Origin of the sequence: Wenyingzhuangia aestuarii (genome assembly GCF_011927765.1) — a bacterium.
Lineage (GTDB): Bacteria > Bacteroidota > Bacteroidia > Flavobacteriales > Flavobacteriaceae > Wenyingzhuangia > Wenyingzhuangia aestuarii.
Genome location: NZ_JAATJG010000005.1, coordinates 57,672 through 115,342, shown reverse-complemented (window position 1 = coordinate 115,342; position 57,671 = coordinate 57,672). Strand labels below are relative to the sequence as shown.

The window sequence follows — 57,671 nt, the reverse complement described above, 5'->3', positions numbered from 1 at the left end:
TCCTTCGTACAAGTGATTGATGTTGGTAATGTTTTCATCAAAAACCAACTGATCGTCTTGATTTCTTGGATCCTGATTTGGTTTAGCCAGTTCGTTTAATAAATCCGTTAACGATAAAACTCCAATTTTTTCTTGTAATTCTTCATCATCTACCAAAGTCAAGGCTTTTTCATTTCCAATTAAATCAGGAATAGGAACGTTTAGTTTTTTAGCTATTTGATTTACTTCTTTGTACAATTCAGGGTGAATTCCCGTATTATCTAAAGGTTGATCTCCTTGTAAACGTAAAAAACCAGCACATTGTTCAAAAGCTTTGTTACCCAGTCTAGGAACTTTTTTAAGTTGATTGATGTTGGTAAACTTTCCGTTTTCGGTTCTATAATCTACAATGTTTTGAGCCAGAGCAGGTCCAATTCCCGATATGTATTGCAATAAATATTTGCTAGCAGTATTTAGTCGCACTCCAATTTTATTTACGCATCTTTCTACAATATGATCTAATTCCGACTTTAACAAAGTTTGATCCACATCGTGTTGATACTGGCCAACTCCAATAGACTTTGGATCAATTTTAACCAGCTCTGCTAAAGGATCCATTAATCGCCTACCAATACTTACTGAGCCACGAACTGTAATATCGTGGTTAGGGAATTCTTCTCTACCAATTTCAGAAGCGGAGTAAATAGATGCACCGTTTTCGTTGACCAAATACACGGCAATGTCTTTGGCAAGATTCATAGATTTTATCAAGCTTTCGGTTTCTCTACCCGCAGTTCCGTTCCCAATAGCAATTGCCTTAATTTTATGCTTATTTAGTAGTTGTACTACTTTATCTATACTTTTACTACGCTGTTGCTGTGGAGGATGAGGGTAGATTACAGTGTCTTCTAACAAATCTCCTTGAGCGTTTAAACAAACCACTTTACAACCTGTTTTAAAACCAGGGTCTATAGCCAATACTCTTTTTTTACCAATAGGACTTGCCAATAAAAGTTGTTCTAAGTTTTTAGAAAACACGTTTACTGCATCTATATCGGCTTTTAGTTTTATTTCTTTGATAAGCTCTTTTTCTAAAGCAGGCTTTAAGTTTTTGCTATACGTACTTGCTATGGCTTGTTGTAATAGTTTACTTGCTTGATTGTTACCTTTTATAAAGTTTTTTTCTAGCAAAGCAATGGCTGTTTGTTTGTCTATAGAAATTCCAGAAGTTAACAAACCTTCTTCCGTAGCTCTTAAAATTGCCAATACTCGATGCGATGGTACTCTGGTTGCTTTTTGTTCAAACTCAAAATAGGTTTTATAAGTTTGAGCTTCTTGCTCTTTCCCTTTTTTTACTTTACTTGTTAAAAGTCCGTCTCTAGTATATAACCTTCTTAACTGATTTCTACTATAACTATGCTCTGCAATCCATTCACTAACAATATCCAAAGCACCTGCAATGGCATCTTCTTCTGTTTTAATAGCTCCTTTTACAAAACGACTAGCATTTACATCAGTAGCGTTTTGAGACATAATTATTTTAGCCAAACCTTCCAATCCGTTTTCTTTAGCAACACTTGCTTTGGTTTTACGTTTGGTTTTATAAGGCAAAAACAAATCTTCCAACTCTTTTTTGTCCCAAGAGTTTTCAATTCTGTTTCGTAAGGTAGCATCGGTTATATTTTGATTGTCAAGCGTTTCTAGTATATGTGCTTTTCTTTTGATAATCTCATCCACTAATACCGATTGTTTTTGGATGTTAAAAATCTCAAAATCCTCTAAACCACCAGTTTGGTCTTTTCTGTATCGGGCAATAAATGGAATGGTAGCTCCTTCATTTAAAAAGTTTAAAATGGTGTTTACCTTTCCTTCAGATATATTTGTAAGCTTTGCTACTTGTAAAGCATTATCAATATTTGTCATCTTTTTAATGTTTATGGGAGGGTAAATATAGTTTTTATACCCGATAATGTAGAAACTTAATTGTTATTACTAGTGTCATTTTATTAACTTGCAGCATATTGATTTTTTACGATGACTTTGATTACTAAAATTCGCCATTTTTTTGAAAGACATGGTTTTGATGTTTCTTCAAGACTGGCAGATCGGTTAGGGATGAGAACAGCCAATGTGCGTTTGTTCTTTGTGTACATATCATTTGTAACCTTAGGAGTTTCTTTTGGAATTTACCTAACCTTGGCTTTTTTATTAAAATTAAAAGATATGATTCGTACCAAACGAACCTCTGTGTTTGATTTATAGAACTGTATGCTAAACAAAATATATAAAGGGTTATTTTTATTTGCTGTTGTTCTAGCTATAGGAACTGTAGTTTTCTTTTTGGCATTTGACTATACGTTAGTAAATGCTTTTTTTATGACCATTATTACCATTACCACTGTTGGTTTTGGAGAGGTACAACCTTTAGATAGTGCAGGTAAACTTTTTACCATTTTATTATTGTTAATGAGTATTGGTGTATATGGATACTTGGTAACTGTTATTTCAGATTTTTTTTCAAACAATGTACTTATGGAAGCTTTTCGTATCAAAAAAGAGTTAAAAGAAATTGCCAAGTTAGAAGGGCATACCATTATTTGTGGTTTTGGTAGAAACGGTAGACAGTCTTATGAAAAGCTAAAGAAGTTTAACAAAACTTGTGTGGTTATTGAGCAAAAAGAGGAATTTATAGAAAATCCTATGTACCAAGATGTACAATTTGTAAAAGGAGATGCCACAAGTGATCTTGCTTTAAAAAATGCAGGAATAGCAAAAGCATCCCATTTAATAGCCGCTTTACCTTCGGATGCTAATAATGTGTATATTGTGCTGTCTTCAAGACAATTAAATTCCAAACTAAATATTGTTAGTAGGGCTAATGATGAAAATGCTACTGAGAAATTAAAAATAGCAGGAGCCAATCATGTAATTATGCCCGATAAGTTGGGAGGAGATCACATGGCTTCGTTATTAGTTACTCCAGATTTAGTTGAGTTTGTGAATAGAATTAATATGGAAGGAGATTCCAATGCCAATTTAGAAGAAATTGGTGTTGATGAATTGCCAGAAGAATATATGATGAAATCTATTCAAGATTTAGACGTTCGCAGAAATTCAGGGTGCAACGTTATTGGTTTTATCACTTCAGAAGATGAATATATTGTCAACCCGTCATCAAAAATGATTTTAGAACCCCACTGTAAATTAATCGTTTTAGGAAGGCCTGAACAAATTAAAAAATTTAAAGAAATTTATGAGTAAACTAATCAAACAACTACTAAGTCTAATTGTATTATTAATTCCAACCATCACTTTTGCTTCTATAGATGAGGTGATAGAGGAAAACTTTCAACCCATTTCTCACGCAGTCACACAAGTTGTGTTCTACTCCGTTCCTATAGGACCTAAAAATGTACCTATTGTATTGATTGTTTTATTATTAGGGGCTTTGTTTTTTACCCTGTATTTTAAGTTTGCTAATATTCGTCTTTTGGGAGTAGCCATTAAAGCAACCAAAGGAGATTACGATGCGTTAGATCACGCATACGAAGAAGGAGAAAGTATTGAAAAAATTATAGATGTAGCTGAATCTAACAAAGAAAGAAAAATAACACCTGTTATTGGAGAAGTTACACATTTTCAGGCTTTAACAGCAGCATTGTCTGCTACTGTTGGGTTAGGAAATATTGCAGGGGTAGCCGTAGCTATTGCTTTAGGAGGACCGGGTGCTATTATATGGATGATTTTAGCAGGTTTTTTAGGAATGTCTACAAAACTAGTAGAAGCTACTTTAGGAGTTAAGTATAGAGAGGTAGGAGCAGATGGTAAAATCTACGGAGGACCTATGTATTACTTAAAAAAGGGATTAAAAGAAAAAAACATGGCTGGCCTAGGTAAGGTATTAGCTATTATGTATGCCATTTTTGTTGTAGGAGGTTCTTTTGGAGGAGGAAACATGTTTCAATCTAACCAAGCTACTGCACAATTCATGTCACTAACCGGATTGGAATCAGGATTTATTTTTGGATTGGTTTTAGCGGCTTTGGTTGGAATTGTGATTATTGGAGGAATTAAAAGAATTGGAAAAGTAACCGAAAAGATTGTTCCGTTTATGGGAATTTTATTTGTGGGAGCTTCATTAATTATCATTTTTAAGAATTTTGATATGATTCCTAATGCAGCTGTTCAAATATGGAAAGGTGCTTTTGAGAGTGATGCCTTGTTAGGAGGTGTTGTGGGGGTGATGATTGTAGGTTTTCAGAGAGCTGCTTTTTCTAATGAGGCAGGAGTCGGTTCTGCATCTATTGCGCATGCCGCTGTAAAAACTAAATTTCCTGCAAGTGAAGGTATCGTTGCCAGTATTGGACCTTTTGTAGACACTGTTGTTATTTGTACCATGACTGCTTTGGTGATTGTTATTACGAATTTAAAATATAGCTTGTTTGAATATGCCAATTTAGAAGGTAGTAATGTAGTTATGAATGGATCGGGACAAAAATTAGGAGGAGTAGATTTAACTTCTGCCGCTTTTGATTCTGCCATTCCACACTTTTCTGTAGTCTTAACCATTGCGGTTATTTTATTTGCATTTTCAACCATGTTGTCTTGGTCTTATTATGGAATTCAGGGATGGAGTTATCTTTTTGGAAAAAGTAAATTGGCCGATACTACTTATAAAGTCTTATTTTTATTCGTAATTATTGTAGGAGCTTCTTCTAGTTTAAATTCGGTAGTAGAGTTTTCTGATTCTATGATTTTTGCCATGGTATTTCCAAATGTTTTAGGATTAATTATCTTAGCCCCTAAAGCCAAACAAGAAATTAAACGCTATTTAACAGCTATTAAACATAAAGTAGAAGACTAACTTAAAAGTATCTTTTCGTATGAAAATTTTCAAATCCCATTTCAGTTACTCAAAAAGTCAACGAAATGGGATTTTTGTATTGATTGTAGTTGTCTTGTTGGTACAAGCCTTTCTCTATTTTTTTGAGTTTAAGAATAAGGATACAGGATATGAGTTAAGTCCCATTGCTCAAAATATTCAGAAACAGTTAGATAGTTTGTCACAAGTAGAGAGTTCTGACTATGTTTTAAAGCCTTTTAATCCTAATTATTTAAGTGACTATAAAGCGTATCAGTTAGGAATGTCTGTAGCAGAAATAGATCGATTGTTGGCGTATAGAAAAACAGAAAAGTACATCAATTCCGTTGAAGACTTTAAAAAGGTTACTAAAGTATCAGATTCTTTATTGCATCAACTAGCACCTTATTTTAAATTTCCAGAATGGGTTACCCGTAAAACAGCACAAAAGAAAAAGATAGTAGCTAAAAAAATGGTTGTTAAAGACCTTAACAAAGCTACTGTTAAGGAGTTGATTACTATTAAGGGAATTGGAGAGACTAGAGCCAACAGAATTGTAAAGTACAGAGAAAAACTACAAGGTTTTACTTATAATTCCCAAATAGATGAAGTTTGGGGCTTGCCTCCAGAAGTTTTATTGCGTTTAAAAAAAGAATTCCAAATTTTATCCACACCCCATATAAAAAAGATAAATGTGAATAAAGCAACTGTTAGTGAGTTAAGTAGTATTGTTTATATAAATTATAAACAAGCTAAATCTATCATTGACTATAGAAAAGAAGTGGCTGAAATTCAGAATTTAGCAGTGTTAAAAACAATAAGCAATTTTCCGGTAGATAAGTTTGACTTAATAAGTTTATATTTGCAGGCTCACTAAAACAACTAAAATCTTTTTTGAATGAATTTCGAGACGAATGAAACCCAAAAAATGATAGCACAATCGATTAAAGATTTTGCTAAAATTCACATCACACCAAATATTTATCAATGGGACGAGTCTCAAGTTTTCCCCGTAGAACTATTCAAGTCGCTAGGAGAAATGGGATTTATGGGAGTTTTGGTACCAGAAGCCTATGGAGGTTCTGGGTTAAGTTATCATGAATACATTACGGTAATAGAAGAAATTTCTAAAGTAGATCCTTCTATAGGACTGTCTGTTGCTGCGCATAATTCTTTATGTACTGGTCATATTTTGCAATTTGGTAACGAAGCGCAAAAAAAGAAGTGGCTGCCTAAATTAGCCACTGGTGAATGGATTGGTGCTTGGGGATTAACGGAGCACAATACAGGTTCTGATGCAGGAGGAATGAGCACAACAGCCGTTTTGGATGGTGATGAATATGTGATTAACGGAGCTAAAAACTTTATTACCCATGCTATTAGTGGAGATATTGCTGTAGTTATTGTAAGAACTGGTGAAAAAGGAGATTCCCATGGAATGACTGCTTTTGCGATTGAAAAAGGAACCCCAGGATTTAGTTCAGGAAAAAAAGAAGATAAATTAGGAATGCGAGCTTCAGAAACTGCAGAATTGGTTTTTGATAACTGTAGAGTTCCTAAAGAAAATGTGTTAGGAGAAGTAGGAGATGGATTTATTCAATCTATGAAAATCTTAGACGGAGGAAGAATTTCTATAGCAGCCTTGTCTATAGGAATTGCCAAAGGTGCTTATGAAGCCGCTTTAAAGTACTCTAAAGAAAGAATACAGTTTGGAAAGCCAATCTCATCTTTTCAAGGAGTTTCGTTTAAATTGGCAGACATGGCAACGGAAATAGAAGCTTCAGAATTGTTGACCCATAAAGCTGCTGCCAAAAAAGAATTAGGAGAAAAAATGACGACCATTGGAGCTATGGCTAAAATGTTTGCTTCAGAAACCTGTGTAAGAGTAGCTAATGAAGCCGTTCAAATTCATGGAGGATATGGGTATACCAAAGAGTTTCCTGTAGAGAAGTTTTATAGAGATAGCAAGCTGTGTACTATAGGAGAAGGAACTACTGAAATACAAAAAGTAGTGATTTCTAGAAATATTTTAAAATAAGGACTTTATATCATTATTTAAAACTATCTTTGCAGTCCAAAATTAGAAATAACCACATTTAAAATATATCACGACGATGAAAGGAGGTGCCTCAGTATGTTAATCATTCCTATAAAAGACGGAGAAAATATCGATAGAGCGTTAAAACGTTTTAAAAGAAAATTCGATCGTACAAAAACGATGAAAAATTTACGTGAACGTCAGCAGTTTAATAAACCTTCTGTTGTCAATCGTAAACAAAGAATCAAAGCTTCTTACGTTCAGCGTTTAAGAACAAACGAAGAACAAGCATAATTAGCTTTTTCAAAACAAAAACCCTGTGAATTTCACAGGGTTTTTTTGTACCTTCCATTTAAATAATTGATGCTGATGGAGTTGCTTACGAAGTTTATAGACTACTTGTCTTTAGAAAAAAACTATTCAAAACATACAACTACTGCTTACCAAAAAGACATTCTTGATTTTTTTGAATTTCTGGAGTCAGATTTTCAAGTAGTTGATGTTAAGGAGGTTGAGCATGTTTATATAAGATCTTGGATTGTGTTTTTAAATCATAAAAACATTGGCAATCGTTCTGTGAATAGAAAAATTACCTCTTTAAAATCATTTTATTCCTTTCTGTTAAAAGTAGGAGAGGTTGATAAAAATCCTTTGTCAAATCAAAAAAGTTTAAAAACGGCTAAGAAAATAATGATCCCTTTTAACGAACGAGAGATTGAAGAAGCCATGTTGATTACAGATGACACTTTTAGCGTTTTTGAGCAGAAAAGAAACAAGTTAATTATTCATTTGCTCTATGCAACAGGCATAAGACAGGCTGAAATCATCGGTTTAAGGTATAAAGATGTAGATCTTAAAGAAAAAACCATAAAGGTTTTAGGGAAAAGAAATAAAGAGCGTATTCTACCTGTGTACAAGGAAGTTGTTAATGAAATAGAAGAATATTTAAAAGAAAGAGCGCAGATTATTGGCGATAGTGACTCTTTTTTTGTGACGAAAAAAGGAGTTAAAATGTACAATGCTCTTGTGTATCGAATTATAAATTCCTACTTTAGTAAGGTCACGACGAAGCAAAAGAAAAGTCCACACGTATTAAGACATTCTTACGCAACGGATTTGGTTAACAATGGGGCAGATTTGAATTCGGTAAAAGAGTTGTTAGGGCACTCAAGTTTAGCGGCTACACAAGTTTACACCCATAATAGTCTAGACAAATTGAAGCAAGTGTATAATCAAGCACACCCTAGAAGTGCTAAAAAAAAGTAATTCGTATGAAAATAAATGTTCAGTCAGTAAATTTTACAGCAGACAAAGATTTGGTTGTATTTGTAAACAAAAAGGTAGAAAGCTTAGAGAAATATCATGACAAAATAGTTGATGGAGATGTGTTTTTAAAAGTGCAACAAACCAGTGAGAAAGAGAATAAAGTAACTGAATTGAAGTTAAATATTCCGGGTCATGACTTAATGGTGAAAAAAGAAGCGAAGACTTTTGAAGAAGGGATAAATTTGTGTGCGGATTCCATGAAAAGACAGTTAATGAAGATCAAAGAAAAGGAAAGAGAACTTCAACATTAAAAAAAATAAAAATATTTCGTTTTTTTTTTGGTTGATATCTAAAACTTTATAAATTTGCAGTCCGTTAAGATAGCGGGCTGCTTTTTATTTGCAGCGACTATTTAAAAGCCGATATAGCTCAGCTGGCTAGAGCAGCTGATTTGTAATCAGCAGGTCGTAGGTTCGAGTCCTATTATCGGCTCAAAAAAAAGAAAGTCGTTCTTTTACATTTTAAGGTAAGGTGAGATACTCAAGTGGCCAACGAGGGCGGACTGTAAATCCGCTGACTATGTCTTCGAAGGTTCGAATCCTTCTCTCACCACAATTAAGGCTTAAGTAATATTAAGTTCTTTCTGATGAAAATCAGTAAATCGCGAAAGTAGCTCAGTTGGTAGAGCGTCAGCCTTCCAAGCTGAATGTCGCCGGTTCGAACCCGGTCTTTCGCTCAATTTAAAACCCAAGCCGGTGTAGCTCAGTTGGTAGAGCGCATCCTTGGTAGGGATGAGGTCACCGGTTCAAATCCGGTCATTGGCTCAATAAGGATTAAAAAGGTTTAAAATAAACACTAATTTATATAACTAAGAATTAAAATTAATAATCATGGCAAAGGAAACATTTGACCGTTCGAAACCGCACTTAAACATCGGTACAATCGGACACGTTGACCACGGTAAAACTACTTTAACTGCTGCTATTACTACAGTATTAGCTAACGCTGGTTTATCAGAATTGAGATCTTTCGACTCTATCGATAACGCACCAGAAGAAAAAGAAAGAGGTATTACTATTAACACTTCTCACGTAGAGTATTCTACAGCTAACCGTCACTACGCTCACGTTGACTGTCCTGGTCACGCGGATTACGTAAAGAACATGGTAACTGGAGCTGCTCAAATGGATGGTGCTATTTTAGTAGTTGCTGCTACTGATGGACCAATGCCACAGACTCGTGAACACATCTTATTAGGACGTCAGGTTGGTATTCCTCGTATCGTTGTTTTCTTGAACAAAGTTGATATGGTTGATGATGAGGAGTTATTAGAGTTAGTTGACATGGAAGTTCGTGAATTGTTATCTTTCTACGACTATGATGGTGATAACACTCCAGTAATCCAAGGATCTGCTTTAGGAGGGTTAAACAATGAGCCTAAGTGGGTTGATTCTATTATGGAATTAATGGCTGCTGTTGATGAGTGGATTGAAGAGCCAGTTCGTGAGGTTGAGAAAGATTTCTTAATGCCTATCGAAGATGTATTCTCTATTACTGGTCGTGGTACTGTTGCTACAGGACGTATCGAAACTGGAGTAGCTAACACTGGAGATTCTGTTGATATTATTGGTATGGGAGCTGAGAAATTAGTTTCTACTATTACAGGAGTTGAAATGTTCCGTAAGATATTAGATAGAGGTGAAGCTGGAGATAACGTAGGTATCTTATTAAGAGGTATTGCAAAAGAAGATATCAAAAGAGGAATGGTAATCTGTAAGCCAGGTTCTGTAACTCCACACGATAAATTCAAAGCTGAGGTTTATATCTTAAAGAAAGAAGAAGGTGGACGTCACACTCCATTCCACAACAACTACCGTCCACAGTTTTACGTACGTACAACTGACGTAACAGGTACTATTAACTTACCTGATGGAGTTGAAATGGTAATGCCAGGAGATAACTTAACTATTACAGTTGATTTACACTCTCCAATTGCAATGAACATTGGTTTACGTTTTGCTATCCGTGAAGGAGGTAGAACAGTAGGTGCTGGTCAGGTAACTGAAATCTTATAGTCGTAAGACATATAAAAATAAGGAGCTTGTTTTAAAGCAAGCTCCAATTTTACGGGCGTAGCTCAGTTGGTAGAGCACTGGTCTCCAAAACCAGGTGTCGGGAGTTCGAGTCTCTCCGCCCGTGCTAATAAGGAACGAAGGAATTATATTTTATATAATTCCTTTTTTTACCAATCAAGTTAAAAAAAGATATAAAATTATTCGCATGTTGAATAATTTTATATCTTTGCACGACTTTTTAAGAGAAGAAAATGAATATTATTAATTACATAAAGTCATCGTTTATTGAGTTAAAGGATGAAATGACATGGGTATCTAAAGAAGAAGCTCAAAAATCTACTGTAGTAGTTGCTATTTTTACGATTATTTTCGCATTAACAGTGTTTGTAGTGGATCAATTTTTTCAAACAGGCCTAGAGTGGTTTTTTAATATTTTAAAGTAAAAGTAAATTATGGCTGATTCTGTAAAGAAGTGGTATGTAGTAAGGGCTATTGGTGGTCAAGAAAATAAGGTGAAAACCTATATTGAAAATGAAATTTCACGTCTTGGATTATCTGATTATGTAGATCAAGTATTAGTGCCAACAGAAAAAGTTGTTCAAGTTCGTAACGGAAAGAAATCTACACGTGAACGTGTTTATTTTCCAGGTTATGTAATGGTAGAAGCAAATTTAGCAGGAGAAGTTCCTCACGTAATTAAAGCCGTAACAGGAGTTATTGGTTTTTTAGGTGAGACAAAAGGAGGAGAGCCTGTTCCTATGAGACAAAGTGAGATTAATAGAATGTTAGGTAAGGTTGATGAATTAACAGTTCAACCAGATCATAATATTGCGATTCCTTACGTATTAGGAGAGACTGTAAAAGTAATTGACGGACCCTTTAATGGTTTTGATGGTACTATTGAGGTTATTCACGAAGAGAAGAGAAAACTTGAAGTTATGGTTAAAATCTTTGGTAGAAAAACACCATTGGAATTAAGCTATATGCAAGTAGATAAAATATCATAAGAAACAAAAGAGTGTTACAAGTTAATTTTGTGTTTTGCTTCCAAACGATAACACAAGGTTTAATTTAATTTTATATTAAAAATGGCAAAAGAAGTAAGTAAGATTGTAAAATTACAGGTAAAGGGAGGGCAAGCAAATCCTTCACCACCAGTAGGTCCTGCTTTAGGTGCTGCCGGAGTTAACATTATGGAGTTCTGTAAGCAATTTAATGCTAGAACTCAAGACAAACAAGGGAAAGTATTACCAGTAGCAATTACTGTGTATTCTGATAAATCTTTTGAGTTTGTTGTTAAAACTCCTCCAGCTGCAGTTCAAATTTTAGAAGCTGCTAAATTAAAGAGCGGATCTGGAGAACCTAACCGTAAAAAGGTTGCAAGTATATCTTGGGATCAGGTTAAGACTATCGCAGAAGACAAGATGCCTGACTTAAATGCATTTACTGTAGAGTCAGGAATGAAAATGATCGCAGGTACTGCAAGATCAATGGGTATAACTATAAGCGGAGATGCTCCATTTTAATCAATAAACGAAGTAAACATGGCAAAATTAACAAAAAAGCAAAAGGAAGCTAAAGCTAAGATTGACAGTTCAAAAGTTTATTCTTTGAATGAGGCATCAACATTAGTGAAAGATATTACATCTGCAAATTTTGATGCATCTGTAGATCTTGCTATCCGTTTAGGAGTAGATCCTAGAAAAGCAAATCAAATGGTTCGTGGAGTTGTAACATTACCACACGGAACAGGAAAAGACGTTAAAGTACTAGCATTAGTTACTCCAGACAAAGAAGCAGAAGCTAAAGAAGCTGGTGCAGACTACGTTGGATTAGACGAGTACTTAGCAAAAATTAAAGCAGGTTGGACAGATGTTGATGTGATCATCACGATGCCATCTTGTATGGGTAAATTAGGACCGTTAGGACGTGTTTTAGGACCAAGAGGATTAATGCCTAACCCTAAGACAGGTACAGTTACTATGGATATTGCTAAGGCAGTAAAAGAAGTAAAAGCTGGTAAGATTGATTTTAAAGTAGATAAGACTGGAATTGTACACGCTGCAATTGGAAAAGTTTCTTTTGATGCTGCTAAAATTTCTGAAAACGCTAACGAATTAATTCAAACTATTATTAAGTTAAAGCCTACTGCTGCTAAAGGAACTTACATTAAGAGTGCATTTATCTCTTCTACACAGTCTCCTTCAGTACAATTAGACCTTAAATCGCTTTAATTAGCTGTTAAAACTCATAGACAATGACAAGAGAAGAAAAATTTCAAGTAATTGAAGATTTAACAAGCCAATTAGCGGAGAATTCAGTAATCTATTTAGCTGATATTTCAGGATTAGATGCTGCAACTACTTCTAACTTAAGAAGAGCTTGTTTTAAGGCAGATATTAAATTATCTGTAGTGAAAAATACATTGCTAGAAAAAGCAATGGAAAAGTCTGATAAAGACTTTGGTGATTTACCATCAACTTTAAAAGGAAATACATCTGTGTTTTACGCAACAGTAGCTAACGCTCCTGCGAAAGTAATTCAAGATTTCTTTAAGAAATCTAAAGCAGAGAGACCTTTATTGAAAGGTGCTTACATAGCTGATGAAGTTTATGTTGGAGCTGATCAATTACCTGCATTAGTTGCAATTAAATCTAAAGAAGAGTTAATTGGTGATATCATCACTATCTTACAGTCTCCTATTAAAAACGTTGTTTCAGCGTTAACTAATGAAGAACGTACAGATAGAGCTGGTGAAGCTGTAGAAGCATCTACAGAAGAAGCAGCAGAATAATTACGCGCACAAATAAATTATAATACAACACGTTTTTAAATAAACGAAAAAAAGAATCAAAATGGCAGAATTAAAAGATTTCGCAGAACAATTAGTTAACTTAACAGTTAAAGAAGTAAATGAATTAGCTACTATCTTAAAAGATGAGTACGGTATCGAACCAGCTGCTGCTGTAGTTGTAGGTGGTGCTGCTGGAGGTGGTGAAGCTGCTGAAGAGAAGAGTGAATTTGACGTTATTTTAACTGAAGCAGGAGCTTCTAAGTTAAAAGTAGTTAAAGCTGTTAAAGAATTAACTGGATTAGGATTAAAAGAAGCTAAAGCTTTAGTTGATGGAACTCCATCTGCAATTAAAGAAGGTGTTTCTAAAGAAGAAGCAGAAGGAATCAAAACTTCATTAGAAGAAGTTGGTGCTAGTGTAGAGTTAAAGTAATCTTTACGATACAAAACCTTATAGGTTTAGGTCTTTCCCTTAGGGGATAGACCTAAACCATTTTTTGCGTTTAAATAGTTCCTTATTTAACGCAGACCAAAAATGAGCTTACAAAAAGAAAAACGAATTATTAATTCATTTAAATTTTTTCACCTTTGGCAACGAAAAATAATACAAGAGTTAACTTTGCTTCAGCCAAACTAAGTACAGAATATCCGGACTTTTTAGATATTCAGATTAAGTCTTTCCAAGACTTTTTCCAGTTGAAAACTAAGGCTGACGAAAGAAGCGATGAAGGTTTGTACAAAACCTTTATGGACAATTTTCCAATTACTGACACAAGAAACAACTTTGTGTTAGAATTTTTAGACTATTTTGTAGATCCGCCTAGATACTCTTTAGAAGAGTGTATAGAACGTGGATTAACTTATAGTTTACCATTAAAAGCTAGATTGAAATTGTATTGTACAGATCCTGAACATGAGGATTTTGAGACAATTGTGCAAGATGTGTACTTAGGTACTGTTCCTTACATGACCAACTCAGGTACATTCATTATTAACGGTGCAGAGCGTGTTATCGTTTCTCAATTACACCGTTCTCCAGGGGTATTCTTTGGACAATCTTTCCATGCAAACGGTACAAAATTATATTCAGCAAGAGTAATTCCTTTTAAAGGATCTTGGATTGAATTTGCTACCGATATCAATCAAGTAATGTATGCTTATATTGATAGAAAGAAAAAATTACCTGTTACTACTTTATTCCGTGCAATTGGATTTGAGAGAGATAAGGACATTTTAGAGATTTTTGACCTTGCAGAAGAAGTTAAAGTTTCTAAGTCTGGATTAAAGAAAGTATTAGGAAGAAAATTAGCTGCTCGTGTATTAAGAACATGGTTTGAAGACTTTGTAGATGAAGATACAGGAGAAGTTGTTTCTATAGAACGTAACGAGATTGTATTTGATCGTGATACTGTTTTAGATAAAGAACACATTGATGAGATTGTTGATACAGGAGTAAAAACAATTTTATTACATAGAGAAGATAATGGAAATGGTGATTATGCTATTATCCACAACACCTTACAAAAGGATCCTACCAACTCTGAAAAAGAAGCCGTAGAACATATCTATAGACAATTACGTAATGCTGAGCCGCCAGATGAGGAAACTGCAAGAGGAATTATTGAAAAATTATTCTTCTCTGAGCAACGTTACAACTTAGGTGAAGTAGGACGTTTTAGAATGAACAAGAAGTTAGGATTAAATGAGTCTTTAGACGCTAAAGTTTTAACTAAAAATGATATTATCACTATTATCAAGAACCTAATTGAGTTGGTAAACTCTAAGGCGGAAATTGATGATATTGACCACTTATCTAACAGACGTGTACGTACAGTAGGTGAACAATTAGCAGCTCAATTTGGAGTTGGTTTATCTCGTATGGCTCGTACGATTAGAGAACGTATGAATGTACGTGATAACGAGGTGTTTACACCGATTGACTTAATTAACGCGAAGACTTTATCTTCTGTAATTAACTCATTCTTTGGAACCAACCAGTTGTCTCAGTTTATGGATCAAACGAATCCATTAGCAGAGATTACTCACAAACGTAGATTATCCGCTTTAGGACCTGGAGGTTTATCTAGAGAAAGAGCAGGATTTGAGGTTCGTGATGTTCACTATACTCACTACGGTCGTTTATGTCCTATTGAAACTCCTGAAGGTCCAAACATTGGATTGATTTCATCTTTAGCTGTATATGCAAAAGTGAACAATTTAGGATTTATAGAAACAGCTTACCACAAAGTAACTGAAGGAAAAGTTAACACTGTTGATGCTCCTATTTATTTAAGTGCTGAAGAAGAAGAAGGAATGAAATTTGCTCAGTCAAACATTGCTATTGCAGATGACGGACAAATTCAGTTAGAAAAAGTTATTGCTCGTGAAGAAGCTGATTATCCAGTTGTTACTCCACAAGACATTGACTATATGGATGTATCTCCAAACCAGATTGCCTCTATTTCAGCTTCTTTGATTCCTTTCTTAGAACACGATGATGCCAACCGTGCTTTGATGGGATCTAACATGATGAGACAAGCTGTACCATTATTACGTCCTGAAGCTCCTATTGTAGGAACAGGTTTAGAGCGTAGAGTTGCTAAAGATTCAAGAATCTTAATCAACGCACAAGGAACAGGTGAGGTTATTTATGTAGATGCAAATAAGATTACTATTCGTTATGAAAGAACTGAGGAGGAAGCTTCTGTAAGTTTTGATTCTAGCGAAATTACTTATAACTTAATTAAGTTTAGAAAAACTAACCAAGGAACTTCTATCAACTTAAAGCCAATTGTAAAAGTTGGAGATGTAGTTGAAGAAGGACAAGTATTGTGTGAAGGTTATGCTACACAAAAAGGTGAATTAGCCTTAGGACGTAACATGAAAGTTGCCTTTATGCCTTGGCAGGGATATAACTTTGAGGATGCGATTGTGATTTCTGAAAAAGTGGTAAGAGAAGATATTTTTACTTCTATCCACATTGATGAATATTCATTAGACGTAAGAGATACAAAGTTAGGTGCTGAAGAATTAACCAACGATATTCCTAACGTTTCTGAAGAGGCTACTAAAGACTTAGATGAAAACGGAATGATTCGTATTGGTGCTGAAGTAAAACCTGGAGATATTTTAATTGGTAAGATTACTCCAAAAGGAGAATCTGATCCTACACCAGAAGAAAAATTATTACGTGCTATTTTTGGAGACAAAGCTGGTGATGTAAAAGATGCTTCTTTAAAAGCTTCTCCATCTTTAAGAGGAGTTGTAATTGGTAAGAAATTATTTAAGAAAGCTGTTAAAGATAAATCTAAGAGAGTTAGAGATAAAGAGCAAATTGAGACATTAGAAGCTCAGTACACTCATGACTTTGAATCTTTAAAAGATACATTAATAGACAAGTTGTTTACTTTAATTTCAGGTAAAACATCTCAAGGAGTTCAAAACGATTTAGGAGAAGAAGTTTTCCCTAAAGGTAAAAAGTATACTTTAAAAATGTTAAACTCTGTTACAGACTTTACGCATTTAACTAAAGGAGCTTGGACTACAGATGATAACTTAAACAATTTAGTTGCAGAATTAATTCACAACTATAAGATTAAAGTAAGTGATTTACAAGGAGCACTTAGACGTAAGAAATTCTCTATTACTATTGGAGATGAATTACCAGCAGGTGTTTTAAAATTAGCAAAAATTTATATAGCTAAGAAACGTAAGTTAAAAGTTGGAGATAAGATGGCAGGACGTCACGGTAACAAAGGTATTGTTGCTCGTATTGTACGTCAAGAAGAAATGCCATTCTTAGAAGACGGAACACCAGTAGACATCGTATTGAACCCATTAGGGGTACCATCTCGTATGAACATTGGACAGATTTACGAAACTGTTTTAGGATGGGCAGGACAAAAATTAGATCAAACGTATGCAACACCAATTTTTGATGGAGCAAAATTAGATCAAATTAATGCCTTAACAGATGAAGCAGGTATTCCAAGATTTGGACATACTTATTTATATGATGGAGGAACTGGAGAGCGTTTTGATCAACCTGCAACAGTAGGGGTGATTTACATGATTAAGTTAGGTCACATGATTGATGATAAGATGCACGCACGTTCTATTGGACCTTACTCACTAATTACACAACAGCCATTAGGAGGTAAAGCTCAATTTGGAGGTCAACGTTTTGGAGAGATGGAAGTATGGGCATTAGAGGCCTATGGAGCATCTAATATTTTACGTGAAATTTTAACGGTTAAGTCTGATGATGTTATTGGTAGAGCTAAAACTTACGAAGCTATCGTAAAAGGAGAGCCTATGCCAGAACCAGGTTTACCGGAATCATTCAACGTGTTAATGCACGAATTGAAAGGTTTAGGATTAGACGTACGATTAGAAGAATAACTAGAGTATTAAGTAAAGAGTACAAAGTAGCAAGTATTAAAACCTACTACTTTGTACTTAGTACTAAAGACTAAAAAAGAAATCATGGCAAGAAATAACGATAAAAACCCTACACAAAAGAAATTTGAAAAAATTTCTATTGGTTTAGCATCACCAGAGTCTATTTTAGAGGCTTCACATGGAGAGGTGCTAAAGCCAGAAACAATCAACTACCGTACACATAAACCAGAGAGAGATGGTTTATTTTGTGAGCGTATCTTTGGACCTATTAAGGATTTCGAATGTGCTTGTGGAAAATACAAGAGAATTCGTTACAAAGGTATTGTATGTGATCGATGTGGTGTAGAAGTAACAGAAAAGAAGGTACGTAGAGATAGAGTAGGACACATTAATTTAGTGGTGCCTATTGCTCATATTTGGTACTTTAGATCATTACCTAACAAAATGGGTTACCTTTTAGGTTTACCTTCTAAAAAGTTAGATATGATTATTTACTACGAGAGATACGTAGTAATTCAACCCGGTAATGCAACTCAATTAGATGGAACTCCATTGCAAAAAATGGATTTCTTAACAGAAGAGGAGTATTTAGATATTTTAGAAACAGTTCCTTTAGACAATAGATATTTGGACGATACAGATCCAAACAAATTTATTGCTAAAATGGGAGCGGAGTGTTTGATTGAATTGTTAGATCGTATTGATTTAGATTCTTTATCTTATGAATTAAGACACAAAGCAAACACAGAAACTTCTAAGCAACGTAAAACAGAGGCTTTAAAGCGTTTGAATGTTGTTGAAGCTTTCCGTGAATCTCAAAAGAACAGAGACAACAATCCATCATGGATGATTTTAAAGGCTATTCCGGTGATTCCACCAGAATTACGTCCTTTAGTTCCTTTAGATGGAGGTCGTTTTGCAACTTCTGATTTAAATGATTTATACCGTAGAGTAATTATCCGTAACAACCGTTTAAAGCGTTTGGTAGAAATTCAGGCTCCTGAAGTTATTTTACGTAACGAAAAACGTATGTTACAAGAATCTGTAGATTCTTTATTTGATAACACTCGTAAATCATCAGCAGTAAAAACAGAATCTAACAGACCTTTAAAATCTTTATCAGATTCATTAAAAGGTAAGCAAGGTCGTTTCCGTCAAAACTTACTTGGTAAGCGTGTAGATTATTCTGCTCGTTCGGTAATTGTTGTTGGACCTACTTTGGCTTTATCAGAATGTGGTATCCCTAAGGATATGGCAGCTGAACTGTACAAACCATTTATCATCCGTAAGTTGATTGAGCGTGGTGTTGTAAAAACCGTAAAATCTGCTAAGAAAATTATAGACAAAAAAGAGCCTGTAGTTTGGGATATTTTGGAAAATGTAATTAAAGGACACCCTGTTTTATTAAACCGTGCCCCTACGTTACACCGTTTAGGTATCCAAGCGTTCCAACCTAAATTAATTGAAGGAAAAGCGATTCAGTTACACCCATTAGTATGTTCGGCATTTAACGCCGATTTTGATGGGGATCAGATGGCTGTTCACTTACCTTTAGGACCAGAAGCAATTTTGGAAGCTCAAATGTTATTGTTAGGATCTCACTCTATCTTAAACCCTGCAAACGGTGCTCCAATTACGGTACCTTCTCAGGATATGGTATTGGGTCTTTACTACATGACCAAATTAAGAGTTACTGATGAAAACTATAAAGTTAAAGGACAAGGATTAACTTTCTATTCTCCAGAAGAAGTAACTATTGCTTTTAATGAAAAAGCGGTAGACTTAAATGCTGGTATTAAAGTTAGAACTCAAGATATTGACGAAAACGGAAATCAGGTAACTAGAATTATTGAAACTACAGTTGGTAGAGTCTTGTTTAATGAACATGTACCCGCTGCTGCAGGATATATCAATGATATTTTAACTAAGAAATCTTTACGTGGAATTATTGCTAAAGTTTTAAAAACTACAGATATTCCTACAACAGGTAAGTTCTTAGATAATATTAAAGACATGGGATTCAAATTTGCCTTTAGAGGTGGATTGTCATTCTCATTAGGAGATATTATTATTCCAGCTGAGAAGAAGCAAATGATTGCTGATGCGAATGTGGAAGTGGATGTAATTATCCAAAACTATAACATGGGTATGTTAACGAACAAAGAACGTTACAACCAGGTTATTGATATATGGGGATCTACAAACAATCAATTGACAGAATTGTCTATGAAACGTTTGAGAGAAGATCAACAAGGATTTAACTCTGTATTTATGATGCTTGATTCTGGAGCCCGTGGTTCTAAGGAGCAAATTCGTCAGTTAACTGGTATGCGTGGATTGATGGCTAAGCCTAAAAAATCTACTTCATCAGGAGGAGAAATTATTGAAAACCCAATTTTATCTAACTTTAAGGAAGGTTTATCCATTTTAGAGTACTTTATTTCTACGCACGGTGCCCGTAAGGGACTTGCCGATACGGCCTTAAAAACTGCCGATGCTGGATACTTAACACGTCGTTTGGTTGATGTTGCACAAGATGTAATTGTGAACGAATTTGACTGTGGTACTTTAAGAGGATTGGAAGTATCTCCATTAAAGAAAAATGATGAAATTGTAGAATCTTTAAGTGAGCGTATTACTGGTCGTGTTGCATTACACGATATTAAAGATCCTATTGAGCATGAAGTTTTAGTTCCTGCAGGAGCTGAGATTACAGAAGAATTAGCTGCTATTGTTGAAGCATCAGGATTAGATACTGTAGAAGTACGTTCTCCATTAACATGTGAAACGAAGAGAGGTATCTGTTCTAAGTGTTATGGACAATCGATGTCTACACGTGATATGGTTCAAATAGGAGAATCTGTTGGAGTTATTGCTGCACAGTCTATTGGAGAGCCTGGTACACAGTTAACATTACGTACATTCCACGTTGGAGGGGTAGCCGGAAACATTTCTGAAGACAACAAATTAACTGCTAAGTTTAGTGGTAAATTAGTGATTGATGATTTGGTAACTGTTGCTGGTAAAAATCCACAAGGGGAAGTTGTAGAGATTGTTATTTCTCGTACTGCTGAAGCTAAAATTATTGATGAAAAAATAGGAACTGTTTTAAGTAACACTGTTATTCCTTATGGATCGTACATTTTTGTAAATGGTCAAACAAGTATTAACAAAGGAGATGCTATCTGTCAATGGGATCCATTTAACGGAGTTATTGTTTCTGAGTTTGGAGGTAAGGTTGTCTTTGAAGATTTACAACAAGGTATTAACTACTCTGTAGAAATTGATGAGCAAACAGGTTTCCAAGAAAAAGTAATTATTGAATCTAAAGACAAGAAGAAAATTCCTGCTTTATTAATTCAAGATGCTGATGGAAATACACAACGTTCTTACTCATTACCTTTAGGTGCACACTTAATGGTAAGTGATGATGAAGAAATTGAAATTGGTAAAACATTAGTTAAGATCCCTCGTAAGTCTGGAAAGGCAGGGGATATTACTGGAGGTTTACCTCGTGTAACTGAATTATTTGAAGCACGTAACCCATCTAACCCTGCAGTAGTTGCAGAAACTGACGGTGTTGTTTCTTTTGGTAAAATTAAGCGTGGTAACCGTGAAATTATTGTTGAGTCTAAATTTGGAGATGTTAAGAAATACTTAATTAAGTTATCTAACCAAATCTTAGTACAAGAGAATGATTATGTTAAAGCAGGTATGGCTTTATCTGATGGTTCTGTAACTCCAGAAGACATCTTGAGAATTCAAGGACCTTCTGCAGTACAACAATATATTGTGAATGAAATTCAGGAAGTTTACCGTTTACAAGGGGTAAGAATTAACGATAAGCATTATGAGGTAGTAGTACGTCAAATGATGCGTAAAGTTAGAATTATTGATTCTGGAGACACTTTATTCTTAGAGAACTCTTTAGTTCACAAGAATGACTTTATTGAGAAGAATGATGAGATTTATGGTATGAAAGTGATTGAAGAGGCAGGAGCTTCTGATACTTACAAGGCTGGTCAAATTATTAGCTCTCGTGAGTTAAGAGATGAAAACTCTAGATTGAAACGTGAAGATAAAGCTTTAATCGAAGCAAGAGATGCTAAACCGGCAACGGCAGAGCAAATCTTACAAGGTATTACAAGAGCATCTTTACAAACAAAATCATTTATCTCTGCAGCATCGTTCCAGGAAACAACGAAAGTGTTGAATGAAGCAGCTGTTAATGGTAAAATTGATTACTTAGAAGGATTGAAAGAAAACGTTATTGTTGGTAAAAAGATACCTGCTGGTACAGGTATGAGATCTTACAATAATATTATCGTAGGTCCTAAAGAGGAAATAGAACAAAGTATTGGAGCTAGCACTATTGAAGAATAGTATTTAGTAACTTTAAGATAAAGAAAACGGATTCCATTGGAATCCGTTTTTTTTTGTTTAAAATTAGTTCTATTTTAGAGCATCAATAATCAATATTACATGGAGCAGTCAAAAAATAAAGAAGGAAATATTAATATAGAATTATCACCAGAGGTGGCAGAGGGAACTTACTCTAACTTGGCAATTATCAATCATTCTAACTCTGAATTTGTAGTTGACTTTGTAAATATTATGCCTGGAGCTCCAAAAGCAAAAGTAAAATCTAGAATAATTTTAACTCCACAACATGCAAAACGTTTGGCTCAAGCTTTAATAGACAATATTAACCGTTTTGAAGCTCAGGTAGGAGAGATTAAAGAGTTTGAACAACAAGATTACCCCATAAATTTTGGTACAGTTGGAGAGGCTTAATCGGTTCTTTTTAATAGCTACGGTGTTTTTAATGGTAAACATTAAAGCAGAAGCCCAGTCTACCATAGAAAAAATAGGAGATTATGGATTGTATTCCATGCCTTTTATTGCTTTGGGGTCTACTTGGTTAGAAAAAGATTTAGACGGAACCTTTATGCATGGGAAAGCTTTTGTTTTTAATACAGCATTAACCTTAGGGTTAAAGGCGGTTACTAAAAAAGAAAGACCCAATGGGGAAAATTTAAATTCCTTTCCATCAGGACATACTTCTATTACATTTCAAAGTGCAGCCTTTATGCAAAAAAGATATGGATGGAAATATGGAATACCTGCCTATACCGTTGCTGCGTATACTGGTTTTAGTAGGGTGTATGCAGATAAGCATTTTGTAGAGGATGTTGCTGTAGGTGCTGTTCTAGGCGTACTATCTTCTTATATCTTTACTAGAAAAAGAACAGTAAACACGACTAGTTTTTCTTTTGATAAGAAGGGGAAAGACTTTTATGTTCGTTATAGTTATCAGTTTTAAACACATCATTTTTATACAATCTGTAGTTGAAGGAGTTAAACCAAAGGTTAACATTCCAATAATATAGACAGTTTATATTTTAAGTACATTGCAGCCTTAAAAAAAGGAACAATGCTTTCTAGTACCGAACTAGCAAAACGTATTACTAATAATGATGAAATAGCTTACAGTACTTTGTATAGTAGGTTATGGGAACAATTATACATTTTTGGCAAGTCACTTATTATGGATGAAGCAGAAGCCAAAGATGTTATACAGGAAGTATGGTTAGATTATTGGAAGAGAAGAAAAGAAGTTTCTCCAAATAATATAGAAGCCTACTTGCATCAAGCAGTACGTTATAAGGTATACAATTCACTAAGAGATAAAAAATTCAATCAGGTTCAATTAGAGGTCTGTAGAGAGTTAACTATAGACTCTGTTATAGAATTGCATCACGATTTTGATGAAACCAACTTACGATTACGTCATTACATAAACAATCTTCCTGCTAAATGCCGTGAAATTTTTACTTTGAGTCGTTATGAAGGATTGGATAACGAAGAGATTGCACAAAAGATAGGTATCTCTAAACGAACTGTAGAAAATCAACTATCTATAGCTGTAAAGTCTCTTAGAATCCATATGGGAAAAGTAATTTCTTTTCTTCTTTTTATTAGTTATTCTAGGTAAATAACAACTTCATCTTTCTTTTTTGTTAACTAAACATTAACGAAGCCTTTAGATATAAACATAACGTTAAGCCTCACTTTTTAACCGTGAAAGGAAAAGAGGTTTGGGTATATACTAGTATAGACCCATAAAAAAATGACAGAAAAAGAATTAAAAGAATTAATTAACAAGAGGCAAAAAGGAAATCTTTCTAAAGAAGAACAAAAAGTTTTAGAATTATTTGAGGAAAAAATGTTGGCAAAAAATGAACAACATATTTTTTTTAACGATAGGCATAAGTCTATGGTTGAACAAGAAATATATTCAAACATTCATAAAGCAAAAAATAAGAAATTCATTAGTGCCTGGTTAAGAATAGCTGCAATATTAGTATTGTCGATTACAGTAGCTGGTGGTAGTTGGTATTTTTCATCTAAACTACAAATAGAGAACACTTACGCTGTGGCACAAACTATTATTAAAAGAGCAGAGTACGGTAAAAAGTTAACAGTGACTTTGCCAGATGGTTCTATAGTAAACTTAAATAGTGGTAGTGAAATTAGATTTCCAGAAACCTTTAACAAAACTACTAGAGAAGTAACATTAACAGGAGAGGCTTTTTTTAATGTTCAAAAAAATCCAACACATCCATTTATAGTCAAAACTCCAATGGTTACTACTAAAGTATTGGGGACTACTTTTAACATCAAAGCTTATCAAGATCAAGATGATGTAGAAGTAACTCTTGCTACTGGAAAAATTAGTGTAGGTATTCAAGGAGAAGATGAGATGATTTTAACTCCTTCCTATCAGGTAAACTTTAATAAAAAGAGCAAAAGTATTCAAAAACAAAAGGTAGTATTAGCTCAGTTTTTAGGTTGGAAAGATGGTGTTTTAAGTTTTGATGATGAAAAGTTAGCAACAGCAATTCCAAAACTAGAAAAATGGTTCAATGTTAAAATACACTTAGAAGATAAAAATAGTCAAAACTGTTCATTTACAGGAGTGTTTAAAAATGCTTCTTTAAAAAACATACTAGATAACATCACCTTTGTAAAACCTAATTTATCCTACAAATTTATTTCTTCTAAAGAGATTCAAATTTTAGGAAAGTGTAATCATTAAAATAAATTTTATGGCATAAAGAAAACGAAACTACCTACTACTAAATAAAAAAAAACAGTCTGTTATAAGATACTTTGGCGAGTAAAACAGACTGCTAGCGATTAACAATAACTAATTAAAGAAATTATTAAACATTTTTTATGAACTTAATTAAACACCCTTTTGTCAAAATGGTCACAAAATTGTCTGTTTATTTAGCTATTTTATTTTTTGCCAATCCAATGTTTGCAAAATTTGCATTCGGTCAAAATCTGGCAGAAACAAAGATATCAATTTTAAAAATAGATGCAACCCCATTAGAAATTTTAAAAGAAGTAGAATCTAAAACAGATTATTATTTTATATATGATCAATCTCTTAAAAAAATAGATAAAGAGATTACAATCAAAGCAAAAAATATATCTGTTTTAAGAATATTAGAAGAACTAACTTCTAAAGTTAAATTACAATTTAAGCGTATCAATAACAGTATTTCGGTACAACAACTTAGCAATACAAAATCAGCTATAACAAAAATAACAGGTGTGGTAATCGATGAAATGGAAACCCCTTTACCTGTGGTTACGGTTTTAGAAAAAGGAACCACCAACCAAGTAATATCAGATTTTGATGGGAATTTCACCATCAACGTAACAACTAAAAATCCTGTATTGGTCGTTTCTTTTAACGGATATGTTACTCAAGAAATCTCTGTACAAAATAAAACTCAGCTTAAAGTTGTTTTAAAAGAAGATGTAACAAAACTAAGTGAAGTAGTTGTTACCGCATTGAATATTTCTAGAGAAGAAAAGTCTTTAGGATATTCGGTAGCTAAAGTGAATGAAGAAGATTTAACCAAAACAGTAACAGGAAACTGGATTAACGGAATGTCTGGTAAAGTAGCAGGTTTAACTTTTGATCAGGCAGGTACAGGACCAAGCGGATCTGTAAGGGTTACCTTACGTGGAGATCAATCTTTAAATTATGGAAGCAATGAAGCTCTATTTGTAGTAGATGGAGTGCCTATTACTTCTGGAATTACCTCTACAAGAAGTGTTAGTAATTATGCACAAGGAGATGCTCCTATAGATTACGGAAACGGAATTAGTGATTTAAATCCAGATGATATCGAATCTGTTTCTGTGTTAAAAGGACCAGCTGCAGCAGCATTGTATGGATCTAGAGCCGCAAATGGAGCTATTTTAATAACCACCAAATCTGGTAAAAAAACTAAAGGGATTGGGGTTACTATAAATTCCTCTATCACCTTTGACAAAGCCGGATATTTCCCAGATTTTCAAACAGAATACGGGAATGGTTCTGACATGGGACAGAGTGAATTCTCTTTATGGGAATTAACTCCTGATATGACTAATGATGGAACTGCTGTATCTAGACATTATTCTCGTTATACTTTTGGAGAAAAGTTTGATGAAGATAAACTTCGCTATTTGTACGGTTCCAAAAATTGGGATACAGGAGAGTTTACAAAACTCCCTTTTACTTATAAAGATGATTGGTACACAGGTTTGTTTGAAACAGGAGTTACCAAAAGTAATACCATTAGTGTAAGTGGTAATAACGGACGTGGAACTTCTACACGTTTCTCTTTTACAGATTTTAAAAACGAATGGATTTTACCCAACACTGGTTTTGATAGAAAAACCATTTCTTTATCCTTAAACACTCCGGTTACAGATAGAATTAAATTAAATACAAAGATTAATTACACTAGAAAAGAAAGTGAAAATATGCCTGGAGGAGGGTATAACGAGAACAATCCCATGTATGCGTTGGCTTGGGGATTTAATACCAATAGTATTAACGATTGGAAAGAAGAATATTTTAACGGAAGATATAACTATGCCAATTGGGCTGCCCAAGGAGAAAACGGTCAAGGTTTGGTATTTCCATCAGCTAATGGATTTAATCCTTACAGATCTTTATATGAGGAATTAAACACACAAGATAAGAACAGAGTTTTTGGAAATATTGGTTTTAGTTTCGATATCATGAAAGGGCTTGAATTTAAAATAAATTCAGGATTAGATTGGTCAGATGAATTTAGAACACAACGTAGACCTTTTTACACTGCCGATTATCAAAACGGGTTTTATAGAGAACAAACCGTTAGAGTAATAGAAAACAATAACGAAATGATGTTACGCTATACGAATAACGATTTGATACAAGGTAAATTTGGAATTACCGCTATGGTAGGAGCCAACAATAGAGTTAATGAGTATTATAATAGCAAAATTACATTAGGTCAGTTAGGAGAAGAAGGTATTTATCACACCACCAATTTACCAACAGGAGTTATTCCTGATCCTTATCATTATAGAACTAAAAAAGTAGTGAATAGTGTGTACGGATTGGCTTCTTTAAGTTGGGATGATACGTATTATTTAGATATTACAGGGCGTAACGATTGGTCTAGTACACTTTCTAAAAACAATTGGTCATTCTTTTACCCATCGGTAGCAGCAAGTATTTTGGTCAATGAAATTTTCGATTTTAGAAAGAATCTTTCTTGGGTAGATTTTACAAAATTAAGAATGTCTTGGGCAAATGTAGGGAACGATACTTCTCCATATTCCTTAGATCAATATTATTCAACCTCTTCTTATTCTGGAGGATATACCTTACCAGGAACTATTCCAGATCCTTTAATAAAACCAGAAAATGTAGAAAGTTGGGAGGCAGGATTAGATACAAGATTTTTTAAAAACCGTTTAGGTTTGGATGTTACTTTGTATCACTCATCAACCACTAATCAAATTGTTTCTGTAGGAGTTGATCAAATTACTGGAGCCACAGGGTTAAAGATTAATGCAGGTAAAATTACCAACCGAGGAATAGAAGTTGCCGCTCATGTAGTACCTGTAAAAACACCAAATTTTGAATGGTCTTTTGATCTTACATGGTCAAAAAACAAAAACAAGTTAGTGAGTTTACAAGAAGGATGGGATTCTGACGAACCTTTACAAACAGATATGGGAACGACCATTGGAGGTAGAGTATATGTAAACTCTTATGTAGGTCAAGAAATGCATGTTATCTACGGACGTGGATTTCAAAGAGCCCCAGAAGGAGCTGTGTATGTAGACGAAAATGGAGTAGAGCAAGATGCTTCAGGAATGCATTTAGTAAATGCAGATGGTTATCCTATTCTAGATGAATCACCCGATAGAAAAATAGGAAGTGTAAATCCGGACTGGAGAGGTGGTATTGTACAACGTTTTAAGTATAAAAACTTTTCTTTAAGTGCTAATTTTACAGGTCAGTTAGGAGGACATACTTATTCTGTAACCAACTTTGCATTGTCTTATCAAGGTAAGTTGAAAAACTCTTTAGAAGGAAGGTATGATGGTTTGGTACACAACGGAGTAAATGCTGTAGCTAATGCAGATGGAACTACATCTTATGTAAAGAATACTACAATTACTAAAAGTATTCAAACTTATTACAATTCTTATATATGGAACCGTAACAATGTAGAAACCAATACGTTTAGCAATTCTTATTTAAAATTAAGAGAATTAAGGTTAGACTATAAACTACCACAACGAATTTTAGAGAAAACAAAGTACTTAAACGATGTAAGTTTAGGAGTGTTTGCCACCAATTTGTTTACTATTACAGAGTTTCCTCAATACGATCCAGAAACAGGAATGTTAAACGGATCCAATATCTACAAAGGAATAGAAACCATGTCTTTCCCTATGACAAGGTCTTACGGTTTCAATGTTAAATTTTCATTTTAAACCCATAGAAAATGAACAAGTTAAAAATTATTATAGCTACAATAGTATTTGCATTGATAAACAATGCATGTACTTCAGATTTTGAAGAGATAAATACCAATCCGAACACTACTAATGTAGGGCAAATACAAGCTACTGGTATGTTTGAACCTTTATTGTATAACGGAGCTAAATTTTGGCAAAATTATACTTGGTATTGGAACAATGAGTTGATACAGTTTACTGCTTTTACAGGAGGAACTACAAGACAAGAGCACCGTTATTTTATAAGTGATGCCAATTGGCAAAGTGTATGGAATGCTTATGCTCGTTACGGGAATAATGTAACACATATGTATGATTTAAGTATAGAACAAGGTGATAGATCTTTAGAAGCCATAGCACTTACATTAAAAGTATTGTATATGTCTAATCTAACAGATATGTTTGGAGATGTTCCTTATTCCGAAGCTTTTACAGCTAGAAAAGCCAATGGAACTACCAAACCCGTTTTTGATACTCAACAAGAAGTCTACGAACAGATGTTTGAAGATTTAAAAGCAGCTAACAATATTTACGCTGAAGCTCCTGTATTTGTAAAACCTTCTTTGGATGGTATGTATAACGGGTCTATGGAACAATGGCAAAAGTTTAACAACTCCTTGTATTTACGTTTGCTAATGAGAGTTAGTGGACGTGCAGAAATGAATGTCGCTACTAAAATATTAGAAGTATTAAACAATCCAACTAGCTACCCAATATTTAGTTCTAATAATGACAATGCAACTGTAGTGTTTTCTGGAATAGACCCTTACAGAAGTCAATTTTCAGATTATAACGAAGGAAGTTTTACGAGTTCTGGAAGAAAGTTAACAGAACAGCTTATTAAAATGACTGTAGTGACAGATATTAATGGAAATGAAACTTTTGTAGATCCTCGTTTGCCAATCATAGGAAAGAAAAATCCGAATGTTAGTGTAAATCCAGACAATGTTTGGAAAGGAACCATTTCAGGAGTTTCAGAACAAGATCAGAATGATGCCGATAGAGGAAGTGCTTGGTTAAATGCGGCTGTGTTAGCAAGAGCAGAAGCTCCTGGTACTTTTATGGATTATGCAGAAGTACAGTTTATTTTGGCCGAAGCTGCTTTAAAAGGATGGATTCCTGGAGGAGAAGCTGTTGCAAAAACATATTATGAAACTGCTATTAGAGCTTCTGTAGAAAAATGGGCAGAAAGAGGTCAGTTTAGTGAAGTTCCTGTAGTGGTTAGCAATGAAGATATTGATAATTTATTAGCATCCGAATTGGCCTCTTGGGATTTGGCTACCAATAAAGATGAATTGATTGGGAATCAAAAATACTTGGCTCTATTCTGGGTGGGTATGGAAGCTTATCATGAATATAGAAGAACCGGATATCCAGAATTAACCATAGGAAATGGAACAGTGTTTAATGATTATACATTACCAACAAGGTTTGCTTATCCTACCACTACATTGGCCACCAATGCGGTTAACTCCGAAGCAGCTATTAGTCATATGGGAGGGAATACTATGAAAACCCCAATATGGTGGAGTAAACAAGCTATACAAGAAAATTAAGAATCAGAAAAATAAAAAATATGTATACCAATAATGTATTTACAATGCAGAGAATTGTAAGGTTGTTCTATACCTTATTAGTTATTTGTCTTACAGGATTAACGTCTTGTACCAATGATGAAAATGAGTTTTCCGGAGATCCTTATTTTGTTATAGAAGATCAACCAACAGGAATTTCTGCAGATACCCAAGGGATTACTCAAAGTTATGTAGTACGCTCTAACAGACCCTGGAAAATTGTAGCTCAAAATGAGGCTACTTGGGCACAAGCCTTTCCAAATGAAGGAGAGGATGATGGAATTTTTAAATTTATTGTAGATGAAAATTTAACCTTTGATGCTAGGACTATAAATTTTGCTTTTGTAGTTAATGGAGAAGAGCAACCTGTATTGTTTAGAGTGGATCAAATTGCAAACATTCCATTTATAGTGGTAGAAAATGCAGCAGAGGGCATTTCTGTTCCTTCGGCAGCTACTACTTTTTCTATTCCGGTAAAAGCCAATGTAAATTGGACATACACTTTGGTAGATGGAGATTGGTTGTCAGAAGTAACACTTACTGAAAATGAATTGAATTTAATTGCCGTAAAAAACAGAGGAGAAGAGCGTGTAGCTACTGTAAAAATTAGCGCAGAAGGTCATCCTACCTTAGACACAGAAATTACAATTACACAGTCTGCTGGAGATGTTATTTTAGAAGAAAATTTTGATTGGTTAAACTATGGAAGTCCTGTTTTTTACACGTATTCTGGAGAAGGTAGGATGGATGATGTGTGGACAGCAGATGAATTGGCAAAAGGGTGGACAAGTACAGAAAATGAATTCGCAAGCAATCAACAAGTAGTTTATGCTCGTCCTGGTTTTGTAAAACTTGGAAGAACAAGTTATGGAGGAGATTTAATATCGCCAAGATTAACCGGTTTAGAAGAAGCTACTACCGTAAAAGTAAGTTTTAAAGCAGTGCCTTATAAAACTAAAGGAGGTACACAAGATGATCATACTTTAAAAGTAAGTGTAATTGGTGATGGAGAAACAAGTGTAAGTTCTATAACTGTAGACAATTGGCCAGACTACGCTACAGACCCTGATTGTACTTTAATTTGGGAAGAAGAAAGGTCTCAGTATGAGTTTACCATTACAGGAGCAACTTCGGAAACACAATTAAAATTCTTAGGAGGAGATTATCTTTTAAAAGGAGTTGGAAAAGGAAAGAATAGAATTTTTATAGATGATATTAAAGTGACAATTGTTGAGTAAAACCACTAAATTAAAATGAAACAAACAAGAAGAAAGTTTATAAAAATAGGTGGGTTAACCACTGTTGCAAGTTTAAGTGGAATAGGACTAGGTTTTGCAAGTTGTCAAAACAACATAGACAATATAGAAGAGAATTCTTTTAAGATTACTGGAGTTTCCATCCCTTCAAGTATAGAGGTAGTCACAGGAGGAACGGTGTCTTTAACAGGAAAAGGTTTTTTGGAAGGAGATGATGTATTGTTGATTTCTTCTTCTAATCCAGACATTCGTTATCGTTGTGAGGTAACTACTGTAAGTCACAATACCGCAAGTTTTAATTTGCCAGATGATTTTAGTACAGGAACCTATCAAATATTGGTAGAAAGAAATGCCGAACAATTGGCATTAGGAAGTTTGTTGCTTAATGTGGTAGCCAATGTAAGTATTCCAGATGTTGAAGGAATGACTGTAAAAGGTTTGGTATATGCCGATGGAGTTGGAGTTTCAGGAGTCACCGTGTCCGATGGTCACGAAGTAACAGTTACAAATAATGAGGGGGTATATTACTTACCCTCTCTTAAAAAAACAGGATTTGTTTTTATTTCTATTCCTGGAAATTATGAAGTAGCCACTGTAGGAAATGCTCCACAATTTTTTAAACGATTGAGCAGTAATACAACTGTAGTAGAGCAAAAAGATTTTTCATTAATAAAAGTGGACAATCAAAAACACGTAGTTATTCCCATGGCAGATTGGCATTTAGCTAACAGAAATAACGATATAGACCAATTTACGAGTAAAGTGTTGCCCGATGTAAATGCAACTATTGACAAATACAAGGCAGAAGGTACCAAAGTATATGCTTTAACTTTGGGAGACATGACTTGGGATTTGTATTGGTATAAAAATAACTTTGGTTTAAATGAATATGTATCGTACATGAATCAGTTAAACTGTTCTGTGTTTAATTTGATAGGAAATCATGATTACGATCCTTATTACGCTAATGATTGGGAGGCAGAACATGCCTATAGAAACATTTTAGGACCTACTTATTACTCCTTTAACTTAGGAGCTATTCACTATGTAGTCTTAGATGATGTAGAGTATATCAATACAGGAGGTTCTATAGGAACTGTAGGAAGTCGTAATTACAATTATAACATCAATACAACACAACTACAATGGTTGGCAAAAGATTTAGCAAGTGTTACCGATAAATCTACCCCAATTATTTTGGCCATGCATACCCCCTTGTATAAGAGACCTACACTAGATTCAGAAGGAAATCAGCTAAATGAAGTTTATTTACACAATGGAGATGCCTTAATAGATTTGTTAGCTCCTTTTACAGAAGTACATGTGTTGTCTGGACATTTACATGAAAATTATACGGTTGAAGAACAAGTAAATATTATGGAACACAATACAGGAGCTATATGTGCTACTTGGTGGTGGACAGGTAAAAATAATTATGCAGACAATCATCTATGTAAAGATGGGAGTCCAGGAGGGTATGGAGTTTGGAATATAAATAATAGAGAGTTGCAATGGAAATACAAAAGTATTGGCTATGAAGAAAACTATCAATTCCGTACTTACGATTTAAATTCAGTTGAAATTACTGCGGCTACTTTTGCTCCAAATGTAAGCGAGTCGTTAATGGCAACATATGCGGGTAGTTATGCTCAAAAAAATATAAATAATCAGGTATTGATTAATATTTGGGGTTATGAAAAGAACTGGAACATTGAAGTTACTGAGCAAGGTAAACCGTTAACTGTAAAAAGAATTCAGGCAAAAGACCCTTTACATATTGTTTCCTATGAAGCTTTTAGGTTAAACAACGGAGCTACACCAACTTCGGCCTTTACAACTAATGAAACCTCACATTTGTTTAAGGTAGAAGCTTCTGCAGCAGACACTACCTTAGAAATTAAAGTGACAGATAGGTTTGGCAATGTATATCAAGAAACTATGGTTCGTCCTAAAGCGTTTGCCTTAAAAATGAGATAAGAAAATGATAAAAATAGTATTTGATAAAATTAGTACAAATAGGTTTTGTACCTTATTTTTATTACTGATAATGGTTGCTTGTAATAAAATGAGTCACACAAAAGTTATTGCACATAGAGGAGCTTGGAAACAAGAAAATTTACCAGAGAATTCCATAGCATCACTTCAAAAAGCAATAGCATTAAAATGTTATGGAGCTGAGTTTGATGTAAATTTAACCAAAGACAGTATTCCTGTGGTAAATCATGATGCTGATTTTATGGGAATGGAAATAGAACATAGTACTTATGAGCAATTGTTAACTAAAACATTGGCTAACGGAGAACAGATTCCTACTTTAGAAGCGTATTTAAAAGAAGGTTTAAAACAGACCGACACTAAATTAATTTTAGAAATAAAATCAGCTCCATCAGGAAAAGAGCGTACTTTATTGTTAACTCAAATGGCAGTAGCAATGGTTGATAGCTTACAAGGAAAATCTATGGTTGCTTATATTTGTTTTGATTTTGATGCAGGAAAATTGGTACATCAATTGGATTCTTCTGCTGAGGTTGCGTACTTAAATGGTGATAAAACTCCTAAAGAAGCTCTAGCAGTAGGATACACAGGTATTAATTACAATTACAAAGTGTATAAAAAACACCCTACTTGGATTCAAGAAGCTCAAGATTTAGGAATGTCTGTAAACTCTTGGACGGTGAATAAAAAGGAAGAGATGGACGTTTTACTTCATCAAAATATAGATTTTATGACAACTAATGAACCAGAACTTCTCTTGGAGATGTTGAAAAAGAATTCATTATAGAAACGGTTAGTTGACTATAATAGTGTTACAAAAAAAACGATGTTTTAAACATCGTTTTTTTGTTTATATATAAAATATTTTAACGGGGAAATAATGAATTTATATTCATTATTTAGGTAATTAATAATCCTTCTTTAATTGCAAATTTGATAAGTTCTATATTGTTTTTTACGTTTAGAATAGAAAAGATATTTTGTTTGTGAGATTTTAAGGTATTGATACTGATGTTAAGTGAATCTGCGATGTCTTTTTCAGTAGAATATTCATAACAAGCTTTGATGATTTCAATTTGTCTTTCAGACAGAGTTGCTTGTTTTTTTTGATTGCATATAGCATCAATATTACTTTCCATTACATTTTTTATGAGTAAAGGAAACGTTTCAATGGAGTCGTTTTTACTAGCCATATAGTCTACACCTAAATCAATAATTTCTTGTTGTAGAATGGCATTGTCAAAACTACTTAAACAAATGATTTTAAATATTTTATGGTCAGGTCTAATGTCCTTTAAATAGTTTATAGAATTAATCCCTTTAAAACTTAAATCTAGGATCAGCAGATCAAAATCAACGTTATTTGTATTAATAATAGTGCTTTTTATCGTGTTGCAAATAGCCACAATCTTAAAACATTCGTTGTTTTCTAAATAGCTTTTTAAGGCATCAGAAAAAAAACGATTGTCATCTGCTAAAATTATTCTATATTTTTTCGTTAATTCGCTCATACACACAAAAATATGAGAATATTTGAATTGTGTATAGTACTAAAGTATTATATGTTTATTAATTTAAAAAGTAAAGATGTTTATTGATTCTCATGTTTCCGTTGGAGCTACCTTAGGAGTTGTTTTGTTTAAAGAAACTTTAGTAAGAAACAATTCGTGGAATGATCTAACGGCTACTTTAATAGCTTTTGCTATAGGTGCTTTTGTAGGTTTTTTGCCAGATATTGACTTTTTAAATAAAAAACTTAAATCAAACCTTTATTACCTAGAAAACCATAGAAAATGGACACATTCTATACTAGTTCATATACCTTTATCCATATTGTTTTCTTTCATTTTATTTAAGTTTCACTTTATAGGATCCAATAATTTTTGGTTTTGCAGTCTTGGTTTTTTTATTATTCTGTTTTCACACTTGGTTTTAGATTTATTTACTTCATGGGGAGTTTATTTATTTTATCCTTTTAAGAAAGTTGTAGCAACTAAAAGTATTTCAATTATTGATTTCTTTTTTAGTTTGACAATGATCATTCAGCTATTTTTTCTTTTTAAAATAGCTAATCCGTATTTGGTTTATGTACCTATATGTATAGCTTTTACCTATTTATTATTAACGTATTGCTTAAGCTTTTATATACAAAAAGTGTTTGCTAAAGCCTTGGAAGTCCAAGGAGTATTGTCTTATGAAACTGAAATTAAGCCCACATTTGGAAATGCTATCTTGTGGACTGTAAACGTAAGAGCTAAGGATGGTAGTTATTTAATAGGTTATTATTCTATTTTTCAAAAAACAAAAGAAATTAAGTTTGTTCACATAAAAGTAAACGAAGATTTAGTTGATTATAACGATGCAGAACTATTGGTTGTTGTAAGTAAGTTAAAAAACATATTAAATCACTGGTATTCTTTTTCACTTATAAATAACCAGTTAGTTGTTAACGATATTAGGTATGGTCTTAAAACGACAGATTTAAATGAAAAAGAATTTTCGCAGTCTTTTTTAATCAAAAAACAGCATGGAACTTATGATGTTTATAGAAAATTTAAGTTTAAAAAAGGGTGGTTTATAAAGCTAGTGATTAGATTTTTTAAAGTTTAAATAGCACAAAATGGGCAATTTGAATCGTACTCAATTCCTGTTTTAAAGGTGTTTAGTTTTTTAGCATTCAGACAGTGTACCGAAATATTTGCAGGTGTAATAAAGTTATGAATATTAATTTTTTTTAACAGTTTAGCAGTCTCTGGATTTGTTCTTTCAAAATACTTAATATTCTTATCCCAATTCTTTATTTCATCGCGTACAAATTCTCTACTATAGATTCCTCTTGGAAGTAAAAGTTTGTTTCCTTTACGAATACCCCCTTTTTTGGCTAGTTTTCTTTTTTCTAGAATAGGGAGCATTCTTTTAAAACTTTCTTCTATTTCTTGTCTACTAACTCCCGTTTTTTTTCTTTTTAATTTTTTTAGCGCTTTGGTGTCAAAATGTAATGATTTGTTGTTTTTTAAAATACGCTTTATTTTTTTTACGAGTATTTTCTTATCCTCATCATAAGGGATCATAGATTCATCTATATCAATAACCATATGGAAATCTGTATTTCCAGTATGATTAGCAACTTCTTCATAAGCTCTGTATATAACTTCAGAACAAATTTCATTTTTATTATTTGGATCAAAAAGGTTGGTTAAAAAGTTTGTTGTATATATTAGGAAGTTTTCTACAAAAGATCTTGTTTCGGGATTGTCTAGAGCAAGTTCTTTTTTTAGTAAAATCATGGCTAATAATACAATTTGATCATAAGCATAAATATTACTAGTATGATATTTTTCTATGGTTTCTATCAATAAACTTTTATCTTCTGGGAGATTATCTAATCTAAAGTTTGTAATAGCAGCTGTTTTTTGCTTTGCTATACTTTCCTTTAATTCTTTTTTTTTGATACCTCCAGTAACAGATTCATAAACATAACCATCTTTGTCGTAAATAGAACAATGGTTATAGTTGCTTCCGTCTAAAGCTCTAATAGATTCAGAAAGAAATCCATGCGCGTGGTGCATAATAATATCACCTTGTTCTAAGTTATTGATAAAATCTTGTAGTTCATCAGAAATTACAGCGCTCATTTTTAATATATTTATAGAGAAATGTTAAGATACTAAAATATGGGGTTCAATAAACAATTATCTAAATGGGTTATTAACAGTAACATACAATCTAAACCGTCTAGACCTTATCCTTTTAGTACTTATTCAGAAATAGCAGCTCCTGGCACTATGGTACAGCGTAATGATCGTTGTTTTTTTATGCCCGATTTAAAAAATCCAGATGCATGGGAGGTCAACAATTATACATCATGGGAAAGTTTAAAAGATAAAACCTATAACAATAGACTTTTACCTGTAGCAAAAGAAGAACATCAACAAACACTACCGCCTATAAGTAAGGTGATTGATGCTTTTATAAGAAACGGAAAACCCATGGAGCCTTGCCATAGAACATCTCTGTTGTTTATGGGGTTTGCACAATGGTTTACAGATGCTTTTTTTAGAATTGATTTTAAGGACCTTAGAAAAAATACTTCTAATCACGAAATAGACTTGTGTCAGCTTTATGGATTGAACAAAACCACCACAAATGCTTTAAGGAGTCATAAAGGAGGTACATTATTCTCTCAAATCATAAAGGGTAAAGAATTTCCTCCTTATTTATTTGATGAAAACTTAGAGGTTAAATCCGCCTTTAAAGAGTTAGAATATATTTCTTATTTGCCTACTGTATACAGGGAGTTATGGAAAGACGATGCTAAAAAAAGAAAATTTTATGCTACGGGATTGGGAAGAGGAAATTCTACCGTTTCGCATAGTACCATTAATACGCTGTTTTTAAGATTGCATAATAAAATAGCCCGTCAGCTTGAAAAGGAATATAATTGGGGAGATGAACAAATTTTTCAGACAACAAGAAATATATTGATTGTAATTTTAATTAAGGTTGTTGTAGAAGATTATGTAAACCATTTAAAACCTTTTAAATGGATGAAGTTTGAATTAGACACCACCTATGCTCCCAAGAAAAATTGGTATAGAAATAATTGGATTTCTACAGAGTTTAATTTGCTCTACCGATGGCATTCTATGATTCCAGATCACATGCAATTCAACGGAAAAGTTTATGCCACCAAAGATGTTTTTAGATTTAACAATCAGTTTGTAGAAGAGAACTCAATCACTTCTATTTTAGAACAGTTGTCTTATCAAAAAGCGGGTAAGATGACATTAATGAATACTCCAGACTTTATGAAAGAGGCAGAACTGATGACTTTATTTATTTCAAGAGCATCTAAGTTAACTTCCTATGCAGATTATTGTGAACAGTTTTCGGGTTCTATGACTAAATTCTTTAATGCTAGACCTAAAAAAATGTCTGATATAACAAAAGACAAAGATCAATTAAGTATTCTGAATAGCTTGTATGATGGAGATGTAGAAAAGGTTGATTTGGTGATAGGAGCTTTGGCCCAAGACCCTCCTAAAAATCCTTTGTACGAAGAGAAACCTATTTTAGGAAATTTAATGTTACAAATGATTGCTAGTGATGCTTTTTCACATGCGTTAACAAATCCTTTGTTGTCCGAAAACGTGTTTAATGAACAAACATTTAGTCCCTTAGGTTGGAAGCTTATTCAGCAATTTAGTAGTGTAAAATCTATTGTAGACTTTACCGAAGAGACTCATAGTGCTGTAAACTTTAATTACAACAAAGTGTCTCAAAAACTATAAGTTCTTAAAATCCTCTAGGGTAGGTTCGTACTTTGGATTGTTGTTGTTTAAATGATGTCTTAGTTCAGCTAATGCCTTGTATACCTTAATTCTAACATTATTTAACTCTCCAACAGCTTTGTGTTCCAAAAGACTATTGGTTAGTGAATAGGTTATTTTTTGATTGAGTTTAACATGTTTGCCTACTACTTGTTTGGGAATTGTAAGGCTTGCTACTTTTTTAAAAGGACTTAATTTTTCATCCCATTCTACAGACATGTCCTTGGTTGGTGTTTCCTTTTCGTTTTTGTAAAACTGAATACAAAAATCATAAGCTATTTCTTGTGTAGCTAACTCTTGTTTTAGTCTGTTAGCTAATCTATTATAAGAATTGTCTATTGTAAATTTTTTGTGAATATGTACCGATGGGGTAAGCTTGTATTTAACCATCGTATTTCCAAAGGCATAGGTAGTAGTACTCCAGTAATTAATAGTACTTAAAGATTGATGACTAAGTTTTGATTTTTTTACAAGCTTGGCTGTTTTTAAGTTGGTTAACAACCATTTTAGCTTTAAAAATAAAGAAGAGTTAATTGTACTTACAATTACATCTCTAAACTTTTTAAGCGTTCCAAAAGGCATTGTAGCATGAGACATTAATAGAAAATCTTGCGTGTTTTTTTCAAGACTATCCGGAGTTCTTTGGCCACTAACAGCTATTAATTTTAGGCTAATTCCTCTAATATCTTTTTTAAGATCTGATTGTATTTTATGGTTTCCATTAGAATAACGAATCAGTACAGGGTATTTATTTTGAGTACCAAAAATTCCTTGTTTTAATTCGTTAGGCAAGTTGGGTTCTATACTAAAATAGCCTTTTACCAATCCTAAGGTTTTTGGATGTGCATCTCTTTCTGTAGCCCCTTTTTTGTAAGAGCTACTTATGTAAGCAGACATTTTATCTTGAATCTCTTGAATGTATTTTAACTCAGTTTTACTAAACATATTCTTATTAGATTTAAGAAGGCTCATTTAAACTTAACTCCATTATAATTTCTGTTCCTTTTTCTTTGGTAGAATTTAAAATAAAGATTCCATTAAGAGACTCAATTCTGTCTTTAATACTTGTTAAACCAAAAGACGTGTTTTTAATATCACTCTTTTTAAAACCTTTTCCATCATCTTTAATATTAAGAGCTATTTTAGAATCGGTTAGTATTAAATTGATGTTTATTTGATTTGCATTGGCATGTTTAATTGCATTTGTGGTTAATTCTGAAACAGATTTAAACAATAGTTTTGCCGTGTTTTGAGGTATCGTTATAAACTTATCTTTTTCGCTATTGTACGAAATAACAGCTTTAGATAGTTGATTCATTTTATTCACATAATCCAGGATAGCCTCTTCAAAATTGGTAGAATTTATGTTTGGAATGTATAATGAGTTTAATAAAAAACGATAATCTTTTTTAAAAGAATTTAGGATTGTATTTATTTTATCACCATTTAAATCTTTTTGTAATAAGTTAAGTTTTAAGGCTTCTATGTATCCACCAAAAGAATCATGTACATCGTTTACCAGTGCATTTTGATGTACTTCTTGTATTGTTAGTATTTCTTCCTGAAAATTATTTTTTAACTCGTTATTCTCTTTGGATAATTTAACAGACAATAGTTCTCCATCTACAGATTCTTTAATAATGTAAAAGATGATCACAATTACTTCAATTAAAATTCCAAGATACACAGACTGAAAAATAAAATAAGTGATGTTAGGGTTGTTAAAATAGTTTTTAAAATCGCCTAAGTTTGCAAAAATTCCTAATACAGGTAGTAAGAAAGCAAAGAATAAGTAAAGAGGAATTACCCTATAAAAAACTAAGATGAAATGAATTATTAATGAAAGTAATGATGCGTAGTTTAATATTGTTTGTGAATAAAATTCAACATTGTACATATTTCCATAAAGTCCATCTACTATAGAAAAAATTGCGGCCAGACCACAGGCAATACTTATGGCTAAATAAATATGTTTACAGAACATTGTTTTTTTACCATATGCGTAAAAGTTCCTAAAAAATTCTGAAAGAGCCATGGTAGAAATTAATAAAGAAAAATGATCTAATCCATAGGTTAAAATTAGATCGTTACTTACAAACCATTGACTAAAAGTACCTGTAGAAATTAGGTATTCTATAATTAAGGCAGTTAAGTGGATCATGTACCACAAAACGGCAAACTTTTTTTTGTAAAGAAATATTATTGAAGCAGATATTAACAGCACCAACAAGCCAAAAGCGTAAGAACCTATTACAAAATAATCTTTTTGCATGGTTGCTTCGTACTCCTTTAAATTATAGGATTTTATAATAAATTCGGTTCTATAACTTAATGCATCTTTTGTTCTTATATAGAGTTTACAAGGAGTTGTGTTTTTAGCGATTGACACTATAGGAAAACGATATCCCTTATTAGGGCTGAGTTCTTTTTTAATGTTGTTATAGTGTTGATAAAAATTTAATTCTTCTAAGAGTGAATTTTGGATGCTAATCCAAAGACCTTGCTCTTGTTTAGGGATGTTAATAACTAACCATCCGGCTTCTTTACCCTCTAAAAAGAAATAAGTTTCAGTTTTATAGGGGATGTTAAAAAGGCCTTTTGTTTCTAAATTAATGGCATCCTCTAAAGTGATTTGGTCATCATATTTATCAAGTAGAAAAATATTACCCTCTAATTTAAATTGGGCTTGAAGATTAGTACAAACAAGCACAATGAGTATAAACAGGAATTTTAATTTCATTTTTTTTTTATAAACCATACTTAAGTATGAGGAGGTTACTAAGCTATAAAACTAATTTTATTATATGTAAAAACAGCTACCCTTTTTAGGGGATAAAAACTATAATAATACAGGTTTAGCCATTTTTTAAGTAAATATGTTAGGAGACCGAGCTTATATGTTAAAAATAACATTGTTTAATTCTATGCCAAGCTAAATTCCTTTTATTACAGTTCTTATTAGCTCTATTGTTTCAACTAAAATTAAAAGCTATGTTAAGAAATATAGAAAATCGTATAGAGTCAGAAATTTTATATGAAATAAATATAGGAGATCGTAATGTAGAGTTATCCGTTACGTTAGATTACGACGACTTGCCCAAAGCCATTAAAACCGTAGAGCGATTTAAAATAGAAAGAGCGTTTATTAAAGCGAATTATAAAAAAATTAAGAGTTTAACGGTTAGAGAGTTAGAAATTTTAAAATTAATTGTTAGAGGATATTGTAGTAAAGAAATAGGAGTTAAGCTGTTTATAGAAACCTCTACAGTAGCAAGTCATAGAAAAAAAATCATCAAGAAACTATCTATAAAACGCTCTATAGATTGGTTTTTATTTGCTCAAGCTTTTCATTTGTTGGATTAGTTCTTTTCTTAAAGAACCTCTTTTATGCCGTTTCTATTCTATCAATAACGCTTACGCGTAACTGATTTTTGAATGATCTAAATAAGAAAAAATAATTATTCCCCCCTTTTTGTTGTCTTAATCTTACTCCTACAGCCTTTTACTTGTTTAGATTGTTTTTGTGAAGTGTAAAAATTCCTGAATTGATAAATGTTTTTAAAATAGAAAATATCCCCTTTTGTGGGGATAGAAAAACACTGATTAAAAGTATAGTTTTAAATAAAAATTAAGAGATACCTCTGGTTAAGGTGTTGATTGTTAAATTATATTGCTATTTATTACATGTGTAAAGATACGTTAAGAAAGGAATTAAATGAACTTGTCAATACTATCAAAGTCAAATCTGTTGACTTTGTTAATATACATGATTGTGAGGTGTTTTTAGAAATAATCAACCAATCAAATTCATTAATAACCCTACACGATGTTGAATTTTACAAGCCCGTTTGTTTAAATGATGCTTTTAAAACATTCTATGGTTTTGAAAACAATAGACTTAAAAATAAGGACTATCTCTATTATTTAAACTTAATGCATCCCTCTACAGTAACTACGTTGGCAGATTCCTTTTTCTTTTTTAAAGTAGGAGGCCATGGTTTTTTAGAATTAGATTATAAGCTTAGGTACCAAAAAAAGACTTGGAGAAATGTAGAAGGTGTTACTATGACGGTACATAGAACTAAAAAAGGAACTCCTAAATATGCTATTACTATTGCCAATTTTAATAATGATATTTCAAAATTGGCAATAGAAAAAACTCAAAAAATAACCAAAAGAGAAAAAGAAGTGATAAAGCTTCTTATAGGTGGGTATACACAAAAAGAAATAGCCTTGTTCTTAAATATATCCTATGGAACGGTCCATTCTCATATAAAAAACGTGTACAAAAAGCTAGAAGTAAAAAAAGTATCAGAGCTCATTTTATTTATTGATAAGCACCCTATATAATTAACTATAAACTAAATATAACAACTATGAAAAAAACAATGATTCTATTAATTTGTCTATGTACAAGTTATCTTTTTTCTCAACAAACAGGAGAAAAAGAAAAAAAGCACGCACTAGCCGTTCATTTGGGAACAGGTTTAGGCTTAGATTATTCCTATAAAATAAACGAATATTTTTCGGCTACAGCTCGTTACAGTATTCTAAAATACAAACAGGAAGATTTTGATTATGAAATTGATGGAAAGGACTTATTAGTGGATGGTGAGTTTGATATTAACCATATAGATGCACTTTTTAACATTGCTCCTTTTGGTAAAGCATTTAGGTTTGTTTTAGGAGCTGGTTACTTTGTTAAAAATGATGTAGACGTAACACTTTCTTTTAAAGACGAAGTTAAGATTGGAGAAGTTGTTTTTACTTCTGATGATGTAGGTAATATTTTTATTAATGCCCAATGGGAAGGATTGTTACCCTATGCAGGTATTGCATTTGGTAGAGCTGTGCCAACATCTGGTTTTGGTTTTGGAGTGGAGTTAGGAACTTATTACGATGCTGATGGACCTAGTATGTCTTTAGATGCTACAGGTATTATTGAACAAACCAAAAACCAAGAAGCATTACTACAAGATAGTTTTAAGGAAAACAAATTTTTACCCTATCTATCCTTAAGACTGGCTTATTCTTTTTAAAAAACAACCTAAACACATAACATTATGAAAACATTAAAATATATAATAATTACCATTTTACTTGCCGGACAAGTATCATGTATTGATAAGAAATTTCAAGATGAGTTTAAGATATCAATCACTCCAAATGCTGTAAACAGTGTCACCGATATTTCTGTAAAAAACTCTGCAACAAATGAACAAATAAACGATGTAGAGGTTTCTTTTATAGGAGCTAAATCTGATGAGGTTTATACTATTGGGGGAACAAAAGAGTTTAATGTAGATAATGGATTTATATCTGTAGGAATCCATAAAGGGGAAATTATAGATGAATCGGATCCTATAGAAATTGATTTGTTATTAAAAAAAGATGGGTATTTAGATAAAAGACAAACTATATTTTTTAATGGTACATCTAATCAGTTGATAGATATTAGTATGGTTAAAAAATCGGATGCTCCCACAGGAGTTAAGTTTGCAACATCTGCAGAAACATTAACAGGAGGTAAAACGAGTAGTGAAGTTGTTGTAAAAGTTGAAGCTGATGCAGCAAAACAACAAGAATTGGTGATTACTTTGCCAGAAAACACGTCTTTTTTAGATAGAAAAGGAAACACGTTATCGGGGAATGATTTAATTGTAGATATAGGTTCTTTTGACCCAAGTAATTCTGAAAGTACAGATAACTATCCTGGAGGATTTTTAGTTTCTGAAATAGATACACCTGATGGTGAAAGTCAAGACATTGCGTTTGTAACCGCTGGATTTACAACTTTAAACATGACTGTTGGGGGAGAAGAGGTAAAGTCTTTTGATAAACCTATAAGTGTATGTATGGATATTGATCCTAATACAATTAACCCAGAAACCAATCAACCAATTCAAGAAGGAGAAACTATTGATATATGGAGTTATGATGAAGAAGATGCTAAATGGGTACATGAAAAAACAGGTACGGTAGGACGTGAAAACGGAAAACTATGTGTGGTGTTTGAAACTACTCACTTAAGTTTTTGGAATTTGGATTATTTTTTAAAGTACGAACCAACATGTAGAGGATACCATAGAATTACTTTAAATGCTAATGAAACTGGATATTATAGATTTCAGTTAGTACCTACAGCTAACCCAAATCAAAGTGTTTTTAACAATAGGTTTTATGTTCGAAAAGGGCAAAGTACACTTTACTTAAACAATGCACCAAATTTAGATAATGTAATTCTTAGAATATACGATTCCAATAATAACACTATCTATAATGAGTTAACTAATTTATGTAAGACTTCATTGTTAAATTTACAAACAGCTATAGCCTATGAGTTTTTAGATGTTAATATTAATTTGGAATGTGAAGGTGTTTCTATTTTACCGTCAGTATCTATTATGTATAAGGAAACAGGTACTAACGATAGCTGGAAACCTTATGCTAAAATAGAAAATGGACAAAGCCCTGATCGTGTGGTAAAATTAGATAAATCTAAACGATATGATTTTGGAACTTATTACAATGGATGGAAACAAAAAACAAATGTAGAGTTACCTTCAAATAGTAATCAATTTTTGTTAGATCTAGACTTAGATAAAGTTTGTGAAGAAATAAAAAGTTAATTCTAATTGCACACAATTTCATCTAATAAACAATGTATGCTAAATACAGTTCCTAAGTTTTAGATAAGTTGTGTTATAAAGCAACAGTGAGTTTTTAAGTGTATTTGTTGTAAGTTGAGAAAAAACCCTGATGTATATTGCATCGGGGTTTTTGATTTCTAAAAAAGTAGCTTGTAAAAGCTTTGTTTTACACCCAAGAGTTATTCTTATACAGATAGGTGTGTTTTATTCGATATTGCTGTAAGAGCATTTAGTAAGGCTAATTATAGTTCTTATTAAAAGGAGAAGTATAAAAGCTAAACAATAGGAGAGATGTTAAAAATTGTTCTGTAGGTATTTTAGAAATAAATAGCCTTAAACATAGAGTTGTATGTTTAAGGCTATTTGATGATGATTGTTTTTTTAAAGAACTTCTTTATAGTTCAATAACTGTTATTTTAGAATTTTTATACTGAGGCATTGTCATTCCTATGTCGGCATTGATGTAGGTTGGGTCACAAACAAGATATCTTTTATCTTTATAAAGAATATAGTCTCCTTTAATATTTTGATTGACCAATACCGCTGTAGCCAAGTGTCCTGGAAATTCCAAACCAATCACCTCTAAGTTTAATAACTTTTTGGTTAAGTAGCTAAACAATATAGATCGATCTTCGCAATCGGAGTATTGATAATGAAATAACTCTTCTACAAAAAAGTATTTTTCATAGCCAAATTGTTCCCCATCAGTTTTATACTCAAAACTTAGCTGAACAAAATGTAAAAGGGTGTTTAAAGCCTTGTCTATGTTTTGATCTTTAATAATTAGCTTTAATTGTTTTAGTAAGGTTTCTTCGGTGGTTTTGTTTACAGAAGCTCCAAAATATAAACTAAAATCGGAGTGTAAAATATCTTGGTAAAACAGCATGTTGTTAGGGTTGTAACTAACATTTACAAGCTCCATTTTGGTCCCGTTTTTAAATTTAAGTTGTTTTTCTGTTGTTGCGGTTCCTAGAAGTATAGGTTGATAAATGTTTAAATCTAAAACCAAATGCGTGTCTGGATACTTGTTTTTGTAAGTGTATACTTTGTCTCCTTGTTGATAAGGAGTAATAATGTAGAAATTTTTATTGTTAATAGTAACAGATGGCTTGTTGTACACTGTATTTTTAAAAGGAGCTAAAAGCGCAATACTATTATTATTTATTCTAGCCACATTACATTGATAGCCTGCTTTTGACAATAAGTACCATATAAAAAGATTTTGTTCGTTTAAAGCTGTTTTTTTGTAGAGTTTTTCTGAAATTTTACGAAGTAGTACATAGTAGGCCCAATCGTTTAAATGATGCGTTTTTTTGATGTTTAATGTTTGGGTTAAAAAGCTATAATACTGTGTAGTACTTAGTAGTTCCCAATATTTGGCAATGCTTTTTTCATCATAACGATCTAGATAGACTATAAATTTTTGATCATAGGTAAACAGAAACTTTGTATTGTAAAAATCTACAGTTATTTCTGATACAGGATGTTTTTTTTCTTCCTTTATAGGTTTAGGGCTTGGGATGTTTCTTTTTGATATAGGAACTTTTTTTATTTCTGTTTTGATGATCCCAATTTTTTGAGCAGGAATGTTTAACGGTTTTGTTTTTGCTACCTTAGGAAGTATGGTTGGTTTGGGTTTTGCATAGCTAGCTTTATGACCTTTCGTTGTTTTTATAATTTTCCAATCTTGTTTTAAAAAACTAGCAAACTCTTTGTCTCTATCGTCTTTGTATTTTTTAAATTTTTGCTCTTCACTTTTTTGATAATTTAAAAAATCATCTTCCAAGTCTTTTTCCGTTTGGGCATAAGAATTTATACAGATAAACAACAAAGGACTTAGGAGATAGATGATCTTTTTCATAACAATTTGTTTTTAGTTTAATCTTTGATACAACGAACACAGAATCCGTAGGATTTATTTGCTGAACTTGAAGATCTTAATACCGTACCGTAAAAATAAACATATGAGGCGGTTGTTGTATTAGAGTTTTCAAGCCATAAATACATGTTATCAGTACCATTTAATGTTCCATTACCAGAACTTCTAATGCCCGTAAGAACTGCATTAAACCCATAATCATCAGTTCCAGAAATACTAGTAGATTTAAGAGCTGTGCCAACATTACTATGTCCATCGTTAAGAACAAAGGTGTTTAAAGTAGTCATATCAGTAGTAGATGGTAAACTCCAACCTTGTGGACAAGCTTCGTTTGCAGCTGCCCAAGAGTAATATGTAGTTCCATTGGTGCTGTAATATCCTTTGTCGGTATTATTGTCTCCTAGGGCTCCCCAATTAGCATCTGTGGTTATTTTGGGAATTGCTTGGCCATTACCGTCTACAGCAGTTCTTAAATTTTCTGCCATCCAGGTTTGGGTACCAATGGTAACTGTTTTATAAGTGTTTCCGCTATTGTCTGTAACCGTTCCTGTTGTACTCGTATCAGAGTTACAACTAGTACTATTTTTAACTTCATCTTGTTTTGGATTGTATCCGTTACCAGAAACCTTATAACTATTAAAAGTTTGTGCGTTAAACAATGTAGTAAATGAACAGAAGTCTTTAAGTAAAGGGTTGAAGGTAATTTCAAAATTATGATTAATAGAAGTTACGTTACTTAGTGCAGAAAGATCTGTTAAGGCATCATTTAGTGTGATTACAAGTCCACTAGTAGTTGTGATTGTTTTTATATTGTTTAACCCTTCTAAAGAGCTTAAGCTATCATTGTTGAAAATGTATAGATATCCAATAGTAGTGATATTTTTTAAACTTGAAATATTTTTTATAGATGCATTATTGCGTATATATAAATGAAGTCCAATATTTTGAATGTTTTGCAATCCTTCAAGATTTGTTAAAAATGTACTATTGATGTCAATATAACCGCCTATTTTGATAAGATTACTTAATGGACTAAGATCATTAATTGCTGAACCAGTAATAGTTAAGTTTCCAGTAATTTCAGTGATGTCCCTGTATTGGTCTACTTGGGTTTGAGTAGAAAGATTTAGGTTACCATTATATACCGTAGGTTTTTCACAAGTTGTACTATTCTGAATTTGAGATTGATTAGGATCGTATCCATTCCCATAAACAGTATAGTTACTAAAAGTTTGTGCGTTGAATAAACTAGTAAATGGACAGAAGTCTTTTAATAAAGTGTTGTTTACAACATAAAATTTAGAATTAATTTCAGTAATGTTTTCTAAAGCAGATATGTCTGAAAGTATACTATTATTCGATATATATAAACCATCAGTAGTAGTAATGGTTTGTAAATTGTTTAGCCCCTCTAAGCTAGTTAGTTTGTTATTGGTTTGTATATACAAACTACCTAGTGTTGTAATTTTTGTAAGACTAGAAATATTTTCTAAACTGGTGTTGTTATATACATTTAAGTAAGCACCATTAATCTCCAATAGGTTTTCTAATCCATTTAAGTTTGTTATAGACGTTGATTGAATTGCCACAGAACCTCCTACTGTTGTTAGCTTACTTAATGGACTAAGGTCATTAATTGCTGAACCAGAAATGTTTAAATTTCCCGTAATTTCTGTGATGTCACTGTATTGTTCTATTTGTGCTTGTGTAGTAAGTGATAAAGAACCATTATATACCGTAGGTTTTTCACAAGTTGTACTATTCTGAATTTGAGATTGATTAGGGTCGTATCCATTCCCAGAAACAGTATAAGTGCTAAAAGTTTGTGCGTTGAATAAGGTAGTAAATGGACAGAAGTCTTTTAATAAAGTGTTGTTTACAACATAAAATTTAGAATTAATTTCAGTAATATTTTCTAAAGCAGATATGTCTGAAAGTATACTATTATCCCTTATATATAAACCACTAGCAGAAGTAATGGTTTCTAAATTGTTTAGCCCCTCTAAGCTAGTTAGCTTGTCGTTATTATATACAATTAAATATGGCAATGTTTTAATTTTTGTAAGACTAGAAATGTCTTCTAAACTGGTGTTGTTATAGACTTGTAAGTAAGCACCATTAATCTCCGATAGGTTTTCTAATCCGCTCAATTTAGTGATTCCTGTTGATTGAATAGACACATAACCCCCTACCGTGGTAAGCTTGCTTAATGGACTAAGGTCATTAATTGCTGAACCAGCAATTGTTAAGTTTCCCGTAATTTCTGTGATGTCACTGTATTGTTCTACTTGTGCTTGTGTGGTAAGTGATAAAGCACCATTATGTACCGTAGGTTTTTCACAACTACTACTGTTTTTAATTTCATTTTGGTCTGGGTCGTATCCATTCCCAGAAACAGTATAAGTGCTAAAAGTTTGTGCGTTGAATAAGGTAGTAAATGGACAGAAGTCTTTTAATAAAGTGTTGTTTACAACATAAAATTTAGAATTAATTTCAGTAATATTTTCTAAAGCAGATATGTCTGAAAGTATACTATTATCCCTTATATATAAACCACTAGCAGAAGTAATGGTTTCTAAATTGTTTAACCCCTCTAAGTTAGTTAGTTTGTTGTTGGTTTGTATATACAAACTACCTAGTGTTTTAATTTTTGTAAGACTAGAAATATCTTCTAAATTGGTGTTATTGTATAGATTTAATTGAGCACCATTAATCTCCGATAGGTTTTCTAATCCATTTAAGTTTGTTATAGACGTTGATTGAATTGCCACAGAACCTCCTACTGTTGTTAGCTTACTTAATGGACTAAGGTCATTAATTGCTGAACCAGAAACGATTAAATTTCCCGTAATTTCAGTGATGTCACTGTATTGTTCTATTTGTGCTTGTGTGGTAATTGATAAAGCACCATTATATACCGTAGGTTTTTCACAAGTTGTACTGTTTTTAATTTCATCTTGGTCTGGATCGTATCCATTCCCAGAAACATTATAAGTGCTAAAGGTTTTTGTACTAAATGCGCAAAAATCTTTTAATAATGAGTTACCTGTTACCTTAAAATGAATATCGGTTGAAGTAATATTACTAAGTGCAGATATATCGTCTAATTTGATGTTATTTTCTATAATCAGTCCTGCAGTAGTAGATGTGATTTTTTCTAAACCTTCTAAGCCTTCTAAACTTGTTAAGTTAGCATTGCTTGTAATTTGTAAATAAGTTAAAGAGGTTAGCTTATTTAAGCTAGAAATATCATCTAAAGAAGCGTTGTTATAGATGAATAAATACTTTTCAATTTTAGTTAAGTTTTCTAATCCATTTGTCTTTGTTAAAGATGTGTTCGTTATTCCCACAAAACCACCTACTGTGGTTAGGCTACTTAATGGACTAAGATCATTAATTGCTGAACCAGAAATTGTTAAGTTTCCTGTTATTTCAGTATAATCAAAACTATTGACTTCTTCTTGAGTTGTTAAGGATAAATTATTTCTTAAAATAGATGTTTCTGTACAGTCTCCATCAATAAAATTTTGTTTTGTAGGGTCGTATTTATTATTGTCTATTGTAGACTCTCCCTCAATGGCATCATTTGTAACTAATTCAGAAATAGAACAATAATTGTTTAAAAGTGTATTATTGGTTATACTTAAATCTCCTTTAATTGCGGTAAGATTATCTAATCCTTTTAAATTTTCTAATTCACTATTTGAATGAATTTCTAAATTTCCTCCAATTGTTTTTAAAACCATTAGAGAGTTTAAGTTTTTAATATCTCCTGTAGTTGTTTCGCTAATGGTAAGTTTTCCTGTAATTCCTGTATAGTCAAAAGTATTAATTTCATTCTGAGTAGTTAGCGTAATATCTCCTAAAGCAATATTACTTGTTTCATCAGCACAATTGTCATTTGAAAAACCTTCTTCAGATAGGTTAAATGCATTTCCTGATACAATATAAGTTCCTGTTAAACCATTGGAATTAAATAAACTACTTAAAGCACATAAGTTTTTTAATTTAACATTATCCTGTATAAACATTCTATCTGTATCTTCAACTGTTACTTGTGTCTTTTGATTAACAGTGGAGTTAGAATCTAATGTGTCTAATGTTTTTATTTGAAAAGTAGCTGTTTTTGTAGACTGGGTTTCTGGGTTTTGAACTTTATTAGCAGAAATAGTTACAGAACCTACAGAAATTAAATTATCCAATCCTTCTAAGTCCTCTAAACTGTTGTTTCTAAAAATAGCTAATCTATAACCAACTTTTAAAATTTTTGATAGAGAGGCAATAGATTTTAAAGAAATATTATCAGAAATCACCAAATCAGTAGGTATTTCACTAAGGTTTTCTAAACCTGTTAAAGATGTTAATTTTAAATTATTAGAAATGTCTAAATAACCACCTATGGCATTTAAATTTTTTAGACCATTAATATTGGTAATAGAGTTGTTGTTTTTTATAAGTAGAGATTTACTTATGGATTTTAAAGTTTTTAAACCATCGAGGTTAGTTATAGAGTTAGGTGTTGTACCACTAATAATTAAATTACCATTAATTAGGGTGTAATTAAAATCATCAATTTGTTTTTGAGTTGATAAGGTTACGTCTCCTTCGGATCCATTTTCAATAGTTTCTGCTTTTATTTTAAAAGAGTGAAAAGGGGTTCCGTCTCCATTTAAATTTAAGGCACTGGCATAAAAATTAATATCACCTTCATATTTATTAACATCGTCAGAATAGAATGTAATTGACAGGTCTTGTTTTTTACCCGGTAGTAATTCTAGGTTTTTAAAACGTGAAAAATTTCCAGAGAATTTAGAATCTCCAGTAAACGTAACAGAATCCAATGTTAATATTCCTTTTCCTATGTTTAGTATGCTATAAATAGCTGTTGTGTCTTGTTTGGGTTGTAAAAGACCTATGTGAGCGTATTCACTTCCAGGATCTCCATACCAACCTAAATCATTTCCTATAAACAGTTCAGGTTTGTTAACTTCGGAATCATAAGGGTTGTCAAATTCAGCAGTACAAGCAAAAATTAGGACAGCTAAACAGATTCCCATGTATTTAAATAAACTTTTTGTCATCATAACAAGTTTTTTTAATGTTTCGTAAATTTTAAAAAGTAAAACTGAGAGCAAGTCCTGTGTAGTTTTTACCCAGTCCAATTCCTGTGTTGAGTTTCGCTTTTTCTTTTATGGCTTTGTTCTTTTTTATTTTGTACCTGGTAGCACAAAATAAATTATAGGTAGCTACTCCATACCCTATGTATGAATACAAGTTGTTGTCCTCTACCAAAGCTCTATATTTTGCAGCATCTTCTAGATTTGTAGCATCGTCATAATCTCCTTTGGCAGCAATACTAGAATAGGTAAAGTACCCTCCAGCAGCTAAAGACAAATACATTAATGTTTTTTGAAAACCTCTTTTACGTTTGTATTTTTTTATCTTTTTGTCTAGGATTAGATTTTTGGAATTTAAATTTTTTTGCTGTGTAATTTCAGCATCTGTTTCCTTCATTTTAGTCATCATACCGCTTAAAGAATCATCCGTATTTTGTTCTAGTTGAGTAGGAGGAATAAAAGATTCTGTTTCGGGTTGTGGAGTATCATTAGTTTCGTATTCTAATGTTTTTCTCATATTGTCAATTTCGTTTACCAAAGAATCCATTTGAACAATAATTTTAGAACTACTCGTTCCATCTTTGTTGTTGCTGAGGTTTTCAGTTTTCTGGATGACACTTTCGCTTATCATTTCTTCGGATTGAGAATTCATAAACGTGTTAATTTTTAAAAGTTCATCAGCATCTAATAAAAATTTGTTTTTCCCTATGGCATCTTCTAAATATTCCGCTTTATAAATTTCTGCATTATAATTAGAGGAAATCTTGAATTTGGCAATTACACTTAAGCTATAATTATCATCATCATCTACATATAAATAAACCCACAGTTTGTTTATTTTACCCGTAATTTTTTCTTTGCTATTGCTGTTTTTTGAATATTGATTATTGACCAATTTTTTTACCTGAAATAACTCTTCTGTAGATCCATAGTCGTTATTTAATTTTTGAATTAAATCCATAACAGTATTAGATGCCTGAAAAGCCAACTGATTTGCAACAGATATCTTTTGATCGTGTTTGTCTTTTAATTCATTTTCTTTTAAATAAATTTCACTTGCGTACGATTTATTTATTTGATCATCTATGTAAAGTTTTGCCTTTAAGATAGAGCTATCTGCATTTAATCTATCGTAAGTAATATTGGTGTTCTTTTTTAAAAAGTTTTCAAAAAACAGATTTGTTTCTTCAATTTCCTTGTTGATCGTTAAGATTTGATCATTTAATTCATTCAATTTTTCTTCTCCATCTTTGATAATATTTTCTTGATGGGTTTTAGAATTGTAGTTGTGTAGTTTTAATTGACTCGTGTTGTCTGCAATAAACTTTTTAATATAATCTATTACTTTAGAACTATTAATTCCTTTGTTTCTAAGTTGTCTGTCAATACTGTTAAGATCATCGCTACCATCAATTATAATATGATTTTCATTGTTTTCTGAAGCCGATGCATCTAAAAAATTATTGTTTCTGTTGGCAAGTGGTAAAACTTCTACTATTTGTGCATTCCAGTATTTGTTTTGTGCTTTAAGTATTCCATCAATACTCTTAACTTGTTTCATTTTACCCGCAACCTCTTCTTTAATGTACTCTAGTATTTCATTACTAGAACCTCCATTGTTGTGCATTTCGGTTACCGATTTAATAACACTTCCTCTTATTTTTTCAATAGCTACGGGTGTAATTTGTTTTATGGCATCACCAGACCACTTGGATTTTGGTTCAAAAGGATCAATGTCATTTCTGATGTAGATATAGATGGCTCTTTTTCCTATGGTGTTTAAGTTGGTTTTGGTATTTCTGTAAATTTCTTCGTATTTTTTTTGCGTATTTGTTCGTTCAATAATTAAATCAGAGATGGTTTTTTTTTCTTCAAGTTGATTTTGTTTTTCAAACAGATCTTGCTGTGTTTTTTTTAAGGAACTTATATGTGCCGAAACCAAAAGATTGTGTTTTTGAATTTCGAGTTTTACCTTATTTATTTCTTCTCTAGAGGTTATTTTTCTAGTGTCAATAATTTTTTTTTCAATAGTGGCTCTTTGGAATTCACTTTCATCAAATACAATTGGATTCTCTTTTAGAATGTACTGAGCAAAAGATACAGACATTGAAAAACAAATGAATAGGATGCTTATATACCATTTATACTTGTTCATTACTTGAATAATTAGTTAAGCATACCTCTGTTTTCTTATGGAAAACAGAGGTATGCTTAGTTCAACTTCTCTTTACTAATCGTGTGGGATTATTGTTCGTTTTCTAACTTTGACATTTCTTGATTGAAAATATCTTCGTATTTTTTCTTATCGTAGTCTTGTCTAAGCTTTTCGTTTTTAGAGATAGAAGATTCTAAATCTTTAAACATATCAGCCGTGTTTAGTTCAATCGCAACAAAAGTGTTGTATCTACCGTCTGGTTTTTGTTTGGTTACTTCACAAATCTTTTTAACTCCTCTTAGTTGTTGGTTTACAACTTCTCTAGTTAAGTTTTCAAACTTTTCACTAAATTCTGAAGTTTCACCTATGGTACGATCTTGTGCGTATCTATCTGTTACAGATTTGATTGTACTACCTATTAATGATGCTAGTGTACGTTTTGCGTTTAACATTGCTTTTTCTCTAGAAACACTAAGGTTTGTGCTAAGAGCCGATTGAGAAGCTCTAAAGACTCCTTTAGTTGTTTCATATTCATAACCAGAACATGGTAGCTCAATAGTAACATCGTTGTTATTAGAAGCATTTATTTTTTTACTACTACCACATGAAACTATTAGCCAAGCACTCAGGACAAGGATAAAAAAGTTGTTAGATTTAATTCTTTTCATAATTTTCGTTTTATTCATTTAGTTTTATACAATGATATAGCTAATCTAGGCTTAAGGAAATACCCTATAGAGGGGATTTTTTTAGTTTACTATAAGTGTTTTAGTCTTGATAGTAGGGGAGTATGAACCTAATTTTTTGAAAGTATATATAGGGGACTTAAATATGTTTTTATAGGGGATTGTATGCAACAAAAAAAATCCCGATGTGAAGAACATCGGGATTTTTTAATTTATAAAGTAAGTTGAATTACTTTTTCTTTTTTTGTGCAGCTTGTTGCGCTTGTGCTTGTTTCATCGCTTCGTCTAAACGTTGTTTAAACTTACTTTGTTTCTTAGGCTTTTTTCTGTTTTCGTGAATTTTAGCTAAGATTTTTTCCTCGTCAATTACATAGTTTTTAATTACAAACATAATTGTTAAGGTTAATAAGTTAGAGATAAAGTAGTATAAACTTAATCCAGAAGCATAGTTGTTAAAGAAGAACAACATCATTAATGGAGATAAATACATCATCATCTTCATCATTTTTTGCATATCTGGCATTCCTTCTTGTGCAGGTTGTTGCATTCCCATTTGTTGACTTTGGTTCATTCTCATGTAAAAGAAAATAGCTACAGATGCTAATACAGGAAATAAACTAAAGTGGTTTCCGTAGAAGCTAGATAATAAAGGAATGTTTGTAGACCATTCAAAAACACTATCGTATGATGCTAAATCATCTGCCCATAAAAACGATTGTTGTCTTAATTGGATTTCTGAAGGGAAGAAACGGAACAAAGCAAAGAATACAGGCATTTGTAACAAGGCAGGGATACAACCCGCCATCATGTTTACACCTGATTTACGTTGTAAGGCCATAGTTTCTGACTGACGTTTCATTTGATTTTCTTTACCTGGGAACTTGGCATTGATAGCGTCCATTTCAGGTCTTAAGACTTTCATTTTCGCACTAGAAACATAAGACTTGTATACTAAAGGAGACATAATTAAACGAACCACTAAAGTCATTAAAATAATTACCAAACCGTAGTTGGTCATAAAACCACTTAACATATTAAAAATAGGAATAAAGATCATTTTGTTAATCCAACCAAAAATTCCCCAACCTAAGTTCATTACATTTTCAATTCCTTTATCATAAGAAGCCAATTGTTCATGAATGTTTGGTCCAATATAAAAACTCATGTTGTATGCCAAAGCACCATTTGTTAATTTTAAAGGAGCCACTGTGCTAAACTTTTTAGTCGCAAGGGTATCTACTAAAACATCTTTTACTAAAGATTCTGATGATAATTCCGCTTTTTCAAAAGGAGTTTCTGTTGTTAAAATTGTAGAGAAAAAGTGTTGTTTGTATCCAATCCAGTCTACATTGTCTTCAATTTCATCATCTGAAGCCCCTACAGATAAGTCATCAAACTTTCCGTCTTCTTTTTCGTAATGTAAAGCCGTCATTTGATTTTCGTACTTGATACTCTTCTCTTGGCTTTTAGCAATTAAATCCCATTCTAGATTTATTTTATTGTTGCTATTGATTACATTTTCTAAACCTACAGATCTTACAGAAAAATCTAACATATAATCGTTAGGTTTTAATTCGTATCTGTATTCTAAATATTTTCCGTTAGCCGTTTTTAATTTAAAAGAAGCAACTTGGTTGTTTCCATTTTTATTGGTAGATGGAGAGAAAATTAAATCTTTGGTGTTGATGATTTTATTTTCGAACGTACCAAAGTTAATGTTAAAACTAGCATTGGCATCTTTAATTAAAAATAAAGGAGCTTGTGTGTGTGTTGTATAGTCTTTTAATTGAGCTTCTACTATTTGACCTCCTTTGTTGGCAATTACTAATTTTAAAACTTCGTTTTCTAAAGTAGTTGTTCCATTTTCTTTTGCACCATTGGCAAATGAATAAGCAAATTCACCATATTTTTTTACCGCTTCGGCATTTAATAAAGAGTCGGTTACTACGATTGTATCTTCTTCTAAAGCAGTAGGTAGTTGTGCAGCCGTTTCTGTTTGTGCTGTTTCTTTAACAGGTGCCTTGTCTTTTTGAGTCATAGTATACCATACTAATACAGCACCTATTAATGCAAAACCAATTAACTGGCTAATGTCTAATTTCTTTTTTTCTTCCATTGTGATAAAAATAGAAGTCTGTCACTCTTAAAAGTGACAGACTTATTCTGTGATTGTATATGTTTTATTTTGATTGTAAATACTCCAAACTTGCGTTTACAAATTCTTTAAATAGAGGATGAGGATTTAATACCGTACTCTTGTATTCTGGGTGATATTGCACGGCAACAAACCAAGGGTGAGATGGAATTTCTACCACTTCTACCAATCCTGTTTTAGGGTTGACTCCTGTAGCTTTCATTCCAGCAGCTTCTATTTGATCTTTAAAGTCACTGTTAAATTCATATCTATGACGGTGTCTTTCCGAAATTAATTCTTTACCATACGCATTGTAAGCTTTCGAATCTTTTTCTAATTGACAATCCCATGCACCTAAACGCATAGTTCCTCCCATATCTGTAACCTCTTTTTGATCTTCCATTAGGTTGATCACCGGGAATTCTAAATTGTCGTACATTTCTGTAGAGTTGGCATCTTTTAAGCCTAAAACGTTTCTAGAAAATTCTATAACAGCCATTTGCATTCCTAAACAAATTCCCATAAAAGGAATGTTGTTTTCACGTGCATAACGAATGGTTTCAATTTTACCTTCGGTTCCTCTGTTTCCAAAACCAGGAGCTACCATAATTCCAC

43 protein-coding genes and 5 tRNA genes (2 of these 48 cut by a window edge) are annotated in these 57,671 nt (G+C 32.6%); 37 read left to right on the top strand and 11 right to left on the bottom strand.

Annotated features, from left to right (window positions below):
• Positions 1–1,902 carry the 5' portion of a Tex family protein gene (locus GGR97_RS06435; RefSeq protein WP_167897701.1) on the bottom strand. Its footprint begins 213 nt before the window's first position, so only the first 1,902 of its 2,115 coding nucleotides appear in the window; the start codon lies at positions 1,900–1,902; its stop codon lies off the left edge, out of view.
• Between the two features lie 111 nt (positions 1,903–2,013).
• On the opposite strand from GGR97_RS06435, the gene GGR97_RS06430 reads away from it, so the two are divergent.
• The 31 genes from GGR97_RS06430 (at position 2,014) to GGR97_RS06280 (ending at position 33,892) form a co-directional block, all read left to right on the top strand.
• Positions 2,014–2,241 (top strand): PspC domain-containing protein, encoded by a 228-nt coding sequence (locus tag GGR97_RS06430; protein ID WP_209272330.1) that lies wholly within the window; start codon positions 2,014–2,016, stop codon positions 2,239–2,241.
• A 6-nt stretch (positions 2,242–2,247) separates the two neighbouring features.
• Positions 2,248–3,240, top strand: a complete 993-nt coding sequence (locus GGR97_RS06425; protein WP_167897700.1) for a potassium channel family protein — start codon at positions 2,248–2,250, stop codon at positions 3,238–3,240.
• Positions 3,233–4,843: an alanine/glycine:cation symporter family protein gene (locus GGR97_RS06420; RefSeq protein ID WP_167897699.1), complete on the top strand. Its 1,611-nt coding sequence runs from the start codon at positions 3,233–3,235 to the stop codon at positions 4,841–4,843. The genes GGR97_RS06425 and GGR97_RS06420 overlap by 8 nt, the downstream gene beginning before the upstream one ends.
• A gap of 19 nt (positions 4,844–4,862) precedes the next feature.
• A complete protein-coding gene (locus GGR97_RS06415) occupies positions 4,863–5,717 on the top strand; it encodes a helix-hairpin-helix domain-containing protein (protein ID WP_167897698.1) in 855 nt (284 codons plus the stop codon).
• Positions 5,718–5,738: 21 nt separating this feature from the next.
• A complete protein-coding gene (locus tag GGR97_RS06410) occupies positions 5,739–6,878 on the top strand; it encodes an acyl-CoA dehydrogenase family protein (RefSeq protein WP_167897697.1) in 1,140 nt (379 codons plus the stop codon).
• 96 nt (positions 6,879–6,974) lie between these two features.
• The gene (gene rpsU / locus GGR97_RS06405; RefSeq protein ID WP_167897696.1) at positions 6,975–7,172 is read left to right on the top strand and encodes a 30S ribosomal protein S21; all 198 of its coding nucleotides are present in this window, start codon (positions 6,975–6,977) and stop codon (positions 7,170–7,172) included.
• Positions 7,173–7,247: 75 nt separating this feature from the next.
• Complete coding sequence (locus GGR97_RS06400; RefSeq protein ID WP_167897695.1) at positions 7,248–8,144, top strand: tyrosine-type recombinase/integrase; 897 nt, start codon at positions 7,248–7,250, stop codon at positions 8,142–8,144.
• Between the two features lie 5 nt (positions 8,145–8,149).
• Positions 8,150–8,455 carry a ribosome hibernation-promoting factor, HPF/YfiA family gene (hpf, locus tag GGR97_RS06395; RefSeq protein ID WP_167897694.1) on the top strand — a complete coding sequence of 102 codons (306 nt, stop codon included), beginning with the start codon at positions 8,150–8,152 and terminating at the stop codon, positions 8,453–8,455.
• 107 nt (positions 8,456–8,562) lie between these two features.
• A tRNA-Thr gene (locus GGR97_RS06390) sits at positions 8,563–8,636 on the top strand.
• A 38-nt stretch (positions 8,637–8,674) separates the two neighbouring features.
• Positions 8,675–8,756 (top strand) — tRNA-Tyr (locus tag GGR97_RS06385).
• Positions 8,757–8,807: 51 nt separating this feature from the next.
• Positions 8,808–8,880, top strand: a tRNA-Gly gene (locus GGR97_RS06380).
• A gap of 15 nt (positions 8,881–8,895) precedes the next feature.
• A tRNA-Thr gene (locus tag GGR97_RS06375) sits at positions 8,896–8,968 on the top strand.
• 66 nt (positions 8,969–9,034) lie between these two features.
• Entirely contained in the window at positions 9,035–10,219 is a 1,185-nt protein-coding gene (gene tuf / locus GGR97_RS06370; protein WP_167897693.1) for an elongation factor Tu, read from the top strand.
• Between the two features lie 51 nt (positions 10,220–10,270).
• Positions 10,271–10,343 (top strand) — tRNA-Trp (locus tag GGR97_RS06365).
• A gap of 127 nt (positions 10,344–10,470) precedes the next feature.
• Complete coding sequence (gene secE, locus GGR97_RS06360) at positions 10,471–10,662, top strand: preprotein translocase subunit SecE (RefSeq protein WP_167897692.1); 192 nt, start codon at positions 10,471–10,473, stop codon at positions 10,660–10,662.
• A gap of 9 nt (positions 10,663–10,671) precedes the next feature.
• Entirely contained in the window at positions 10,672–11,226 is a 555-nt protein-coding gene (gene nusG, locus GGR97_RS06355) for a transcription termination/antitermination protein NusG (protein WP_167897691.1), read from the top strand.
• Positions 11,227–11,307: 81 nt separating this feature from the next.
• The gene (gene rplK / locus GGR97_RS06350) at positions 11,308–11,745 is read left to right on the top strand and encodes a 50S ribosomal protein L11 (protein ID WP_167897690.1); all 438 of its coding nucleotides are present in this window, start codon (positions 11,308–11,310) and stop codon (positions 11,743–11,745) included.
• A gap of 18 nt (positions 11,746–11,763) precedes the next feature.
• Positions 11,764–12,453, top strand: a complete 690-nt coding sequence (gene rplA, locus GGR97_RS06345; RefSeq protein ID WP_167897689.1) for a 50S ribosomal protein L1 — start codon at positions 11,764–11,766, stop codon at positions 12,451–12,453.
• A 23-nt stretch (positions 12,454–12,476) separates the two neighbouring features.
• Positions 12,477–13,013 (top strand): 50S ribosomal protein L10, encoded by a 537-nt coding sequence (rplJ, locus tag GGR97_RS06340; protein ID WP_167897688.1) that lies wholly within the window; start codon positions 12,477–12,479, stop codon positions 13,011–13,013.
• 61 nt (positions 13,014–13,074) lie between these two features.
• Positions 13,075–13,443, top strand: coding sequence for a 50S ribosomal protein L7/L12 (rplL, locus tag GGR97_RS06335; protein WP_167897687.1), 369 nt, complete (start codon positions 13,075–13,077; stop codon positions 13,441–13,443).
• 155 nt (positions 13,444–13,598) lie between these two features.
• Positions 13,599–17,411 carry a DNA-directed RNA polymerase subunit beta gene (rpoB, locus tag GGR97_RS06330; protein ID WP_167897686.1) on the top strand — a complete coding sequence of 1,271 codons (3,813 nt, stop codon included), beginning with the start codon at positions 13,599–13,601 and terminating at the stop codon, positions 17,409–17,411.
• A gap of 84 nt (positions 17,412–17,495) precedes the next feature.
• The gene (gene rpoC / locus GGR97_RS06325; protein ID WP_167897685.1) at positions 17,496–21,794 is read left to right on the top strand and encodes a DNA-directed RNA polymerase subunit beta'; all 4,299 of its coding nucleotides are present in this window, start codon (positions 17,496–17,498) and stop codon (positions 21,792–21,794) included.
• Positions 21,795–21,893: 99 nt separating this feature from the next.
• Entirely contained in the window at positions 21,894–22,205 is a 312-nt protein-coding gene (locus tag GGR97_RS06320) for a DUF3467 domain-containing protein (protein ID WP_167897684.1), read from the top strand.
• 31 nt (positions 22,206–22,236) lie between these two features.
• Positions 22,237–22,734, top strand: a complete 498-nt coding sequence (locus GGR97_RS06315; RefSeq protein WP_167897683.1) for a phosphatase PAP2 family protein — start codon at positions 22,237–22,239, stop codon at positions 22,732–22,734.
• A gap of 111 nt (positions 22,735–22,845) precedes the next feature.
• Entirely contained in the window at positions 22,846–23,406 is a 561-nt protein-coding gene (locus GGR97_RS06310) for an RNA polymerase sigma-70 factor (RefSeq protein WP_167897682.1), read from the top strand.
• Positions 23,407–23,541: 135 nt separating this feature from the next.
• Positions 23,542–24,510: a FecR family protein gene (locus GGR97_RS06305; protein WP_167897681.1), complete on the top strand. Its 969-nt coding sequence runs from the start codon at positions 23,542–23,544 to the stop codon at positions 24,508–24,510.
• A 140-nt stretch (positions 24,511–24,650) separates the two neighbouring features.
• Positions 24,651–28,256, top strand: coding sequence for a SusC/RagA family TonB-linked outer membrane protein (locus tag GGR97_RS06300; protein WP_209272329.1), 3,606 nt, complete (start codon positions 24,651–24,653; stop codon positions 28,254–28,256).
• An 11-nt stretch (positions 28,257–28,267) separates the two neighbouring features.
• On the top strand, positions 28,268–29,836 hold the full coding sequence (locus GGR97_RS06295; protein ID WP_167897680.1) for a SusD/RagB family nutrient-binding outer membrane lipoprotein: 1,569 nt from the start codon (positions 28,268–28,270) through the stop codon (positions 29,834–29,836).
• Positions 29,837–29,856: 20 nt separating this feature from the next.
• Entirely contained in the window at positions 29,857–31,092 is a 1,236-nt protein-coding gene (locus GGR97_RS06290; RefSeq protein WP_167897679.1) for a BACON domain-containing protein, read from the top strand.
• A gap of 15 nt (positions 31,093–31,107) precedes the next feature.
• The gene (locus GGR97_RS06285) at positions 31,108–33,087 is read left to right on the top strand and encodes a calcineurin-like phosphoesterase C-terminal domain-containing protein (protein ID WP_167897678.1); all 1,980 of its coding nucleotides are present in this window, start codon (positions 31,108–31,110) and stop codon (positions 33,085–33,087) included.
• Positions 33,088–33,175: 88 nt separating this feature from the next.
• Positions 33,176–33,892, top strand: coding sequence for a glycerophosphodiester phosphodiesterase (locus GGR97_RS06280; protein ID WP_245229460.1), 717 nt, complete (start codon positions 33,176–33,178; stop codon positions 33,890–33,892).
• Positions 33,893–34,004: 112 nt separating this feature from the next.
• Here GGR97_RS06280 and GGR97_RS06275 read toward each other — a convergent pair whose 3' ends face one another.
• Positions 34,005–34,616: a response regulator transcription factor gene (locus GGR97_RS06275; RefSeq protein ID WP_167897676.1), complete on the bottom strand. Its 612-nt coding sequence runs from the start codon at positions 34,614–34,616 to the stop codon at positions 34,005–34,007.
• A 76-nt stretch (positions 34,617–34,692) separates the two neighbouring features.
• Between GGR97_RS06275 and GGR97_RS06270 the strand changes: the two genes are divergently transcribed.
• A complete protein-coding gene (locus tag GGR97_RS06270) occupies positions 34,693–35,715 on the top strand; it encodes a metal-dependent hydrolase (RefSeq protein ID WP_167897675.1) in 1,023 nt (340 codons plus the stop codon).
• Here GGR97_RS06270 and GGR97_RS06265 read toward each other — a convergent pair.
• On the bottom strand, positions 35,712–36,740 hold the full coding sequence (locus GGR97_RS06265; protein WP_167897674.1) for a C40 family peptidase: 1,029 nt from the start codon (positions 36,738–36,740) through the stop codon (positions 35,712–35,714). The genes GGR97_RS06270 and GGR97_RS06265 overlap by 4 nt on opposite strands.
• 39 nt (positions 36,741–36,779) lie before the next feature.
• Here GGR97_RS06265 and GGR97_RS06260 point away from each other — a divergent pair, with 39 nt between their 5' ends.
• On the top strand, positions 36,780–38,396 hold the full coding sequence (locus GGR97_RS06260) for a peroxidase family protein (RefSeq protein WP_167897673.1): 1,617 nt from the start codon (positions 36,780–36,782) through the stop codon (positions 38,394–38,396).
• Here GGR97_RS06260 and GGR97_RS06255 read toward each other — a convergent pair.
• Together GGR97_RS06255 and GGR97_RS06250 are read right to left on the bottom strand one after the other, a co-directional pair.
• On the bottom strand, positions 38,391–39,380 hold the full coding sequence (locus tag GGR97_RS06255) for a catalase family protein (protein WP_167897672.1): 990 nt from the start codon (positions 39,378–39,380) through the stop codon (positions 38,391–38,393). The genes GGR97_RS06260 and GGR97_RS06255 overlap by 6 nt on opposite strands.
• 13 nt (positions 39,381–39,393) lie before the next feature.
• On the bottom strand, positions 39,394–41,175 hold the full coding sequence (locus tag GGR97_RS06250) for a sensor histidine kinase (protein ID WP_167897671.1): 1,782 nt from the start codon (positions 41,173–41,175) through the stop codon (positions 39,394–39,396).
• A 251-nt stretch (positions 41,176–41,426) separates the two neighbouring features.
• Here GGR97_RS06250 and GGR97_RS06245 point away from each other — a divergent pair, with 251 nt between their 5' ends.
• The 4 genes from GGR97_RS06245 (at position 41,427) to GGR97_RS06230 (ending at position 45,064) form a co-directional block, all read left to right on the top strand.
• Complete coding sequence (locus tag GGR97_RS06245) at positions 41,427–41,798, top strand: helix-turn-helix transcriptional regulator (protein WP_167897670.1); 372 nt, start codon at positions 41,427–41,429, stop codon at positions 41,796–41,798.
• 321 nt (positions 41,799–42,119) lie between these two features.
• Positions 42,120–42,785, top strand: coding sequence for a helix-turn-helix transcriptional regulator (locus GGR97_RS06240; protein ID WP_167897669.1), 666 nt, complete (start codon positions 42,120–42,122; stop codon positions 42,783–42,785).
• Between the two features lie 26 nt (positions 42,786–42,811).
• Positions 42,812–43,474: a hypothetical protein gene (locus tag GGR97_RS06235; protein WP_167897668.1), complete on the top strand. Its 663-nt coding sequence runs from the start codon at positions 42,812–42,814 to the stop codon at positions 43,472–43,474.
• A gap of 24 nt (positions 43,475–43,498) precedes the next feature.
• Positions 43,499–45,064: a hypothetical protein gene (locus GGR97_RS06230; RefSeq protein WP_167897667.1), complete on the top strand. Its 1,566-nt coding sequence runs from the start codon at positions 43,499–43,501 to the stop codon at positions 45,062–45,064.
• Between the two features lie 415 nt (positions 45,065–45,479).
• Here the strand turns inward: GGR97_RS06230 and GGR97_RS06225 are convergent, their stop codons facing one another.
• The 6 genes from GGR97_RS06225 to GGR97_RS06200 form a co-directional block, all read right to left on the bottom strand.
• Complete coding sequence (locus GGR97_RS06225; protein WP_167897666.1) at positions 45,480–46,946, bottom strand: hypothetical protein; 1,467 nt, start codon at positions 46,944–46,946, stop codon at positions 45,480–45,482.
• 17 nt (positions 46,947–46,963) lie between these two features.
• Entirely contained in the window at positions 46,964–52,048 is a 5,085-nt protein-coding gene (locus tag GGR97_RS06220; protein ID WP_167897665.1) for an FISUMP domain-containing protein, read from the bottom strand.
• Between the two features lie 28 nt (positions 52,049–52,076).
• A complete protein-coding gene (locus GGR97_RS06215; protein WP_167897664.1) occupies positions 52,077–54,236 on the bottom strand; it encodes a hypothetical protein in 2,160 nt (719 codons plus the stop codon).
• An 89-nt stretch (positions 54,237–54,325) separates the two neighbouring features.
• The gene (locus tag GGR97_RS06210) at positions 54,326–54,904 is read right to left on the bottom strand and encodes a hypothetical protein (RefSeq protein ID WP_167897663.1); all 579 of its coding nucleotides are present in this window, start codon (positions 54,902–54,904) and stop codon (positions 54,326–54,328) included.
• A gap of 247 nt (positions 54,905–55,151) precedes the next feature.
• Positions 55,152–57,038, bottom strand: coding sequence for a membrane protein insertase YidC (gene yidC / locus GGR97_RS06205; protein WP_167897662.1), 1,887 nt, complete (start codon positions 57,036–57,038; stop codon positions 55,152–55,154).
• Positions 57,039–57,102: 64 nt separating this feature from the next.
• On the bottom strand, positions 57,103–57,671 hold the final stretch of the coding sequence (locus GGR97_RS06200; RefSeq protein ID WP_167897661.1) for a CTP synthase. Its footprint extends 1,048 nt past the window's final position; only the last 569 of its 1,617 coding nucleotides appear in the window; its start codon lies beyond the right edge, outside the window; it ends in the stop codon at positions 57,103–57,105.

Coding starts and splice junctions, on each gene's coding strand:
- GGR97_RS06430 (WP_209272330.1), top strand. CDS start 2,014: ATGACTTTGATTACTAAAATTCGCCATTTTTTTGAAAGACATGGTTTT.
- GGR97_RS06425 (WP_167897700.1), top strand. CDS start 2,248: ATGCTAAACAAAATATATAAAGGGTTATTTTTATTTGCTGTTGTTCTA.
- GGR97_RS06420 (WP_167897699.1), top strand. CDS start 3,233: ATGAGTAAACTAATCAAACAACTACTAAGTCTAATTGTATTATTAATT.
- GGR97_RS06415 (WP_167897698.1), top strand. CDS start 4,863: ATGAAAATTTTCAAATCCCATTTCAGTTACTCAAAAAGTCAACGAAAT.
- GGR97_RS06410 (WP_167897697.1), top strand. CDS start 5,739: ATGAATTTCGAGACGAATGAAACCCAAAAAATGATAGCACAATCGATT.
- rpsU (WP_167897696.1), top strand. CDS start 6,975: ATGTTAATCATTCCTATAAAAGACGGAGAAAATATCGATAGAGCGTTA.
- GGR97_RS06400 (WP_167897695.1), top strand. CDS start 7,248: ATGGAGTTGCTTACGAAGTTTATAGACTACTTGTCTTTAGAAAAAAAC.
- hpf (WP_167897694.1), top strand. CDS start 8,150: ATGAAAATAAATGTTCAGTCAGTAAATTTTACAGCAGACAAAGATTTG.
- tuf (WP_167897693.1), top strand. CDS start 9,035: ATGGCAAAGGAAACATTTGACCGTTCGAAACCGCACTTAAACATCGGT.
- secE (WP_167897692.1), top strand. CDS start 10,471: ATGAATATTATTAATTACATAAAGTCATCGTTTATTGAGTTAAAGGAT.
- nusG (WP_167897691.1), top strand. CDS start 10,672: ATGGCTGATTCTGTAAAGAAGTGGTATGTAGTAAGGGCTATTGGTGGT.
- rplK (WP_167897690.1), top strand. CDS start 11,308: ATGGCAAAAGAAGTAAGTAAGATTGTAAAATTACAGGTAAAGGGAGGG.
- rplA (WP_167897689.1), top strand. CDS start 11,764: ATGGCAAAATTAACAAAAAAGCAAAAGGAAGCTAAAGCTAAGATTGAC.
- rplJ (WP_167897688.1), top strand. CDS start 12,477: ATGACAAGAGAAGAAAAATTTCAAGTAATTGAAGATTTAACAAGCCAA.
- rplL (WP_167897687.1), top strand. CDS start 13,075: ATGGCAGAATTAAAAGATTTCGCAGAACAATTAGTTAACTTAACAGTT.
- rpoC (WP_167897685.1), top strand. CDS start 17,496: ATGGCAAGAAATAACGATAAAAACCCTACACAAAAGAAATTTGAAAAA.
- GGR97_RS06320 (WP_167897684.1), top strand. CDS start 21,894: ATGGAGCAGTCAAAAAATAAAGAAGGAAATATTAATATAGAATTATCA.
- GGR97_RS06315 (WP_167897683.1), top strand. CDS start 22,237: ATGGTAAACATTAAAGCAGAAGCCCAGTCTACCATAGAAAAAATAGGA.
- GGR97_RS06310 (WP_167897682.1), top strand. CDS start 22,846: ATGCTTTCTAGTACCGAACTAGCAAAACGTATTACTAATAATGATGAA.
- GGR97_RS06305 (WP_167897681.1), top strand. CDS start 23,542: ATGACAGAAAAAGAATTAAAAGAATTAATTAACAAGAGGCAAAAAGGA.
- GGR97_RS06300 (WP_209272329.1), top strand. CDS start 24,651: ATGAACTTAATTAAACACCCTTTTGTCAAAATGGTCACAAAATTGTCT.
- GGR97_RS06295 (WP_167897680.1), top strand. CDS start 28,268: ATGAACAAGTTAAAAATTATTATAGCTACAATAGTATTTGCATTGATA.
- GGR97_RS06290 (WP_167897679.1), top strand. CDS start 29,857: ATGTATACCAATAATGTATTTACAATGCAGAGAATTGTAAGGTTGTTC.
- GGR97_RS06285 (WP_167897678.1), top strand. CDS start 31,108: ATGAAACAAACAAGAAGAAAGTTTATAAAAATAGGTGGGTTAACCACT.
- GGR97_RS06280 (WP_245229460.1), top strand. CDS start 33,176: ATGAGTCACACAAAAGTTATTGCACATAGAGGAGCTTGGAAACAAGAA.
- GGR97_RS06275 (WP_167897676.1), bottom strand. CDS start 34,616: ATGAGCGAATTAACGAAAAAATATAGAATAATTTTAGCAGATGACAAT.
- GGR97_RS06270 (WP_167897675.1), top strand. CDS start 34,693: ATGTTTATTGATTCTCATGTTTCCGTTGGAGCTACCTTAGGAGTTGTT.
- GGR97_RS06265 (WP_167897674.1), bottom strand. CDS start 36,740: ATGAGCGCTGTAATTTCTGATGAACTACAAGATTTTATCAATAACTTA.
- GGR97_RS06260 (WP_167897673.1), top strand. CDS start 36,780: ATGGGGTTCAATAAACAATTATCTAAATGGGTTATTAACAGTAACATA.
- GGR97_RS06255 (WP_167897672.1), bottom strand. CDS start 39,380: ATGTTTAGTAAAACTGAGTTAAAATACATTCAAGAGATTCAAGATAAA.
- GGR97_RS06250 (WP_167897671.1), bottom strand. CDS start 41,175: ATGAAATTAAAATTCCTGTTTATACTCATTGTGCTTGTTTGTACTAAT.
- GGR97_RS06245 (WP_167897670.1), top strand. CDS start 41,427: ATGTTAAGAAATATAGAAAATCGTATAGAGTCAGAAATTTTATATGAA.
- GGR97_RS06240 (WP_167897669.1), top strand. CDS start 42,120: ATGTGTAAAGATACGTTAAGAAAGGAATTAAATGAACTTGTCAATACT.
- GGR97_RS06235 (WP_167897668.1), top strand. CDS start 42,812: ATGAAAAAAACAATGATTCTATTAATTTGTCTATGTACAAGTTATCTT.
- GGR97_RS06230 (WP_167897667.1), top strand. CDS start 43,499: ATGAAAACATTAAAATATATAATAATTACCATTTTACTTGCCGGACAA.
- GGR97_RS06225 (WP_167897666.1), bottom strand. CDS start 46,946: ATGAAAAAGATCATCTATCTCCTAAGTCCTTTGTTGTTTATCTGTATA.
- GGR97_RS06220 (WP_167897665.1), bottom strand. CDS start 52,048: ATGATGACAAAAAGTTTATTTAAATACATGGGAATCTGTTTAGCTGTC.
- GGR97_RS06215 (WP_167897664.1), bottom strand. CDS start 54,236: ATGAACAAGTATAAATGGTATATAAGCATCCTATTCATTTGTTTTTCA.
- GGR97_RS06210 (WP_167897663.1), bottom strand. CDS start 54,904: ATGAAAAGAATTAAATCTAACAACTTTTTTATCCTTGTCCTGAGTGCT.
- yidC (WP_167897662.1), bottom strand. CDS start 57,038: ATGGAAGAAAAAAAGAAATTAGACATTAGCCAGTTAATTGGTTTTGCA.